This is a genomic window from Halobacteriovorax sp. JY17 (assembly GCF_002753895.1).
Lineage (GTDB): Bacteria > Bdellovibrionota > Bacteriovoracia > Bacteriovoracales > Bacteriovoracaceae > Halobacteriovorax.
The window spans coordinates 1-57671 of sequence record NZ_NJER01000004.1 but is presented as its reverse complement, the minus strand read 5'-3'; the positions used below and the strand labels follow the sequence as shown (position 1 = coordinate 57671).

Sequence of the window (57671 nt, the reverse complement as noted above, 5' to 3'; positions counted from 1 at the left end):
GGCAAAAGCAAGATTAGAGAAGGCCCTAAACTCTAAAGAATATAAAGAACTTACCAAGAGATATACTGAAAAAGAATTGAAGAGAATTAGAGAAAAAGAAATTTCTAAGCCTCCTAGAAATTACGTAATGGTCTTTGAGGGAACTGGAGGCTATTCGCCAAAGAAAGCAAAGAAGCTTAAACTTCTCCACGCTCAATCACAGTACCGAGAAGATAGTGAGTACAAGAAAAAAGCTAGTGATTATCTCTCCGATGATAAGCACCATGAAGATAAAGTGTACTTACTCAAAACCGGAGATAATACGTGGCCTGGAATGATTTATGGACCTCTTACTAATATTGTAACAGAAATTGATAGTGATAAAAATAGTGGAACCCTTACTAATTGGAACTACTATGATTCAGAAAGTCAGGGGAAGGGAAGAAATCGGGCCGAAGAATGTTTAGAAGAATATCAAGATTTTCATAAACACGTTTACGGCGAAGGTAGCTCTCCTACGATTACAATAATTGGCCATAGTAGTGGTGGTTTTTCCGCTCTTAAGATGGCAAATAGAGTGTCAAAGAAATATCCTAAAGCAAGTATTAAACTCGTCACTATTGATCCAGTTATCCCAATGGAGATAGCTGCCGTAGATGGATTAAATAGAATCGTAAATCCTTTGTCCAGAGGCCGAATTGGAGATCACTCAAAGTATGGTATTTTCAAAGTACTTGGAAAAAATATTGAGTCTATAAACTTCTATCAAAATCAAGATCAAGTTGGAATAACAGAAAAAGTTCCTGTCCCTATTCTCGGATCAAAAGTAGAAGGGTCTAAGAATCACTATATCGATTTTCCTAAAGGCTCTTTCAACGCAAAGAAAGCTCATGGAGCAATCACTTATGATAAGAGAGTTATGAAAATGGTCGATGACTTAATTAGTCCCTAACAGAACCTGTTAGGGAGAATTCTAAAAAGTGCAATAGATCGCTCTTGTCTGAATCAGTCATGCGAATAATCTGCCCTGAAATTAGAGGGTGAGCAGCTTCTTTCTTTTTAAAAATCATATAGCGATTTGTTTCGATAAATAATCTTTCAGGATAATTCTTATCTAGAAACTCATCTAACCAATCACTTGAGTAATTATCTATTCCCTTAATACCACTTCTATAGTGTTCAATAACATCACTTAATGTTTTATAAGCTCCCGAATGAAAATAAGGAGCCGTTAGAGCAATATTTCGAAGAGGAGGTATTCTAAATTGATACTTGTCCATTTCATTATTTGTAATGAGAAAACGTCCCTCATCATTGTGTTTAATATCTTTCCCTGGTCCAGTTTGAGGAGAAGCAACTCCTGCAAATGCAAAACCTCCAAGAAGATCTCCATTATGGCAACGAATGCAAAGCCCACCTTCAAAGAATACTAAGGCCCCTCTCTTCTCCTTTGCACTTAATGCTGAATTATTTCCTCGTAGGTAATTATCCCAAGGAGTATCGTAGACAGCAAACCGATGCTCTTGAAAGTGAGCAAGAGCATTTCCAAAATGCCCTATATTTACTTCTTCAACATTAGGAAAGGCCTTTTTGAAGAGTTCAGAATATTCTTTAATTTTTAAAAGTCTTCCCATGATAAGATTCCATGCTTCTTCATCAGACTGAGCATTGGCAATCTCATTACTTCCCTTTTGTCCCCTCATTTCTTCATGGGAGAGAATTGGAAAAAGGGCCTGCGCTGCGAGAGCACTTCCTAGGGCCTCTGTGATATCCCATCTTTCAGGGTAGTCACCATTTAAAACTTCAGAAGGTGTTGTATACTCATCCCATCCTTGTCGGTACTGAACTCTTCCATCCCAAAAAAGTGAGATCATATCTTTGTGACCTAAATTATAAAGAGGGGGGGAATTTCTCGGAATAACCTGCATAGAACTTGTTGCGAATCTCTTATGAGCAACTCCCACTCCTCCTTCACCAATAGAAAGAGGCAGACCATCTCCAGTTCCAAACTTAGAGTCGTGACAAGTTGAACAGCTAATATTTCTATTTCCCGAAATCTCTTTTTCAAAGAAGAGCTTCTCGCCTAGGAGATACTTAACTTCATTTAAATTATTCGGTTTCGAAATTGCTTTCATTTGAAAGCTTTTGATATAGGTACTTAGATTAGAGTCAAGACTTGCCCAAGCTTCCATAGAAATAAGAATAGATATCTGAACTAGAATTAATTTTAAAAGCATGAGATTTTCCCGTAAATTTATAGAGATATTATCGGCATAGAGTTTGAGTCGTCAAACTTTATAGAAAAACTATGGACATCCGCACCGCAACATACTAACAGCGAGTGTTAATTGTCCTAAGAAAGTTCTCAAGGCACTCTCTTGCATCCCGTGAATACAGTTTAGAAAAAGTTGGAATAAACTTTCTAGAACCATCTTTCATAGAGATATCAATACTGAAATTTCCAGAAGTTGAACCCCCACGAGACTTCCTAAGTTCAACAAGTTTAATCTCACTTACTTTTAATTTTAATTCTTGGGCTCTAAACAAGAACTTTGAAAGTACTACAATTTCTTCATCAGAGAAAATAGTGATTTGTGATGGATAAATAAAGTTTAAAACAATGAAGGGAATAAGAAAACTAAGAGTTAACCCAAGAAGGTCATACAATCCCCCGCTTAGAAATAAATACCCCTGATAAACTCCGGCAAGAACAACAATTAGACAGAAGACTCTCGTCAACAGAGATGTTTTAATAATAATTTTTCCATTTAAGTTTTCAATACTCATAGTAATAAGTTTATCATTAATTCTCGTTAATTTAAAAATATAGTGTTAAATTTAAGTCTCATTAATATTGGAGAAGTTTTGCATTATATATTAGCGAAGAATATAGATTGGTTAGAGCCACTTGTTGAAGAAATTCAAAATAGTTTTGAAGTAAAACCTGACAGAGTCACTGGACTTCCTTTATTAAAAGCTTCCAATACATTAGATCTGAGAGACAAGTATATAGCCTTCTCTACTTGTGCTTTAATTAACACAACATCATTTCTAGAAGACTCAATTTCAAAGCAGGCCATGTCAATTGTTGAATCTATCTTAAGTAAAGTAAGTGAAGACGAAACAATTAACCTTCACGTCTTTAGTATGACTCATAAGTATGGAGTGCTCGAAACAGGAAGAGCTGAAATTTTAAAAGATAAGATACATAAGAATTTAAGAAAGAATAAAATTAGAATTATCAGAAAGGGTTTCGAAAGATCACTCTCCTTTGCTCAAGTGATGCTCCTAGATGATCGCTCCGCAATCCTCTCGATTCAAGATACAGAAGAAGTCAGTCACTATAATAGCCTCTACTCTCCTTACGTTGGAGGGTTTAATAACGTTGAGGACGATAAGAAGGCTCCTTCACGAGCTTTTAAGAAAATTGTAGAGGCCCAAGAAATTCTTGGAAAAAATATCTCTAATGGAGAGACCTTAATTGATCTCGGAGCATGTCCAGGAGGCTGGACCTATATTGCAAGAAAGAATGGCGCTAAAGTTATAGCAATTGATAGATCAGAACTACGCGAAGACCTTATGCAAGACGAGCAAGTGCAATTTCTTCAAACAGATGCTTTCAAGTATAGGCCAGAAGAAATTTTAGACTGGGCAGTATCTGATATCATCTCAACTCCAGACCGAGTCATTGAACTCATGACCACTTGGGTTCTAGGAAAGCTCTGCCGAAACTTTATTTTCACAATTAAATTCCAAGGAAAAGAGGGATACACCGTCTTAGAAGAATTTAAGAAATTAGCAAATGAGTGTGATTTCAAAATTATACTAAAGCAATTAAATGCGAATAAGAATGAGGTCACAATAATGGGGAGCGAGAGAGAATGACTTACTTAATCTATTTACTCTTAGGAGTATTTGCAGGAACTCTTTCTGGACTATTTGGAATTGGAGGAGGACTTGTTATCGTTCCAACGCTTCTCTTTTGTTTTAAATTTCTTGGGTTCTCTGCTGAGAATGCTATTCATATGGCGATTGGAACATCTCTTTCAATTATTGTTATAACCGCTTCGAATTCAGTCTACAGTCATAATAAACGTGGAAGTATTGATTGGAAGGTCGTCAAAAGAATTCTTATTCCACTTATTATTGGAACTTACGCCGGAGGACTTGTCTCTAGTAAGCTATCTGCAAACTTCTTAGAAATTGTTTTCTCTGTCTACGTTGTTCTCGTTTCAATAAAAATGTTCTTAGATGTAAAAGTTGATAAGGCCCAGAAAGAAACTTCAACACTGCTCTACTCCATAGTTGGATCAATAATTGGTTTCAAATCTGCAATTCTTGGAATTGGTGGTGGAACAATTAGTATTCCATTTCTTTCTTGGAGAGGATTCCCAATGAAGAAAGCTGTAGGAGTTTCTGCAGCACTTGGACTTCCTATTTCAATAGTAGGAACAACATCATATATTATTTCGGGGTTAAAAGTCAGCGGACTACCTGAACAAAGTTTAGGCTATATTTATCTTCCAGCGTTCTTTGGAGTTATTCTTACAAGCTCATTCTCGGCCCATCTTGGTGCGAAACTCTCACACAAGCTTCCACAAGATAAAATGAAGAAAGGATTTGCTATTTTTCTTTCGATCGTGGCAGTAAAGATGATCTTCTTCAGTTAAACTAAGCGATAGTAGTAATTTAAAAGTTTAAATTCTCTTTCATTCTCTTTTTTAAAATCAATTGGATCCATAAAGTATTCAATTGATTTTCTTGCAAACTCTCCATTAAATTCACGAAGAGGCATTTTTCCCACCTCTTTTTCAAATTGAACCTCGTTCAATGAAAACCAATACTCCTGAGAGTATGAAGTGAAACCTTCTGTTATGAGTGGGTAGAAATTAGTTTTCCTATTAACAATAGGTAGGCATGCCTTTGCACTAACTCGCAATTTCAGACTCTCGTCTGCATCTGTAGTCCATTCTTTCTCATTAATAAACACTGATATTTTATTTAAGAGAGATCTTCTATGCTCAAGACCTAGTCCTTTGTAAAACTCAAAATTAGAACTCAGCTCTCTATCCCATTCGACTCTATAATCTCTCATTTTTCTAACAAGAAGCGCTCTCTTAAAAGATAGTGAATAATTCATATATAAGAAGAATAGAAGTAAACAAATAAATGCGACGACAAATGGAACTAAAAACATAGTTCTGTGATACTGCTCGAATTACAATTCGTCATTCTTTTTCTTAGGAAAGAAGACTCTTGATTGCTGTAAAAGACTGAAAGTACTTTGAATATCCTCTTCCTTCAAATTAATATCTAAAGTATCAATAACTTCTTCAAGGTTCTTTCCATTCATTAACTCTTGAATGATGAGAAAATTCTCTTCTGTAATTTCTTTCACAGTATTATTTGCTCCACCTTTATAAAGCATAATACTTTGAGGATTATCATAATCAAAATCTGGATCGGTAAATCCTGTTGTTCTATATTGAAAGATATCATTAACTCTATAATTCCATTTGAAAATTCTTAAGTTCTTTGAGAATTCAAATTCAAGTGTTGAAAAATCTTGTAGATATTTTTCCCAGTCAACTTCAAAGGATTCTCTCTCACAGTGAAAAATAGTCCAAAATTCTTTTTCAAATAGAGCAAGCTCTCTAAGGAAGGGATAATCATCTATTATCTCTAGGCTCTCTAAAAAGTCTGGAAAGATTTCTCCATAACTTGTTAGATCTCTAAGCTCACTTGGGTATTTTCTAATATACTCCTGTCCTATTGAATAGAAATCATCGTCTCCAACAACAGTCCATACGGCTTCATAATTTTCACCTAGAGCATCTTGAAGTCTAGCATAGTAATCACCACTATATACCTTCACTGCTTCCGTTTTACTTAGACTACCTCCAGGAACAATAAGTCCTTCGAGTGAGTTATCACCAGACTGTACCGATTTTATAAATATCTCTTGAAAATCTTTCAACTTAATCAAAACTATTCTCCCAAAGAGAAATGGCCTTTTTCACTTCCTGATCTAAGACTTCAAACTCTGGAATATCTTCATCCCATTCAATGAGGGTTGGAATATCATTCTTCTTTGTTAAGAAGTACTCGTAGAGTTTCCACACTTCTGGAAAGACAGGACAAGAGTGAGTATCAAAGAGGTACTCCCCCATATCGGTAAATCCCGCTAAGTGAATTTCAGCAATATAACTTGGATCAATAGTATCAAAGTAGTGGTGTGGATTAAATTTTTGATTCTTTGCATTTACGTAAATATTATTAATATCTAAAAGAATTTTTGCTCCAGACCTCTTTGCAATTTCATTTATAAACTCGGCTTCAGTATACTTGCAATCCTTCACTCCGAGATAAGCTGAGAGGTTTTCTAAAATCAGAGGCCTTCCAATAAATTCTTGAACATATTGAACTCTCCCTACAATATGCTCTAGAGCTTCATCGCTATAGGGAAATGGAAGAAGGTTATGAAGATTATTTTTCTTCATTCCCGTCCAGCATAGATGATCTGAAACATTAAATGGTTCAATTGTACCTATTAGACTTTTCAACTTCTTCAAATAGTCTCTATCAATATCATCAGAGCCCGCAATATTGAGGGAAACCCCATGCAGACTAATAGGATAGTCCTCTCTTATTGAAAGTAGTACTTCCATTGGATATCCACTAGTATTCATAAAGTTTTCGGAGATCACCTCAAACCAACTTGCGCTGATCTGAGGCTTCTCTATTAAATAAGGAAAGTGCTGATGTCTAAGACCAGCACCTATTTTATGATTCTTACTCATTAAGACTTAGCGGCCTTTCCACCTTTAGCTTCACAATCTTTCTTACTCATTTTTACAAGACCCTTTCCCTTGCATGAATTTTTTCCACTGCAACTTAATTTAGCGTCACATCCATTCTTTCCGCTGCACGCATCAACTTTTCCACCACACTGTCCATGTCCCTTACATGAATTCACTCCGTAACACATTACTGTGTCAGAGCTCGATGTAGATTGAGCACCTGTGGCTGAACTACAACTAGTTAATGCAAATAAACCTGAGACTGCAGCTGCTGTAAGTAGTAATTTACGAGATTTCATAGAAACTCCTTTATGAAATTAAATTCAGGAAAATACCTGTTTCCTATTAGTGTTAAAAACTTGAAAGGTGTTACATTTTTTGGGATTTTTTTTTTATGTTTCGTAACTATTCATAAAGAAAGGGATTTCGTCTAAGAACTTGAGCCCCATTTTGTATTCTCGACTTGTTACTAGATCAACACGTTTATCCATTTTTGTCACATGAACAATTTTACAACGAACGTTCTTATCTAAAGAGACATCTCCGAAGCTAGTAATAAAGACATCCTCACCTACAATAAAGCTCTTTACCTTAGTAATACTAAAAATAACTCCTAGTCCATCTCTATTTATATCTAGAACATCAAGAACAAATGAAGAGTTCTTAGTTTTATTCTCAACATCTAAATCAATTTTTACTTTAATTGCTTGCTCAAGAAGATTACTTCTAGATTGATCTCTATTTTCAATTATTCTAAATTTCTTTGGGAGAATTATTTGAAGTTTCTCTCGGCTCATTTTTCTAATAATCGCCTTAAAAAGTAAGGACCGATCATTAAAACGAATAAAAACTTCTTCATCTTCTTTAAAATTAAAAACTTTCTGATCAACTTCGACTAATTGGAGAATTCCTTTTTCAGACGAAAATTTTTGAATGAAGGCCTCGTGCTTCTGTCTTAACTTATCTTCTTGCGCTTGCCATAGAAATATTGTTTCAATACTTTCGATTGTTCTTTCAATACAATCACAAAGAGATTGAAAGTCATTTTCCCATACCATTTTCTTCAAAAAAGAATGATTCATTTAGCTTCTCGTTTTACTAGTTTTTAATATTATATACGAGAAGATCAATAAATAGTATGGGGCAAATAGAATTAAAAGAGCGTATTTTCTGCGAGCGGAACTACCGCAGTTGGACAGCTTTGCATTTTTCTATCAAAAGCAACAAGCTTTAGCCCATGCTGAAACCATCTGATCTCAAGAATTTTACCCGAGTTTAAATCTCTGATAAATACCACATCACCAAACATTTCATCTTCGCTCGTCTGAATATTATCCAAAGATGTTACTAAAACGAATTTCCCATAAACACTTGAGAACATTCTCGATTCGTAATCCAGAATAAAGTCTTGCTCATTATCTTGAACCCACTTTTTTACATTATTTTCAATTACTGAGAATTCTTTTTTACTAGCAAAGCCGAAACCTATTTTCTTAAGAGAGCTACTTACACATTCAGCCGAATGAGTTGAAAAAATAAATAAGAAAACTAAAATAAACTTCATAGAAACTCCTTGAGTTAGAAATTGTAACAAGAAGTTTTTTTACTGAAAAGAAATTGACCTATAACGAAGCAGACTCAAGGCATCATCACTTAAGTTTAATTTTATAGGATTTCTCACTATATAAATGGAATCACCTCATCATCTCTCATCCAAGAAGTAAGACCGTACCTTCGCTCCTTCGTTTCAAGAACTTCGTGAAAGATTTGTGAAGAAAAGAAAGTCACAAGAGTTCCCTTCTTTGGTCGTATGACCTTATCAATCTTTTTCTTATCATCTCTATTAAAAATAACTAACTCCCCACCTTCATCACAGTCTTCCAAATAGAGAATACTACTGACTTGTCTATGCTTCGTTTCGCTATGCTGGTCAATATGCTTCTTATAGAATCCTCCTATTTCATAAATAGCAAATTGAGATTCAATCCTTCTCATTGGAAGAAAGAAGTATTGATTAAGATGAAGCATTAAATCAGTTAGTTTAATTTTAAAAGTATTTAAACTCTCTCTTGCTTCCCAGTTCTCTATCCAATGTATCTGAGATTTTCTAATATCTGAATTCACTTGTAAGTTTAACTGACGGCTGATTCCTCCCTCGTAGAAAGCATTGCCCTCTTCAAGAGATTTTACATAAGTAAGAATTTCTTCACATTCAAATTTCGACAAGAAGTTTTGATCTTCCGACCAACCCGATAATTCAAGTTTTGAGCTTATTAAGTCTAGCAATAGAAACCCCACAAGAGGTCATACTACAATAGGAAAAAGCCTCATAATAATCGATTTATTAGAGGCTTTAATTAGTTTGAAATTAAGAGGATTAGTCGTTATTCCATCTCGCAGTCAATTCACCAAGTGGACCATTGAAGACATTTACATCCATGTCGAATTCAGTCCCAGGAACATTATAGAGACAAGTTCCAGTTCTCGTGCAATTAATCTCACTTGAAAATTGCCACATGAAGTAATTTGGCCACAAAGAACCAGGATAATCTGTTACATTGGCCTTAAATCTAGCGTACCAGAGTTTAGACTGTTGGAAGATTGGATTATTACTCACAAGTGTATTAAGCTTCTTAGTCGTGGAATGATTAGCGTAGACTGTTGGAATTTTCCCTGTTTTCTCATAAACATATTCCATGAAAACAATTGCTTCTTCTATACTCATAAAACTACTTGAAGCGGTATCTTCTAAGTCTAAAATCATAAGTGTATCTGGCTCATCTCCAATAAGAGAGAGAAATAAATCGGCCTGGGCCTTAGTATTTCCTCTTCTTCCTAAGTGATAAGCTCCCCATAGATAACCTCTTTCAAGAGCAATTTTCTTTCTTGAAACGTACTTAGTATCTACACGACTTCCAATACTAGATCTATGAATGACTGCTACCACTTTTGGATCACTGGCCATTTCATTCCAATCAATTCCATTACCTTCATAGGCATCAATAATTATCGAAGTTCCAGCTCTTTCCCAAGGTCTATTTAAAGACGCTTGATCTGTTTCATCTGGATCTCCACCAGTCGGAGGCGGTTCGACAGTATCATTATCGCCATCCCCATCACCGGGATTTCCAGAGTCATCAGAGCATTTTTCGCTCGCATCTAATGAATCACCTGCAGACTTAGTGACAGATGTATCAGGGTTGTTACTCTTGTCGCATTGATCATCTTCTTTTACACAAGAAAACGATAACAATGCCACCACCAATAAAATAAATTTTAATTTCTTAGTTTCTCTCATGTCTAGCTATTCGGCAGATTAGTGAGAGTTTTAATTTAGGAGGGTAAATTAGTGTCGCAGAGGAAAGAATGTCCCAAGCCCAGTCGGCTTGGGAGCCTCAAATGCTATTTAGAATCAGGCTTTGGTGGTCTATGTCCTCGTTTTTTAATAATTAGGCCATTAAGAAAATTTCGAAGTAGTTGATCACCGCAGTCCATATATTTAGGGTGATCTTCACTTCTAAATAGAGCACCAAGCTCTGACTTAGAAATATCAAACTCCACTAATTTCAGTATTTCAATAATATCTTCATCTCTATACGAAAGAGCTACACGTAGTTTCTTTAAAATATCGTTATTTGTAAGTGCCATAGTAATCCTATATTTAAATTTTCTTATCTCTACCATTATTTAGGTAAAAGTTAAAACAATAGGTTATATTTACATTAAAAAGAGAGCGAACTAGCGCTCAAATTCTTTTTTCAACTTCTTCAGATATCTCTTCATTTGAAACTTATAGAGTTTCATGACAATTTTTGGAGAAATATTCACCCCAAAAGTTTCCTTAATCATTCTTCGATCAAAATCCACAATATAGGTAAAGGTTGTCACACCACTCTTCTCTGTGAAGAATCTTCTACTTTTTAAAAAGTAAGGACTTCCTTCAATTGTTGTGAAGATAACTTTATAGGGAGGGTCTACTTCAATCACCTCTGTTGTTGTAATAAAATTTCTTCTTATACCTATCCAAGCATCCTCTCGATACCAACTCCCTATCTCTACAGAGTGATTATTGGTTGTCATATCATTTACTTCACTCCTCCATAGATGATCATTCATAGGACTTGAAACGAGATCAAAGACTTTATCTATTGGGGCCTTAATATCAATTGAGCCAGTAGATTGAACAAGTTCTAAGGAAAGAGAATTAAATGAAATGAAAATTAGGAATAAGTATAGAATCTTTTTCATTATTAAATGGTAGAAATTAAATCTCAAAGTGGCAAGAAGCACTAGTTTCTCGTATTTACGACACCTTAGAGACTGAACATCTCTTTTCAAATGGTCTAAAAGAACTTACAATTTTCTCATCATCAATTTTAGGAATAGTAACTTGCATCTATCAAAACATAGAGGACATAGGAACCAAAAGTATCTGACATGGCTCAGAGGGAAGAACTGCGTCGTCTCAGGAAAGAAGGCCGAATGCGCTCATCATATTCGTCTAGGAACCAATGGAGGAACGTCCATTAAACCTTCCGATTATTTCTGCATTCCTCTACTCAATGAATTTCATACAACTGGGTCGAGTGCTCTTCATATTATTGGCGAGGAAACTTTCTTAAAATTATTTGGACTATCACCAAAGAATCTCTTCATTACATTTTTAAAGGAATACCTCTCAGAGAATTATGATGTTCTCTATATGCCAGGAAATAAGTCTCCCGAAGAAGATATCTCAGAGCTTATCAGTATCATTGAGAGTAAGATTACAAGAGTTGCCAAATCTGCAACGAAGAAGGCTTCTAAGCCTAAAATGCAGGGAGCACCTAAAGTTAGCATTACCGAAAGTAACTACTATCAAATCGCTAAGAAGCTCAAAAATGATCGAGACAAGGCCCTTAGAAAACAGCTTAAAGAGAACTCTAAGGACTCCACCGCGCCAAAGAAGCAATTCAAGGGCAATGAATTCTATGAGAAGGCAAAGGAAGAAAAGAGGTTAAAAGATCGAGAGTTCAGAAAGAAGAATAAGGAATTAGCCGCCAAATACAAGAAAGAGCAATCAGGTAAGAATAAGAGCCTATTTAAAGAGAATGAAGAATCCAAGTACTAATTATAGCCTTTTTCCCAGTTCTTTGATACTAAACCAAAAAGAAATACTGAGGAAAATATGAAAAAGTCGTTTACGTTCGCATCCCACAATAAAGCCCCCGAAAGAAATATCGATTCAATAAAATTTGAAGTTAAAAAGTATATCACTCGTGAAAGAAAGAAGAAGCTTCCAGAAGGAACTGATTATTGGGACTTCGATTGTAAAATTGGAGCCGACGAATCTGTTAGCGAAAAAATTGATTTAAAAGAGATTGGAAAAAATATTGATAACTTATTTACCGAAGGACATAGTGGTTTCTACCTGGAAATCCTTGCCAAAGCCGCCTATAAGTCTAACGTTAAAGAAACAACAAAGAAGAAATAAGAGAAGTGAAGCCTAGTCTTCTCTAGGCCACTCATCAGGATCGTCGTAATCACCAAGATGCTTTGAGGTAAAGTGATAAACAACTTTACCCGGGTCTCGAAACCCTACGACTCCACCATTTTGCAAAATATCTCCAACCTCTTCTGTATACTTTCCTTGTGTATACCCTTTCTTTCTTAATTTCCTAAGTTCAATAAAGGATTTTAAATTTATATAATTTGAAACACTTCGGTGCATTCCGCAGGCTTTAAAAGTTTCGAGAGAGGGATCTGTGTAAATCTCGGCATCGTGAAGATTTAAGTCTTCCTTAAACACTTTGATTATATTTGGATTACCATTACCAATGAAAATAATCTTCATTTTTAAATTCTTCATCTGACGGTGAAGATTCCAAATTTGGTCAGCATGGGCCCGACAGCCAATACAACTAAAGTGACGTAGAAAAATCACAACAACTGTTCGATCCTTCCAAAGTGATGAGAAATAAATCTGCTCCCCTTCTTCTGAAAAAATCTTTAGCCTCTTAAGCGCAAGAATATCAACTCTCTGCTGCCTTATTAAGTCTTTCTTAGAATTTTCGTATTCTTCAATTGTCTTATTTTTCATCTCTACATACTAAATCAAAAAAAGGTTTAGACAAAGGAACTTATGACCTATTCAAAATAGAAGTTTTAGGATTTAGAGTTTAATTGTCCACAAGCTGCGAGAACATCATCGCCCTTAGTTGTTCTAACCAGAGTTGGAATCATATACTCTTTTAAAATTAGTTTAAAATTCTCAACTATATCTTCTGACGGTCTTTGATATTCGCTTCCGGGGAATGGGTTGAACGGTATTAAGTTAATGAAGGCCTCTTTTCCTTTTAATAACTCTCCTGTTTTTCTTGCATCGATTTCTTGATCGTTAAAGTCTTTAATCAGTAAGTATTCATATGTTATGAATTGCTTACGTCTTAATGGAATTGTATCAATATAGGAGAGAACTTCTTCGAGAGGATATTTCTTATTTATAGGAATAAGCTCATTTCTCTTCTCAGTAAAAGGAGAATGTAGAGAGAGGGCAAGATTGACATCCAAACTTTCCTCACTCCATCTCTTAAGCCCTGGAATAAAACCTGAAGTTGATACCGTAATTTTCTGATTCCCTATTGAGGCTCCATTCTTTGAAAGAAAGATATCACAGGCCTTCTTAACTACATCAAAGTTATGAAGAGGTTCCCCTTGCCCCATGAAGACTATATTTAAAATACGTCCACCCTCTTCTCTATTTTGAACAAGCCAATTCCAAGCGACAAGAAATTGCCCAACAATTTCAGATGTGTCTAAGTTTCTCTTTAAACCTTGAGTTCCAGTAAAACAAAAAGAACAATTCATGGCACAGCCAACTTGTGAAGATAAGCAAATTGAATATTTACCATGAAATGGAATGAGAACTGTCTCAACCTTTGATCCATCATGAAGTTTGAAGAGAAACTTAACTGTTCTATCACTAGACTCGTGAACGATATCGATCTGCGGTAGCTCAAAGCTAAGATTTTCTTCTAAGAAGTTCAAAGTCTTTTTTGAAATATCAACTGTACAAGGAGCGATGACCTTCTTCTTATAATGCCAGTTAAATAACAAGGAAGCGGCACTAGTATTTAGACCATTCTCTCTTAAAATATTTTCTAAATCTTCAAAATTTAAATTGTAGAATGATTTCTTCAAAGTTAGTCCAAGTGCCGTATAATTTGCTGCACCTTAACTTTTCGCTTCTAAAAAGACAATATCAAATAGCTAACCTACTAAAATTAGTAGCCGTTTATTTCTATGCTAGAATAGAAGAATGGAAAAGCCTCTCTATAAGAAAGTCATTGCAGTTCTCGCCACCATTTTTGGAGCCGTCTACCTTCTAAATCCCACCATGGGCCTTTTTGAAATACTACCGGATAATTTACCTATTATTGGAAATCTAGACGAAGGTGCTGCTGTCTATTTAATTTTTGCAAGCCTTCGCTATCTTGGACTCGATCTCTTGAAATACTTTGATCGTTTAAAGAAATAAGGACTACTTAATTCCTACAATATAAGCACTCCAGTTAATACTATTTTCTTCAACTTCTGTTTCATAGAATTCGCCATTTCCAAAACCTTCTTCGTCAAAGTCTTCCCAAAAGACTTTTGAAGTCGAAAATCCGGCCTCTTCTAAAAGGTCTCTTACCTCCGTAATTGACCACATTCTAAACTCATATGTAAAAGCATCTATCAGCTCCGTTCTATCACTATACTTAAAGTGAATTCCATAGTTCGCGATTCTAGAAATTGGGTTAAAGTCCTTTCTTTCAAACTCAAAGAGAAAAGGTTCAATAAACTCATGCTCGTCTATATCTCTTTCTTGAACTTCAGGAATTTCACTATCACTCCCCCCAAAGATATCTAAAATGATTATTCCTTCTTTATTTAAAGAACTGTACACATGCGTGAAGTATTCTAGAAGTACTGCTCTCTTATGAAGTAAGCAATAAGAAAAATTAAAAGTAGCAATTATATCAACGGGATCTGTTGTGACAAGAGCATCACATACTCTAGCATCGATACGACCACTTTCCTCTTCACTTAAGTTGCTCTGATAATTGGTGACTCCGTATTCAATTGTATCTCTATCATTATCAATTGATATTGCCGTTCTCTCTTTTTTAGATTGAACCCAACAGCAACTAAGAGCAAAGGTTCCACTAAAGTCCTCACGAAGAGATATCGCCTCTCTCTTGAATAGCTCCTGATATATTTTTGAAATTCTCTTCACATCACTGATTGGATCCTGCACAGATGCTAAGTAAAGAGCGTGTTTATCTAGAGTTCTCTTTCTCATAATTTCCTTCCGAGAAAACCTTGCATTATCTGTCGACAACTAGAGTTCACTCTTTGTTCAAAGACTTCAACTAGTCCCTTATTTGCTATATTTAAAGCTGACTCCTCCACATACTTAGTGGAAAATCGTCTCCCCTTGCCTTCTACTTTTAGGATCATCACATTATCTGAATCTGAAAACTTTCCAATAACTCTATAGCCGTCACTTGTTTTCATTCCTAAAGGATTCATTACTTCTTCAACATTTGACTTAATAACTAAATCCCTACTCTTTGAGATTTCTGTTTCCACTAAAACATCTTTTCCTTTAATTGTAATCTTTGACGCCTTATTAACAGAGCTAAAAGAGCTATCTGTTAGAAGAACCTCAAAGTTTGGCTTTCTTACTATGATTGGATAATCTCCTGTTGGTGTGTGACCTACGACAACTCGATAAATTCCATATCTTCTTAGTTTTTGAATTAACTTTCTTCCTGGAGCAATAGGATTTCCTGCATCGTCAGAGAATCTAGCATAAACGACACTGTTTAAATTCTTAATACTTCCAGGTCTGGGTGCATGATAATCAATAAGATTCTGCCCCTTTCTTGAGTCTGAAAACCAATCATCAATTTCGTCTCTAGCAAAATCATTCAATCCATCGATCCACTTCTCAGGATCGGTTTCTCGAATAGCTCTTCCCGGAATAAAACCAAAATTCTCATTCGTAACTGCACCATGGACAAAGATATTCCCATCAATTATTTTGCCAAGCTCTCCATTCTTTAAATACCGTCTAAGAATTCCAGACTCATCGTAGTCTTGAAGAAAGCTTGCAAAAACAAAGTGATCATCAATAGCTTTCTCTGGATAGAGAATCTCTAGCTCCTCTCTTCTAAACTCAAAGGCTAAAGGTGCATTCATACCAGCAAGAAAGGACTTAAATCGCAGTAGAGGATTATCATACTCTTTTACAAACTCTTGAAACTCTTGAGCAGAAAGGTTATCGGGAATTTTGATATTAAAACTCTCTTCAATGGTTTTCTTATGCCATGGAATAACAATCTCAGGAACTGGCCTTGTTAAAGAACCATCCATAAGACTCATGATACGAAGCTTATTAATATCTCTATTTCCAAGAATGAGGGTCACATTTTCAGGGTACTTCTCTTTCAAATTTACAAGATCATTCATTATGCGAAGCGATCCTGGTCCTCTATCCATGACATCACCTAGAAAAACAAATCTCTTTCCAGCAACTAAATCAAGCTCACCGCTTGAGTTTAAAAAGAGAGCATCTGATTTTTGAATAAAGTCATTGAAGCGATCTATATTTCCTTCAAGATCACCGAGAACAGAAATTTCTGAGCTTGAGCTTGCAGGCCCTCTACTAATTATTCCAAATTTTGAACAACTAACTAAGGTAAAAAGAAAAAGAGTAAAGAATAGATTATATCGCACTGAAACTTATCGGTAAAAGAGGTCGAAGTATTGAATAATTGACACTAAACAGACCTGTTTTTCACTACTTAACAATACCTTTATAATACCCGTCACAATTATCAGTAACCAGGGACATTCCCCTGTTAAAAAGGTCTGTAATGGGAGAGAAGACCTCATTCATGAAAGATCCAAGGGCCCCTATTTCAGGACTAGATAATGGTCCCGAAATTTTTTGAGTAAAGACACTACAGCCTTTTTCATCAACTGATGCAACAGAGAAATCTTTAAATACTTTCTCTTTTAAGTTAATTTTTCCTTTAGCAACAATCTTATGATTATTGGTAGCAATGGCCACGTCTTGTAGATCAATCATGCTTTTTTGAAATTTTAAATCCAAGTGTAGTTCTCGAATTTCAGTCTCACCACTTGTCATACCTCTAAGACCTGCATGACCTAAGTCCGTTCCTTTCGCAACAAGAATACCAATAGGTCCAAGAGTCAAGTATCCTGCTGCATCTAAAAGACCTACTTTCTTACTATCAATATAAGCATCTAAAATTTTATCTAGATCCTTTCCAAGCCACTTCAATTTCTTACCATTTACAACTAAGTTCATATCATTTTCTAGGAAATCATTTTTTCTGTTCAATTCGCCTTTAAAGTCTAAATTTAAATCTCCATAAAGATTTATATCTTTCAAGTTAAACTTAGACGTAACTTTACCTATATCTTTTAAAAGAAGGTTGATTTTAATATTTTGCAGCTCTTGCTTGGTGAGGCTAATTTGCCCATCAATCATTTTCTTAAATACAGAGATATTTAGTTCGCTCTCTATGAAGAAAGGTTTTAACTCTACTGAAATTCTCTTTGAAGAGAGAGCAATATCATCTATCTTATACTTTTTAATATCTATTGAATTTACCTGAAGATTAAAGTTCTGAACGAGAATTGAATCTATTCCTTCTTTAGCACTCTTTTTTTCAGTCTTCTCATGAACCTTTGGAGCTTCTGTCTTTTTCTCATATTCTTTAATTGAATTAATTTTTATATTCAGACTTTCAACTATAATATTCTTTTTAAAAAGAGAGCCAAGATCGACTTTAATATCTACATTATCTAAGATAACTTCGTGCCCCGAAACTTTGACGACAACTTCTTTTGCTGAAAATTTATGGGCGTTAATTAACCTATAAGTGATTGGTTTATTTACTTGGATCTCAACACTTCCACTAGAATTTATAAGCTCAACAATACTCTCTTGAAATAAGCTAATAGGAAGTAGGAGAATCGTGCAAATAAGTACAAATAAGACAAAGGATAAACTTAGACAAACTTTCTTAATCATAGGGGTTCCGAAATTACGTTAAATAAGAGATATTGAAGAAAGAATTATCTCTCAACTTAACTAGAAGTTAAAGTTAATTGAATTAACACTACTTAAAACAAGGAAGACAGTATGAGTCAAGAATATATTCCACCAAAAGTATGGAAGCAAGAAGCCAATAACGGAGGTCAATTCGCTAATATAAATAGACCCTCCGCCGGTTCAACTCATGAAAAATCCTTACCAAAAGGACAACATCCTTTTCAGCTCTACTCCTTAGCAACTCCTAACGGAGTCAAGGTTACAGTAATGTTCGAAGAGTTACTCGCCCTTGGAATAAAAGAAGCTGAGTACAATGCTCACTTAATTAAAATTACTGAAGGAGATCAATTCTCTAGTGGTTTTGTAGAAATAAATCCTAATTCTAAAATTCCCGCTTTAATTGATAATAGCGAAGGTGACTCTATTAGAGTATTTGAATCTGGCTCAATTCTCCTCTACCTTGCAGAGAAGTTTAACTCCTTCCTGCCAAAAGAAATTGAAAAGAAAACCGAAGTTCTCAATTGGCTTTTTTGGCAAATGGGAAGCGCTCCCTATTTAGGAGGAGGCTTTGGACACTTCTATAATTATGCTCCAGAGAAAATAAAGTATTGTATTGATCGCTTCACAATGGAGACCAAGAGACAGCTTGATGTTCTAGACAAGAATTTAGAAAATAGAAAGTACATAGCAGGAGATGAATACACTATTGCAGATATCGCAATCTGGCCTTGGTATGGTGTACTTGTACAAGGAAACCTCTACAACGCAGAAGAGTTTATAGATGCTAAGTCTTACAAGAACCTTCTACGTTGGGCAAAATTGATAGGTGAAAGACCTGCTGTAAGAAGAGGTGTCGTTGTCAATAGAGTCTGGGGAGATGAAGGTCAACAACTTCCAGAAAGACATAGCGAAGAAGATTTTAAAAAGATAATTTTGGAGAAGAAATGAAAACTATAAAATTAATTATTCTTTCAATGCTTTTAAGTGTAGCCATATTTAGTGTTGAATCAACTCTTTCAAGCTTCACATTATCGGCACCAAGGAATAAGAAGATAGAACTAAAGCAATATAGTGGAAAACCATTGCTCATTATAAATATCGCTACTCGCTGTGGGTACACAGGACAATTAGATGATATTGAAAAACTCTATAAGAAATATCAAAAGCAGGGACTAACAATTATAGGAATTCCTTCCAATGACTTCGGAGGTCAAACTCCAGAATCAAATCAAGAAGTTGTTGAGATGTGCAGAGTTAAGTATGGAGCAAGCTTTCCAATATCTACAAAGGCCATTGTTCTTGGTAAAGAGAAAATCCCTCTCATTGATTACATTGTTAAATCATCTGGTGGAGAAGAGATAAAGTGGAATTTTGAGAAATTCCTCTTCGACAAAGATGGTAAATTTGTTGCGAGATTTAATTCAAAGACCCTTCCCCTAGAGTCAGAACTTGAAAATGCGATAAAAAAAGCTCTTCACTAGGAGAGCTTAATCTATTTACATATAAGGGCCTAGCCTCTAAAATCTCAACATGACAAACGATACAGACTCTCAAACATGCCCAAAATGTTCTTCTCCTTATGGTTATACCGATGGATCTCTCTGGATTTGCCCAGAGTGCTTTCATGAGTGGAACCTAGAGGCCCAGGCCGAAGAAGGCCAAACACCAAAATTTCTCGATTCAAATGGTGCTCAATTACAAAATGGTGACTCAGTTACTGTGATTAAAGACCTAAAAGCAGGAAAGAGTACAATTAAGTCAGGTACTAAAGTTAAGAATATCAGACTTCTAGATGAGCCTGTTAACGACCACGATATTTCTTGTAAAATTGACGGTCACGGATCTATGTACCTTAAATGTTCTGTGGTTAAAAAGGCCTAGACTTTTCTTTCTAGGACTTTTCAGTGTAAAATTAGGGGGTATGCGCTCTTAAAGGCGCCCAACCTCTGAAGGATATTTTCTTGAAAAGAAGGGATTTCTTAAAATATACTACCTTTCTCGCGGCCACCAGTGGACTCAGTAGTTGCTCATTCCTGCAAAAGCACTTTCACGATGCCACTTGCAAGTCTTGTATAAATCCATTTGAAGAAACTAAGCAAACTCAGAGTACAATAATTGCTCCAACAAAGAAGCCAGAAGAGGAAATTGTCAAAGAGTTGGTCAAAGATGAAAGGGCCAAGAGTAAGTACTTCTCTCAAGATTTTCCAGACGATATTTTTCTGAGTAAAGAAAATTACGCTATTGTCAAAAGCCTCGTCGCAAAACTTAGAATAGTTGAAAGGTATGTAGGACATGGGAACTTCAACCTATTAAACGTTGATAGCTTCTATTTATTCACCAATACAATTCCCTACTGCAAGCCTATAACTGAAGTTGAAAAGAAATTTATGGAAGAGCTCTTCTACTTTGACGCCGCCAAGTATGGCTTCAAGGGAGATAAAACGGCCAAAAAACTAACAGACTCCATAGGAAAGAGAGAGGTGGCCAAAGTTCCTTTCTCTGGACACTTCCTAAAGAAAGACCAATCCCTTACACTCTTTCAAAAAGTAAAACGAGATGTAGGTAAAGACCTTATTCTCACCTCTGGCGTTAGAGGTGTTGCAAAGCAATTCCACCTATTTCTTGAAAAGTCTCTTGAGACAAAGGGTAACTTATCTAAGGCCTCAAGGTCTCTTGCTCCTCCTGGTTATTCATTCCATTATCTAGGCGACTTTGATGTTGGTAAGAAAAATATGGGTATGAAGAATTTCGATCAAGACTTTGCTGAGACGGATGAGTTCAAACGTCTTGTGGATCTTGGCTATATAAATATTCGCTATACACAAAGTAATACTCTCGGTGTTCGTTTTGAGCCGTGGCACTTAAAAGTTTAATCTATTTAAAAAGTTTCTTTTTTAGAAGTTAAGATAAGATCAAAGAGAGAATTAATATCATTTTTTTGAACCTCAGTTAGCTCTTCGAGTTCAATACAATTCTCTAGGAAATGACGATGAAGCTCCTTCGCTTTATTTCTAATTTTAAAATTAGCACCTTCAGAAATAGAGTCCACGATTCTCCATTTTAATTCATCAGCGATATAGAAATAAGTTTCATAGCTCTTACTTCTTTCTAGCTCCTGCTCGATAACTGCAACAAGATCCCACCAATCGTTCTTTTTATACCTTCTTGATTCACTATACATTTATTTCATAACCTCTAAGATTTCCTCTCTACTCACACGGTATTCTCTTGTACTCAGAGATAATTTGAGGGTTAATTTTTAAAGCATACTTTGTTTTTACCGCTATCCACTGTTTTAAGTACTTACAAGTATAACTCTTTTCGATAGGATACCACTCCAGCGGGGTCTTTGCCTGCTTCTTTCTATTGTAGTGAGAGTTAGTAATCACAAGATTTTCAGGATCGTTTGCAAATTTCTCACGTTCCCTATTTGACCATAGACTTGCTCCACTCTCCCATGCATTTTTTAAAGGAACGACATGATCAATATCAATTTGAGAGGGGCTTGTTAGAATTTCTCTAAAGTAGAAATCATTCCACTTACCTTCAACTACTTTACAAGAAGAAATCTTTACTTTTACTAGGGATCTTATCTTTAATATTTCATGACGAGTATTTAAGCAATTCTTATCTGTATCGGTCCAGTGCTTAAACTTCTTTCGAGAGTACTTATTTTGTTTATCAGTCTCGACTTTGCTTACACCTCCATGGCAGTGAAATTCTCCAAGCTTTCTATCTTCATGACATCCCTTCTTCGGTCCACTCTTAATAGTTCTCCCACTATGAGAGAAAATAGACACTGAAAAAATAAAACAGAATAAGATGACTAAAGGTTTCATTTCTCTTCCTCTTTTCTAAAAGCAGAGGGAATAATATTAATTCCAAATTTTTGACCAAGTTTTACAACGATAGGAAGAGTTAAAGGAGCGAAAGGTAGCACTAAGAGAACACCAAGCCCTAGGCTTGTCACAACTTCTCTAAATTGCATATTTGCAATTTTCATCTCTTCTTTGGAGGCCTTTCCTCTAGAATAGCGACTATAGGTAATGAACATGTCTTTTGTTTCAATACTTTCTTGTGCCAGGCCCTCTTTTAAAATTAAAAGAGAGCGCCTTATTCTACGAAGCATCCCCTTTCTCTTAGAGGCAAAGTAAAGAACTAGGCCCAGATAGAAGTCTTCAAATCGCTTACATTTTTTCATACTTAATTTTACACTATTTATGAAATAAATGACCTAAAAATACAAAGATTACTCTCATCTATATAAATAGGATTAGGCCAATTCTGCTCTTTAGCTATTTTCTTTAGCCAATTGCGAGCATTCCCTTTTGTGACAATTGTAACTTCCTTTCTCTTACTTACTTCAACAATTTGCTCAAGAATATAGCGGTAAGTCTCCTCAGAGAATGGATCGTAGAGGTAGTAGAAGTCTGCATCAGGAATAGAAAAAGACTCCAAGGAAAGATCTTGAGTTTTAAAGATAAGACTAGCCTGAAGCCCTAACGCTTCTGATGCTTCATTTGAAACATCTACTCTATGGGGAACGTACTCATAGCCTATAAAGTTAATATCAGGACGAACTAATGAGCAAACAAGACCTACTCTTCCATAGCCAGAACCTAGATCAACAACAGTGCTTCCAAGAGCAGCTTTCATTGAGTGAAGCGCTAGAAGAATAGTTGAGTATCCTGACTGAACGCCTACACCCGATTTTTGATAAAGCCTTTCTTTAGCATCATGATCTACGGTCATATCTAAATCTAAATTATAATTAAGTTCAAAAATATCATCTAAGTTATCAAATGTTCTATAGAGTCTAAGCCCTTGTTGACCAAGATTTTGATCGACAGATTCCTTACTCTCTTCTTCATTTAGAAAATGAACTTTCATTTCCTTTAATGATTGAATGACAAATTCTTTTTGATTTTCTTTTGATTTTGAAGTAATGAGGGACAGAATATCTTGTTCAATTTCTTTTGAATCCCTTCCGACTTTTTTCATCTGGCCAGAACCGCTCTTAATTAAGAAATCTTTTAGGAAAATAATACTTTCTAATTCGTTACTAAAGAGTGGTTCCATAAAGTCTTCATAAGAAGTCTTTATACCAAGTTCTTTGTCTTCTTTATTCTTTAGCCATAGTTGCTCTTTTAGAAAACCCATCACTTCTACAAGCAAGGCAGAATTAACAAAGAGATGGGCCATTTGACTCGGAGTAAAAGTTGAAGTTCTATGAGTTAATTCTTCCTCATTTAATAACTCCAACAGAGTCTGCTTTGAAATATGCATATTGCTTCCAGATGTTGAGATCATGGTTGCTATGCATGAGCAGTGTATTTTCCAGTAAGATAGCCTCTCTACGATTTGAAGTAAAGTATCTCTATCCTACTTATTTATAAAAAATTCTAAGATATTCTCTCGCGCACTCTTAGCAATTGATTCAACTTCATTATCAATTTCGTGAAGAGCTTTACTATAAGTAACGACTCTAAAGTGCTTGGCCCTCTTCTTTAGAACAGTTTTTGTTTTAGAGGCATTAACATATGTGTCGCTTGGTCCAGAAAGTAGAACGAGTCCAGGGACTTTTGGATCAATGAACCATTTCGTTCTAGATTTCATTGCAACTTTTTGAAGATTAAAGGCAAATTTAGGAACAAAAACTGGAGACTTTGGGAAGATAGGATCCTCATGTGGATCATTTACTCCTAGAAATCTATTCGTAGTTAACGTTTCCATAGATATTTCATCGATCGGCCAATTAAATAATCCTTCACCAACAAAGTAATTTGGAGCGATCCCTGGAGCAATGAGTACCACTGATAAAATAGAACGTCCTTTGTCATAGTAAGCTTTTCTATAGGCAGCAAGCCCACCAGTAGACCATCCAAGAATATGATACTTACTTCCGTTAGGACCATTCTTTCGACCAAGTAGATCAATAACCTTATCACCGATCTCATTTATATTTTCAATCGTTGTATTATTCATTGTTCCGGCAGACCCACCCTGTCCCATATAATCGAAGGCCACGACTCTAAAACCATTATTTGTTAAAACTTCAAAAAGTGGATCGTGATTTAAAATAGAATCTCCAAGTCCTTGGTAGAAGAGAATATTTCCTTTGAATTTAACTTCTGGATTTGCAGTGAGGTAACCAACACGTATATCTGTTTGATGATGCTTAATCTTAATTGTCTTATAACCTAATCGCCATGGTAGATAAGATCCAGCGCTTGCTGAAAAAGTAAAAGTTAAAACAAGTAATGTTAGTAGTAGTCTATACATAAGGCCCTTATTCTCTTTGGTTTAAATCTCTTCACATAATAACGGCCTAGGCCATTTGAGAGAATAAGGTGTGTAATAAAGAGTTATAGTTTAGATCTATAACTCACTGATATTTTAATCGTCTGAATTTTTAATCAACTTAATATGAATAGCGATAGGCCCTTTCGGCCCTTGGCTCATCTCATATTCAACAATATCGTGCTCATAAAGTCTCACTCCACCAAGAGCTGTCGAATGAAAGAAGAGGTCCTCATCGTCTCCATCTGGCTCAATGAAGCCAAAGCCCTTTTCATCTTCGTAAAATTTCACCACTCCAGTCAGCACTTTTCCTGCAACAACTTTTCTCTTCTTATCTATGGCCTCGCCCCAGACAAGTTCAGTGATAGTTGTCACCTCATCACCTTTATGAATTTGTTCAAGCTTATCAATTACTGCATCTCTTGTTTTAGCTGAGACAAAGAGATTTGATCTCTTTCTCTTCGACGTTTTCAATGTATCGTACTTAACAAGCTCTACTTTATATTCTTTCATATATCCTCTTTAGATAATTTATTACTTTATATATTCGGCGCAGAACTTAGAAAATACAGCTTTATGAAGCTCTAAATCAAACTCTGGCGATAGTGAGACACGAACAATATAGTCCTTATCCCCTTCCTTAGTTGTTCCCTGTGTTGATGTTGCAGGGATTGTCCAATAACATCCCTTAAGCTGTCCATAGCTCACACAGAACTTACTCTCATGAGGAATTTCAGCAATCATCATATTAATTAGCTTTAAGTTTAAATCGCGCTTATGATTCTCTCTTTCCTCATGTGAGCTTCCCTTTGTTGGAAGATCAAGAGAGAAAACTGAAGGAGTAAAGCTCTCACTTGCTAATTCTTCTGAAACAAAATTAATCTTAGCAGTTGGTAGCGTTTCTTGAATATGATTTACAAATGCTCTTGTATTTCTATAAGCACCTTCAATTCTCTCATTCATAGAAGGCATTTGCTTTGTCAAAGTATCGATCTGAAAATCTGTCGCTTCATTATCACATATCTTTAAATGGCCATCTACGTAACTCATAAGGCCCTCAGCTTCAGCGTTAGCAACACAGTAACCAGCAGTACAAAGACCTCCACTTGGAAATTTAGAACCACTCACATAGGAAATAGTTTGAACGCTTGAGAGAAAATCCCCTGGGCCTAGAAACTTCACATTAGGACAAAAGGTTTGATCTAAAATGAAAACAGGTGCTACCGCCTTACTTCCACTACTTGTAGCTCTTTCCTTTGAAAGAACATCTTTTAAATTACCAAGATGAGGAACTTCGACTCTTGGATTCGTTGGAATTTCAGCAATGATATAAGGGACTGAGTCAGAGAGAGCGACTTTCTCTAAAATCGTCTCAACACTACTCACCATATTCTGCCCACCATCAACGGCCAGGTCTAAGATTTCGACATTGGAAACACAGGCGGCCACTCTTCTTGCCTGATCATTCGTTCCACCATAGCAATTTGGAGGTACGATAAATTTAATCGCCTTCCCAGGGTGCTTATCTTTTGCGTGGTGAATGAGTCCCATCATGATCGCGTATTGAACAGATAGTCCACACGAACCAATTGAGGCGGAAGAATTTGTATTTGTGATTTCTTTAATAGTCTTTGTAAGTGCTACTCTATCAGCTTTTGAATTTTCCTTCATAGAAGGCTTACCAATAAATTCTTCTAGCATAGATAGACAATCATTGGGAGTCATGGCAATAGACTCTCTTCTTCTTACGTGCTGAATTTCAGAGATATACTTTTTGCTCTCTTTATTATTTACAAGAGCGATACTTCCTAGTTCTTTAGAGATTGCAATAGTGAAGTCAGCTGCGCTTCTTAATTCAGTATTCCAAACGTCTGCTAGCTCTGTCAGAAAAATACTACTTCCAGAGAAGTCTTTAATTTCATGAGCGTCTTCAACTTTTAGTAGGTCAAATTTATAACCGTAAACGCTTCTTAGAATTTCAGCGTCGAAGTTCTGAGGTAATTCATTCTTATAGAGAATTTGAGTTGCTGTATTTTCTAAGAGATTCTTTCTAAGAATTGCAAGAATTGGCATTGTCCCCGATGAAAAAGAAATAATACTTTCAACTGGAAGATTCTTAATTTTAGCAATTGTCCATTCTAGAACACATGAGAGAGGATGGCCTAGACGAATATAATCGAATGCAGTAGGAAGTTTTTCGAGTTCGAAGGAAAGTGCTTCTCTATCTGAAGAGATTAGTTTTTCGAATTTTTCTAGAAACTCAACCTTCGCCAGTCCCTCGTTATAAATATCTAAGCGGTGAGTTGTTAATTTCACCCAATCAGATGGCATGGCCTCTAAAATATTTCTAATGAATTCTTTCTTATTTTGCTCACTCATATTGGTACCTCTATATAGGCACCAATATACAAGATTTGGCTCATTCTTTAAAGTGATTATAGCCCCTATTACAGGGCCAATTGCTAGATATCGTCTTCGTCTAACTCAGATGGCTCTTCAACGTAGAGATCTTTTGGACTTGTGTGATTTGTCATCTTTCCGGCCATATTGTCTAGAGCGCGCAAAAGCTTATCAGAAGCTGTATCAATTGCTTTATAGACTGTTTCAGCGTCATGGCTAACGACTATTGGTTGGTGATTAGCAACACGGGCCTCTAGTAAGCAATGCTTATCGCTTCCACCTGCTTTCTTACCATTCTTATCAGAGATATGAACTTCGATACGAGTAAGGGCTCCCTTAAATCTTTCAAAGTTTTCAGATAGACTTGATTCAATGTAAGTATTAAGTTCCGCACTACCTTCAATATTGTGGTCTGTACTAACTATAATATTCATAAAGGCTCCTTTACTTGTTTTTCTGATCTTAAATACTAGTACTTAGTATTAAGTTCTTCATATTTTAATACAAGAATTATACCTTTGTCTTACTTCTTTTTAACCTAAAATCAGGCTTCTTCCGTTTCCCAACCAATTTTCTCAAGAAATTCGTCATAAGTTCCATCAAAGAACTCGGCGCGTCCTTGATGAAAGATGATGAGTTTGTTGACAGATGATCTAAGAAGTAATTCGGAGTGGGTCACCAAAATAACCGCACCTGGAAATTTAACAATCTCTTCACTTAGTGTTTCAATTGATTCCATATCCAAGTGATTTGTAGGTTCATCTAATAAGAGTAAGTTTGATTTCTTCGCTAAGATCTTCCCAAGCATCACTCTACTCTTCTCCCCTCCGGAGAGAACGGAGACTTTCTTCTTCGCAAGATCATCAGTAAACATCATCGTTCCACAAATTTGTCGAACCTGACCAATTCCTAGATCGTGATTACTATCAGAGATCTCTGTTATGATCGTGCTATTTGGATCAAGTCTTTCAATATTTGTTTGACCAAAATGCCCCATAGAAAGAGACGGATGATTTTTAATATTTCCAGTTCTTGGAGTAAGCTCTCCTGCAATAACATTTAAAAGAGTCGATTTCCCCTTACCGTTCTTTCCGATAATTCCAATACGATCTTCGCGTCCAACATTAAGAGAGAGACTCTTAAAGAGATCCTCTTCCTCAACTCCTGAGTAAGAGAAACTTAGATCACTGGCCTCAAGAATAACTTTTCCAGGGCAATCTTTATGATGAAAAGTAAATCCAAGAGTATTTTCACTGGCAAGCTTTTCAATGGTTCCCATCTTTTCAATTTGCTTTGCTCTAGACTGGGCCTGTGTCGCCTTTGAGGCCTTAGCACCAAAACGATCAACGAAGCCTTGAAGTTCTTTCTTCTTCTTTTCTTGATTTAATCTCGTCTGTTCATAAATTTCATCAGCGATTGATAATTGCTCGTAAAACTTTGTGGTATTTCCTTCGTACTTACTTAAGCGTTTTCGACTAAGCCCAATTGTATGAGTAGAGACAGAGTCCATAAAATCTTTATCATGCGTGATTAATAGAACTTCACCCTTAAACGACTTTAGAAAACCTCTAAGCCATCTTAGAGAAACAATATCGAGATAGTTAGTTGGCTCATCTAGAAGCAAGAGGTTTGGGTTTTGAACTAGGGCCTTCGTGAGATTAATACGAACTTGGTAACCACCAGAGAAACTATTTGGATCTCTATCTAAGTCTTCTTCTGAGAAGCCAAGACCAAAGAGAATTTTCTCGGCCTTCCACCAATCGTACTGCTCTTCTTCCGAGAGCACTTGGCAACATTCCTCAAGAACCGTTGGCTTAGTGAAGTTGATATGTTGATCGAGAGCACCAATCTTATATCCCTTAGGAATAACGACTTCTCCTCCATCAGGAGTAATCTCACCGAGAATAATTTTAAAGAGCGTTGATTTACCAGAACCATTTCGACCTACGAAACCGATACGCTCTCTCTTTCCTATGAGTAAGTCTAAATTTTCGAAGAGAACTTGAAGACCAAAATGCTTTGAAATACCATTCAACTGAATCATTACTATCCTATATTATTTTTTTGGACACAATGCCACAGATCACGCACTAAGGCCCGCTTTGTGGTCAAAGGGTGTAAAGGATATCTGTTAATTTAGGAATTTCTCTTATTCTACTGAACTAAGCCATTTCTTCTTTTTAAAATAGCTATAAATTGCCGCCCCAATAACGAATTGAATGATCATAATTGCTGCGTATCCATAGCGATAATCAAGCTCAGGCATATTTTTGAAATTCATTCCGTAGATTCCCACAATATATGTGAGTGGAATAAATATTGTTGAAAAGAGAGTGAGGTACATCATCACCTCGTTAGTCTTCTTATTAATATTACTGAGGTAAAGGTCGTAGAAACTAGTAACGAGTTCTTGATTTAAACTTATCGATTCATTTATCTGTAAGCAGTGATCGAGTGTATCTTTAAAATAGAAGACCGTTTCAGAAGTAAAAATCTCTCTCTCAGTTCTAACTAGAACTTTTACAATATCATTAATTGGATAAATGGCCTTCTTTAAGTAGAGAAGCTCTTTTTTAAGCCAGTAAACATCCTCAATAATTTCATTATCGTTATTATCAAGTGCAACTTCGATCAAAGTAATTTCATTATCAATTTGATCACCAACATTGAAGTAGCCATCTACGACTAAGTCGATAATTCTATAAAATAGAAAACCAGCACTCTTTTGTCTTAGAAAACTATTCTCAACACTTAACTCAGACTTTAGACGCTTAAAAATATCGTTTGGAAATTGGCTAAAAGAAATAACCAATCCCTCTTTTAAGATTAAGCTGATTTGTTCTTTTACGAATGTCTCTTTCTCACTGTGATAACTAATTGCTTTAAGAGTAACGAAAATATATTCATTGTGAGATTCAATCTTAGGTCTTTGCTTAGTATTTAAAATATCTTCAATATTCACACCGTGAACGCCAACTTTCTCACAAATGGACTTAGTCACTTCTGTATCGTGAATACCGTTAATATCAATCCAATTTGTATTTTCAGAATTGATATCTACAGAAAAATCTTTAATGTTTGAAAATGTTCTGACTTCACAAGACTCTTTATTATAAGTTCGACTTACAATTGAAACGTCGTGAGAGATCTTCTCATCTCCGACATATGCCAATTTCCACGGCTTGTGTTTAATCTCTTTAGACTTCTTTGGATTCTTTGTTTTCATTATCATAGATACAACAATTCTAGTTCACTTCCCAGATTGCCATCGCCCACTCAGGATGATCGATGAATGGATTACGATTCTTTTGATAGTTACAAGCGGCATTGTTTCTAAATCTTTCGTGCTCACTTACAGGGTCTTGCTTATGCCACTTCATAAGTGTTTGAAGAAACCAAGTAGAATAAGTTTGCTCGTATGACCCATTTGTCATTGGAGAATCTTTAAATCCAGGAATTTGTCTTTCATACCTAACTGCAAAGTAGAGCATGGCTCTCGCAATATCACCTTTAAACTCATCAATTGGCTCAAAGACAAGTCCTCTATACCTAGGATCACTACTAGGTCCTAGCTTCGATCCATTTTCAGAACTCCAATTAGTACTTGAAACTTCTCCAAAAGGATATGAACCTCTCATTCCATTAACCTTTCCATCCGTCGGATAAATATGAAAGATATCAGACTTCATTGGTCTCTTCTTATCGAATAACCCTTGAGGAAAGAGATGCTCACGGTTGTAGCAATCACCTTCATTTCTATACTGTCCACAAGTGCGTGAAGTCGTATAACGATATGGATCACGTCCCTCTGGTCTCTCTGAATACATATCTAGAATTGTATTATCTGCATCGTAAGTAGTGTCGCGATCAGTTTTTCTATAGGCCCCAAGAAGATCTCCGTATGAGAGACTTCTATGAGTCTTTCCTAGAAGGTTGGAAAGCTTCGACTTAAACTCATACCCTGTGGCATTTGTATTTAGGCCAGAGTAATAGCTGTCTTGATTACAAGTAGCGAATGTAGAAGTAGAAAGAAAAACAAGTAGTGCTAAGAAGTGTGGTTTTTTCATGAGGGAAAAGTACCTAAGATTAGGTGTGAAAACAACCCAAAAATTAGACTATTCTAATGTTTTTTATTAGAAAAACTTACCAGAAGGCCTTTTTCTAAGTATTTATTATTTAACCTTAGAGAAATTAAGCTATTGAGCTGCTGGCTTTACCCATTCTCAAAAAATGTTAGGATAGGAAAATGAAAAGCATTAAAAAAAATATTCAAAAAATTCCAGTTTTCTTTCACCCCCAACAACTTGAGTTTCACCCTAAGTATGAGTGGGCCCTAGGCAATAGAATTAAACACCCAGAAAGCACAAAGCGAGCAGAGTCTATTTTCAAGGCGATAAAGGCAGAGAAAGACCTCTTTGATCTTCATATACCAGAGCGTATTCCTCTCTCAAATATAAGAGATTGTCATAACTATGAGTTAGTGACTCTATATAATACAGCTGCAGGCCTTCCTGATGGGCAGGAATTCTATCCAAGTGTTTTCCCTCAGAGAAAGAAGGCCAATCCAGACCCAACAAATATTAAGCATGCGGGTTTTTACTGCTTTGACAGTGGGACCCCTCTCAATAATAAGACATGGCTTGCGGCAAGCTGGAGTTCAGCTAGCGCATTCGCCGCAGGAGAAATAGTCTACAAAGGAAAGTCTAAAGTTTCCTATGCGATTTCTAGACCTCCTGGTCACCACGCGAGCAAGGATAGTTATGGTGGATACTGCTATTTCAATAATGCGGCCATTGTAGCCAAAATGCTCAAAAAGAAAGGAAGAGTTGTCATACTCGATATCGACTTTCACCACGGTAATGGTACTCAAGAAATATTTTACAATGATGACAAGGTCTTCACTATTTCAATTCATGGAGATCCAAGAGAATACTTTCCATTCTTTTGGGGCTTCTCTTCAGAAAGTGGCGCAGGAAAAGGTGAAGGCTATAACCTAAATGTAATCTTGCCAGAGAAAACAAAAATTGCTCAATACAAGAAAACTCTTATTGAAACAATTATTCCGACAATCAAAAGATTTGAAGCGGACTACCTAGTTCTCTCCGCTGGCTTTGATACATATAAGCTTGATCCAGTTGGGAATTTCTCACTAGAAACAAAAGACTATCAAGAAATTGGAAAACTCATTTCAAAACTTGATATACCTACAGTCATACTTCAAGAAGGTGGCTACTTCACGAAAGATCTTGGGAAGAATGTGGTGAGTTTGTTAAAAGGTTTTTGTTAAAACTCAGCGCTTCACTAAACTCACAAAAAAATTCATGATATAAGTTCGAGTAATCACTTAAACTCTCATGACTATGATATGTTAGTTTTTTTACACCCTTGTAAATTTTCCCTCTCACCCCCTTTCACTCCTCTTTTTTGCTATTTTAAGCCTATGAAATTACTTCAACATTTCCTCATTATAGGCAGTATCGCCCTGTTTCCAAGTTTATCATTTAGTTGTGATGAGCATTCTAAGTCTGTTGAGGAAGAGTTCATTAATAATGGTGACGTTAGCGGGGTCACTAAAGAAGAATTTCATGAGGCGATCGATAAAGTTATAGATATTTATCGCCCTATCATCGAAGACACGGGTAACACACTCATTGTAAAGAAAGATTGGAACAACCTCAAAGATAGCTCATATACAAAGAGAGAAGGGCTAGACCAAAAGCAATGGCTTATTTCGATTCATGGTCGCGATGCTCGTTTTAAAAATAGTTCCAAAGATGCTGTCTCTTATGTGGTTTGCCATGAGCTTGGCCACCATTTCGGAGGGGCACCACTTAAGAAGACTTTCGGTAAAGATCATAGCTGGGCCGTTTCTGAAGGACAGTCTGACTACTGGGCCATGAATAAATGCCTAAGAAGAGTCTTTAAAAAAGATAACAATAGAGAGTTCGTTAAAAAATTAAATGTTACAAGCGAAATACAAAGAAAATGTAAAGTATTTACCATAACCGAAGAGAGGGCCATCTGCCAAAGAATGATGGTCGCTATTGAACAAACTTACTTTGTACAAGAATTTTCTGCTCTCCTTTTTTCAAGAGACCATACTGAAGTTGAGCAGACCTATACTGAACATCCCAATGCCCAATGCCGTGTAGAGACCCTCGTGGCCGGCACTCTTTGTGGAATAGCCCCTTATTATAAGAATCATAATAACAGTGAACTCAATGGTAACTGCAATCCCTTTAATGGACCTACAGCAGGACAAAGACCGAGCTGTTGGTTTAAGCCTGCTCCTTATCGTCCAACTGAAGAGAGTTTTAGCGACGAAGGAATGAAAGCTCACATTAAGAATGATCATTACGATCTTCTTAACTATATGCTCAGAACGAAAAAGATTGATGTGAATCGTTTATATGAAAATGAGAGGAATGCCTTGATGATTGCCATGAGCACTTCTTCCAATAAGTCCATCAACCTATTCTTAGCGCAAAAAGATCTCGACATAAATCATACAGACGAAATAGGAAATACGGCCCTTCACTACGCCAGCAACTTCCGAGAGGCAGAAGCATTATTCAAGCTACTCGAATTTCCAGAGATAGATATAAATGTACAAAGCCAAAATGGGTCCACTCCTTTAATGATTTCCGCCTACAGAGGCTATCCCTCAATGGTAAAGGCCCTCGTCGATCGAAATGAGATAAACCTCACCCTAAAAAATGAAAAAGGAATGATGGCACTCGACTTTGCCAAACTTACAGATATTCTCTCCGACGAAAAGATTGAAATTATCCAAAGTAAGCTCTCTCAATAGAACTTAGCGCACTCATTAGCCAGCATCTATTATATCAACTCTTTCCTAGTACATTGCTATGAGTGCCGGTATGTTTATTTTTAAGCTGCTAGAGAAAGTGAGATAGATCTATAGGTTGAGAAGTTACGGCAAAAAAAAACTAACTAAACTTCTTAGAGTTTTTTTTGTTTTCAGGACTATACTTGATAAGAGTTTCTCTGAGGATATCCTTATTAATAGGCTTGAGCAGGGCATCCACCATACCGACCTGCTTACACCTCTTTATATCTTGATCAAAGGCATTTGCCGTAACCGCAATAATTGTTGGAGCATCTTGCCCTAGTCTTTCAATAATTTTTTCCGTTGCCGTCAATCCATCCATCTGAGGCATTTGTATATCCATTAGAATTAATGTGTAGGCAGAATTTTGTTTCACTGCGCTTAATGCTTCAAATCCATTTTCTGCAAGGTCAGCTTCATACCCAAATTTTTGAAGCATCATAATGATGAGTCTTTGATTAATTATATTGTCTTCTACCACTAAAATGTTGTGAGGGTAAGACTCAGATAATTTACCGTCTTGATGACTCTTGACGGTACTTGCTTTCAAAGTTTCTTCAGACTCACCTATTTCTAATTTTATTTTAAAAGTAAAAGTAGAACCGACATCTTCGTTGCTCGAAAAGCTCAATGAAGCGCCCATAATGTTCGCGAGTTTTGATGATATTGAGAGTCCTAGCCCAGTTCCACCATACTTTCTTGTTATTGAAGTATCGGCCTGAGAGAACTTAGCGAACAAACTTTCTTCACTTATCTCATCAATTCCAATTCCCGTATCTTTTACATTGATGGTTATCTCACAATACTTTGAATCCAGTTCTTCTACCATTAGCTCAACTTTCACCTCACCTTTGTCAGTAAACTTTATTCCGTTTGACACAAGATTTATAATGATTTGCTTTACTCTAGTAACATCTCCTCGAAACCATATCTTTGATGAGCATAGGTTTTCAAAGTTCAAATCAATACTCTTGCGAGAAGATTCATGTTTAAACAAACTTATAGCATCTTCAATACAGTCCTTAATATTAAAGTTTAAATTTTCAAGTTTGATTTTATTCGACTCTATTTTGCTCAGGTCAAGAATATCATTGAGAATAATCATTAAGCTATCACCTGATTTTTTAATGAGGTCCACCATTTCTTCCTGTTCTGAATCAAGCTCTGTTTCACTTAAGGTTTGAACCATTCCTAGAACTCCGTTCATCGGTGTTCGAATTTCATGACTCATATTGGCCAAGAATTCTGACTTTGCCTTTACGGCTTCTTTCGATTTTTCTAATGCCTCCTCTAGCTTCGCTTCATTCTCTCTTAGCAGGAGGGTCTGTTTATCTGCAATAATCTGTGCTCTTTGATTAGTTGTTTCCAAGTTTCCTATTAAGCTGCCAAATAAAATTGAAATAAAAACACCGGTGAATAAAATCACAAAGATGAGTTTATTATCACTCGAAATAAATGTATTGGCACGAACCCAGCCAACTGTAAAAGTTTGCTGCCCCAACATCAGAGAGGTTTGTTCTTCAAAGTCAGGTAATGTTTTACTTTCATGATCCGTAGTAAAAAGTAATTCTTTGCTCGTTGGTGATTCCCCCTCAAAGACAAAAAAGTGAAATTCCTTAGAGGCATTGATCAAAGCAGAATTAAAGAAGCTTGATGTCACAAATGGTGCATAAACCCACCCTTTAAATTCTTTTCGCCTTTCTTCTACATTTAATGGAGGACTACCTGACTTATACATAGGAACAAAGAGTAAAAAACCTGCCCCTCTTTTAGAGGCTTGCACGAGAGTAATTCTCTTTGAAATAGCTGGAAGACCAGTATCCCTGGCTAAATTAGCTGATGTTCTCCGATTGGATTCAGATCCAATATCCAGTCCTCTTGCCTGTTTATTCACACTTAGTGGCTCAATGAACTTTATAATATAGCTCGATTCTGCATTGCCTTTTGGCGCCTTAACACCCGGAACCTTTTTTATCTTGAAGTCAGCAATATCATCTTTTCGAACCTGTCTGACAAACTTATCTAAGTTTTCATTCTTTACAGGGATAATGACACCAAGACCGTTGACTCCGGGTCTTCTCTTGGTAATTTGTGAGCGATTTAAAAATGCTTTCCACTCTTCAAGTGAAACTTGTTCAGAGGCTGCATATAAACTTGCTCCACCTTCTAGAGCTTCATAATAGTATTCAAAACGTGTATGAATATTCTTTGTTTGATCTTCAATAAGATCATTAAAATGATCACTATTTTTAGTTTGATTACTTCTTAAAAAAGAAAAGGCAACCAATACAGTTAGCGACAAACCTACAATAAGTACAAGGTGCTTCAATTTCATAGCTGCTAAAGTATTAACCATCTTTCCCTAGGTTAGTCGCCACTTTATATTAGCGAGCTTCAGTTTTTATTTTTCAATAGTTTTCGGAATTTTTTCATAAAACATAAAATAAATTGTATTGACCAACAGTTTCCGTCAGCCTTACACCTAAACGAAACAATTATATTCAATTTCTGCTAATTACTTTAATTGAAACGACGATAAGTAAATAACTACAATCTATTATTATGAGGTCAAGATGTCGATTAAGCTATTACTTACAATATTCGTACTAATGAGCAATTTTGCTTTTGGGCAAACAAGTCCAACATTAGAGATATGTATGACCCATGGAGATTGTCAGGATAGAGTACCTGTTGAAGAAGGTGTAAAGTGTTATATTGTAAAAACTGGTACTACACCATCAGGTAAGCAGTCATGTTCGCAGAGATGCTATACATCTAAACTGGGAAGTTATTGTAAACCAATACAAGGTGAAGACTTTGGATATTGTAAGCACGAAAAAGATATTCCAGAACCGACCTTTGATGCCAATGACCCAAATCAATGTGATACAGCGATAGATCTGCCTTTCTAAAAAGTGCACGAACTACACAACTTGAGTAGAGAGTTCTTTAATTTGTCCCTCTACTCATAAATAAATCCAACTTAATGTCCAAGCCAAATATTGAGAAATCGCAATACTTCATCATATACAATATTCACTTCTATAGAGTCTGACTTCTTTGATTTTGCGATGGAAACATTATGAGGAGTAAACTTCTGACTCGGATAAATATGCTTGAGCTTACCACTTAAAATTTGCTCCTGCGCCACTTTCGTTGGCAAGAGTCCAACTCCAAGACCAGAGCTAGTAAGGCTCAAAACTGTTTCAAGATTCATACAGTTGTGAAAAACAGAGAAATTTTTAGTCATCTCCTTCATAGAGTCCTCCTCTAAAGCAGAAGGAAAGTAAATGAGAGATTTAGTGAAAGACTTTTCAAGCTTGTTTGATTGATAAAAGCAAAAATGATCTTCATAGACAACCTTAGACTCTAACTCTCTACTTTTATTTTTTCCCACAAAGACAGCAAAATCAATTTTTCCTTTTCTAAGTTTACTTAGCAAGTCATCACTACGACTAGTGTAGAGACTTATAGAAAGTTTTGGAAAAAGAGAGTTCATATACTTAATAAAGTCTGGAAAAAAATAACGAGAAATACTATCATAAGTTCCAATTGTGATTTCCCCGTTTAGTTCTTCATTACTTTGATTGAGAGAAAACTCTAATTTATCTACAGATCGTAAAATTCGCTTTCCCTCATCGTAAAGTAATTGCCCATCTTTTGTAGTTGTAATTCCTTGACGAGACCGAATAATCAATTGTGTTTCAAGTAGGTCTTCAAGTTGTTTGATGACTTTGGTCAACTGTGGTTGCCCGACACCTATTGCAGCCGATGCTTTTCGAAGGGTACCGTGTTCGACACAGGCCACAAAATAATTGAGTTTTTCAATATGATCGCGAAGACGCATGTGATTCCTTTTTAGAATCACTATATATCCCTTTTGAATTATGCGCAAGTTTATCAGTTTGTTAGTCTTTCAATCAATGATAATTAAACGGGAGAAAAATATGAATCAAACTGCTATCCAAACTATTAATCGACAAGAGCTAGCTTGTCTGACAGAGATTACACTTGAAGGGGAAATCACACAGCTTGGAGAAGTTCGAAACTTTAAATCTCACCCTTATTTAAAGAAGCATATTCCTGAAGATATTTCTATTAGTTGGAGTGCACTAAAGTCAGGAGAATCATTAAAAGAGCACTATCACCCATGCGCCAGCGTCCTAATCATAACTGAAGGCCAAGGACGCAGTACAGGCGATAGCCATGTGGATATTAAGGCAGGAGACGTGGTGTATATCCCAGAGTGGAACTTACACGGCTTTATTGGAAAAGGTGAAAACGGATTTAAAGCGCTTTCAATTCAATTTCAAGAAACTGCAATTTTTGAGTCGGAAGAAAATCCTGAAACCACATACTTTGATCGTGAATCCGTGCCTCTAGAACAGAGACAACTTCAAATTATTGCACGAGATGAGCTTCCTAGCATTCATGAGGCGGTAGTGAACGGCATTCGCCATGACCTTGGAACTTTAAAAAACTTCTCTAGTAATAATCTTTTAAGCAAATTATTTCCAAGCAACTTCTCTTGCGCTTGGGTTAAACTTGAAAATGGTCAAAGTCTTGCGCCTCATCGTCATCAAGAAGATAGTATGATTATTCTTACTGAAGGAGAAGGTAGTTTTGCTGCTGATAAGGATTTCCCTCTAAAAAAAGGTGATATTGTCTTTGTTCCTGAAAGTGCTAATCATGGCTTTAAAACAGAAGCTGATCAATCATTCTGGGCACTATCAGTACAGTTTAATCCTACTGGACTTTATGAAAGTCAAGAATCGCCTAGAGTAAAGTTTCTAAGTAAGTTTGATCAACTTATTCAAAGAAATAATCAGATTGCAGAAGATTTCTTTAGTAATAATCACACATTTAAAATGAATATCGACTCGATTGAAAAGCAAAACATCCTACTCGATTGCCTACAAGTAATGAGCGATCATTTTCAAAGGTTGATGTACCTGAGAGTAGGACTTTGTGATTCAAAAGCTCATGGGAAAGTCTTTATGGAACATTTTCTTGAAGAACTCGGCCATGACAAAAGCCTTGCCAAGGAACGTAAGCGAGAAAAAATCTGGGACCCTATTCTAGAATCAAGTTGTGCTTGGTTTGTGCAAAGAAATTACCTTCTAGACAATAGTGAGCGCATCATCATGGTACAAATGGTTCTTGAGAAATGCGCCCATATATTCTACTCACACTTTGCAAATATTCTGCAAAAAAAGAGTGAGCATATCCACTCCCATATGCATGCCGATGAAGGACATGATGAAATGGGAGTTGAACTCCTTAAGGACGAACCGGACTACAAATACGAGCGCTATTTTGAGTTGCAAAAAGAAAGCTGGTCAATTATGAACCTCTTTATTCATCGTATTGGCGAGCTATTACAATGAGGGGTTTCCCCTCATTTCAAAATACAAACTATATGCTTATAACACCACTATTATCTCTTTCATTTGAAAGATCGTTCTTATTAAACCAACAGGCCGGTTTAGAGATATTGAAATACCCTCTAAGCAATGTATCAACTCGACATTGGTAGCTTGGATATGACCTTAGTGTAGACTCCGAGACTGATAAGTCAGGAGTCTTATAGCTCAAAGCGATACTTTCATTTGATAAGAGAGAAGATAGTACATTCATTAGATCAAGTCCTCCCGTTAAAACTCCTTCGCAAGTGTCTCGGTCCTTATCCTGCGAACAAATCATAGAAACCTCTTCGGAGACATTCTGCAAAGTAGGTAATTGTAATGCAGGAAGTAGCTCTTTTAGACAATCATTTGAGCTATAATAATCGGCTCCACCTTCAACAGTATTATTAAAGTCTCCAAAGTAAGGAGCTCCACCAAGAGCATGTCCTAACTCGTGACAAAGTGCCACTGCAAACCCTCTTGAACTTAGAGATGTTAAATTAACTAATCCACCATAAATACTGATCGTCACACTACTTCCAAGAACTAAAGTATGAGCATTCACGATGGGCTTATCCCAATAGGTATCAAGGCTTAAATCTATTTGATGGGCCTTAGCCTTTTCGACAAATAATTCTTCAGCAATACTCGTTATTCTAAAGAATTCATTCATTGAAATAACACTATTACCGATCGATTCCTGAGAATTGCTTTCAAATATTTCCACTTCATTTACACCACATGAAAGTACTGAAAGATTTGCAATAGAGTAAATAAGTATTGAGCATATGAGTTTATTCATCGTTCACCTTTATATAATTTATAAATAGCAAATATCATAAATAAAGAATTTTTAACTAAATTATCACTTAGTCTAAATTATTTACATTAAGCAAGATCGAGAAGCCTACTAACCGACTGTTTTCCAAAGTCTCTCCTTACAACAAGTCGCCCCTCTAGGGCATGATTTAGCAGTATTTAACTTTCAAAAGGAATTAAGTATCTTGAAGAAGCAAAGAATGAGAGAGGACCGCTTAATAAGTTCTTAAAGATATACAAAGAAGATTTAGGAATTAAGAAGTGTAGCTACTGTGAAAAAGAAGCGAATACAATTGATCACGTCTACCCTTGGAAATATGCTAAAAGAGATGAGTTCTGGAATATGCTCCCATCTTGCAAGAGCTGTAACTCTAAAAAGAGTGATAAGATCCTTTCAATATCAAAAGAAAAAAAATAGTATTAAAGAAGTTAAGTTCTCATTCCATCTGCTCGGTATCTTGAAAAATATTTTTCGAATCATTTATCTTTATTTTAAAATCTAAATCTAGATTTTTTGAATATTTTCTAAAAATACCATTCGGACTTTTTAGATAAAGAGGTTTGTTTAACATTCCTGAACTATATAGGTTAAAAACAAATCACTTAAATACCTATAATATTGGGCAGCAGTTAATCAAGGTTTCTTAATATAAAAACATTATATATGTAGATTCCAATAAGTTATCTAAACCGTTTAAAACATATCTAGTTCTTCCTTTATAATTCTTCAATATACATAACAAAGGAAAATGTCGTGGGTGATTATAAATTTGAAATTAAATCAAATGGGCAAAGAATGATTGGATGCATTCACTCTCCTGTCCTACTTAGAACTAAGAAGTATGAATTCATTTTTGGGCTAGTTTACTTAACTATTCCAGTCTTTCTTATCACCAAGCTTGGATACGACCTATATCGAGGAAACCTAAATCAAAATAACCCATATCCATTCTCTTTAACTGGACTGGCATCACTATACCTTATGACAGGCCTTATCGAGTTCATTTTCAGATATTTTACAAATCGTTATCACATTAAATCCACTTATAAAATAACTCATTCATTTGTAAAAACAGTAAACCATTTTATCAATAAAACTTTTTTCATGAAGCTTTCAACTTTTAGAAATCATCCAAAGTGGGATATTATTTTTTTCAGAACATCTTATGCAATCATTACACACTCCGTTCTTTTCTGTTTACTAAATTTTAGTCTATTCTTTGGTGGATATGAAAATCTAGACTACTTGGGGGAAGAGCTTAAGGCAGAATATGTTTCAGTATTTGATAACAGTAAACTCAATACAGAAATAGTCTTAGTCAAGGAAAATAAGAGTAATGTAAATCGATCAATAGCAACAAGTATTAATACTAGAATAAATACAATACGTATCAAAAAAGAAATCATTGAGACTAAAGCTGCGAGACTACTAGCTCTTATGACGGGTATCGTTGGATTCATTGGATTAATGTCATGGCAATTATACACTAGAAAAGGTAGCCAATATAAAGGATGCCTAGATAGCTATAATGATATAATTAAAGATATATCAAATGATAAAGTGAGCAGAAATAGTATTGAGCTTCGATCGGTAAGTCTCTGTATAGACCTTCTACATGTGGACCTTTGGGCACATAAAAGCTTCAGCGAGCTCTTCACAACACATACGATGAAAGCATTTAATAGATTATACGAAGATGACTCCAGGGATGAGAAATTAATATCATTAGGTCTTGTGAGTGATGAAAATGCTCCGATGCTGCGAGAAGAAAACACAAAACTAATACTACAGTCTGACTTCTACAAAAGACTTAATGATGGAAAAGTATGCGTTGATCAAGTTGGTAGCTTATTTGACTATTACTACCAAGACTTAGTAGAGAACCTTCATGCAGCATAAGAAGGTTAAATTAAAAAAAAGCCTTGAATAAGTATCATACTCTCCTTGTTTCAACGAGACTTCTCTACGTAGCTCACTACTTTGGTCATTACAAAGTAACTACGACTGCCGTGATTTCATGTGATTTAGAGTGATAAAGAAGATGACCGAGAAGAAACTCTCTTGATAACTGTTTAATTTTACTGGAATAAAAAAAGCTCCTCAAAGGGAGCTTTTTTAGTAATCATTTGGTGGAGGTGGTGAAGGGTAGCTTATCTATTTGATTTAATTCATATTCAGAAGTGCAGCACACTACAAAGTACTACATTTTTTTCATTTCCTTCTTTTATCTATGTTTCTTTTAATTTTACCAAGAGCATCTTTCGTTTTTGCTTCATAATTTAATTTTTCAATTACAATTTCTAGTAATGAGCTAGCCTCTTCAGCTATGTCTAAGCACTCATCATCTGTCTTTGAATGAAGGTTTTCACTTACTGTACTAAATAATAGTTTTAAAAGGTTTTCTCCTTCAGGTTTTAAAATCGTGGGCATTGCCTCATATATAGTATCAGCCTTTTCATCAAAGTTATGAAGACTCTTTACTGACTCAATCTCTTTTATATATTCCTCTTTTTGTTCTTCAGGTACATAGTCTTTAATTTCCTCTAACAAGTCCTTAACCTTATCTTCTACAACTCTACGATAATAAGCCATAGATGCGATTCCTAGTCCGTTCGCTTCGCACATTTTTCCTTTTTTATACAATGATGATAACTCAACTCCCAATTTATCTTCTATCCCTTTTGAAAGATTAATGCCTAAACCAGGCTCTTGCCCTGACTTATACATAACTTTATTATCGAAAGATATTTGAAAGTGATAAAAGTCGTTAGAACAAAGTTGGCACTTATATGTAAACTTTAGAGTTTGTCCCTCTGTTTCTTTGATATTTGATTGCGTTCCTCCCCCTCTCGTTTTTACTCGAGGAGTTAAAGTAACTTGAGATAAGTCTTGTTGATAAGTATGAGTCGTCTCTTTACCACAATCCTTACAAATTAGCTGTAATGGCTTAAAATTGAAATTATTAAAACTAGCAGGTACATGAGTTTTAACTTTTTTATACAAAGGAGCTGTTTCCAAAAATATTTTAAAGTTCTCAAACACTTCTTCTAAATGTTTCTTTAATTGTTCATGTGCTTCATTTTTTGGGATTGTAGGCATAAGTATTCCTTATTCTGACTTCTGTAGGTTAAAGCTTACCTGGTACCGATAAAACTCTATATTATTTGTTACTGACAACGCTCTCTTAATCCTAAGGTCGTCATCTAGTGCAATGATAATACCTCTCACTGATTGTCCCTCATCTGCCAATTCTTCCATTACATAACCCATATATCTCTGGACTTGACCAACTACTGAATCACTAGCACGGCCTTTTTTAAGTTCAATTACGAGAAGTTCTTTCTTGTCTTTACTGATAGCTAGTATATCTAAAGGTCCAGTATCTGTTTGGAGTTGTTGCCCTATTAACTCCCCTTCTTCTTCAAAAATATCATAATCTTTACCTAACTCAGTTTGAGACCAATTTCGAACAAGGAAGTCCTCTAAGTGTTTCTCCATAACAAAGGTAGTCGGGTCTTCAATCGTTTCATCTGTTGTTATTATCTTTGCGGGGCTATTTCCCTTTAATAACTGTTCAAGTTCAACCTGATACTTTGTTAGGTTACATGTTGTACTAATTGAACCAGACGAATTCTTAAGTTCTTGACTCATATCAGACCGTGAGATTGTCTCTGGGTACCACTTTATATTTCTTCTATGAGGTAATTCCTCATTTTCCTTCCAGAAATATTCTCCAATAACTTCACCTACAAGGTATTGGCCATCACCTTTAGGTGAAAGAACAATATCTCCTTCACTTATACCTTTTGAAACTGTCCAAAGAGCACCACAAGCTAAGCCTGCTGCTACTTTAGACTTATCTGGCCTATTTTTCATAAATACGGGAATATACTTTTTGTTAAAATCTCTCCAATTTTCAGGAAGTTCATTTTTTAGGTCTTGCTCAATTCCAAAATCGGTTCCTATGAAGTTCTCTTTATAGCAAAGTTCAGAAAAGGCACTTCCTCTTCCGAGCATAACTCTAAAATATCTTTTATCGCTCATATATATTCCTTATAAATTACCAAGTGGTAGTTCATTCAATTCATCTTTATACTTGGCCCATCTTGGAAAGTGTTTATCTAATAGTTCAAAAAACCTATTATTATGACTTCTTTCAATTAGATGAATCAACTCATGAGCCACAACATACTCAACACACTCTACAGGCTTCTTGGCCAACTCTAAGCTAAACCAAAGTCTTTTATCTTTCTGATTACAAGACCCCCACTTTGTACTCATTTTCTTAATCTTGTACTCATGTAATTCCACACCAATGATAGACTTCCATTTATCAACAAGCTCATCGAGAACTCTTTTTAGTTCAATACGATAACAAGCCTCCATGACCTTCTGTCTGTCTTCAAGAGTAGAGTTCTTCTTTACATATAAAACAATTTGGCTATGTTTAACGATATACGGAACATCAGAATACGCCTCAATAATATCAAGCTTATATCTTCTACCAAAAAGATAATGAGATTCATTGTAGATAAATTCTCTTGGAGTCTCTCTTTCTTGCTCTAAAAAAGGTTTTCTCTCTTTCTTTATCCACCCTAGCCTTGAGATGCAGTACATTCTAATCATATCTAAATCTATTCTCTCTGGAGCAGATACTGTTACATCTCCATTGGGTGGCATAACACTTAGATGGATATTCTTAATCTTTTTAAATGTTACTTGGACTTCAATTTCTCCAAGCTTGATAATTTCACTCATTAATACTCTTCATTTGCTTTAATAATCCCGAAAACCTTTTCAAGCAATTCATCATCTTGGACAACTTCCCAGATGGCCTTCATTACTTTTTGCTCAGCTGCAACATTTCCCCTCCATTTATGAGGAGCTGTTGATTTCACAGTTGAATCAATTTTAAGTGCAAGTTCTACGTCATTATTTAGATTGTTATATAGGGCAACTTGTCCTTTAGACTTTATTTCACTTGGAACATCGTCCTCACGGCCATCTTCAACAGTACTTGCAATATCTGCTAGTTTTTGTAAATAAGCTTCATAAGTAATTGCATCTTCTTTTCGTTTTTGAACTAGCTCATCAAGAATTTTAGACATCTTTTCATAGAAAGACTGGTCCAAAGCCATATCATCGACTAGTTTCTTTCTTACATTCCTTAGAACTGTAGAAGCTGCATTCGCTCGCTTTTCACCATATTGCTCCAATGCTTCCTTAATCCCTAATTTCTTAATTAGAGTCAAAAGAGACATATCACTGAAAGGAGATATAACTTCTGGCTCCTTAGCCTCGATATAGTTATCCATCAGATGCCTCATATCAGCTTCATAACTCTTCAAGTCAAGAGTCTCACCACTTGCTCTCTTAATTTCGTTTTTGAGTTTTAAGAAGAAATTAACATCATCTTCAATCTCTTTAATTTCTTCTATTGAGTAACCAGCATCTAATAACTCACCCGAAATTGAACTATATGCTCTTGTGAGTGCCGTTACTGCTTTATATAGATATATCCTTCTGACTTCTGTTGCCTTAAGTTCTTTAGGGTCGTCAGGATTACCACAAAAGTATAATTGGTACTCAAGAGCACTTTTGGGAGGCTCGACACCTTCACAGAGAAGCTTTGCTTTCTCAAGAGCCTCATCTAATCGTTTCTTGGCCTTCTCAAGTCTTTCATGAATAGAAGGCCCATCACCACATTCTTCATCGACTTCAGAAGTATAAACCTTAATCGCACCTTTAACGCTATTAAATAGGTCTCTAAAGTCTACGATAAAACCATAGTCTTTATCATCAGTATCAAGTCTATTTACACGACAAATTGCTTGAAATAGCCCATGGTCTTGCATTGATTTATCAATATATAGATAAGAGCAAGATGGTGCATCAAATCCAGTAAGAAGTTTATCTACGACAATAAGAAGCCTCATTTCACTTGGTTTTTCAATGAACTTCTCTTTCATCTCACTTTCATACTTACTGGTCTTCTTACCATCTAGAATCTCAGTGTACTTATTAAATAGATATGTTTTCTCTGTTTCTGTATTTGCTCCAGTATCTTCATTCTTTAAGTCTTTCTTACTTGGTTGATAAGAAGTAATTACGGCACATTTACCTTTTAGTGGCGTTTTCTCAAACTCATCATAATACTTTGTAGCCTCATAGATACTACTAGCAACAAGCATTGCATTTCCACGCCCTGAGCTTAAGCGTTGCTTAACATCAAAATCAAACACAATGTCTTTAACAATTTTCTCATGGCGTGAACGGGAACTGTGAAGCCTTTGCATAGTTGCCCATTTTTGCTTCAAAAGACTTCTTTGATAGTTGTTTAAGTTCTTTGTTTTAACTTCAAAATACTTATCAACTTTATCCTTAGCATATATTTCTTGGTCAACATCCCTAGCTTCATAACAAAGGTCTAAGACAATCTTATCCTCTACTGCCTCGTCAAACTTATAAGTATGTATATAATCACCAAAGATACTTTTTGTAGTGGCTTTATTTTGTTTCAGTAATGGAGTACCTGTGAAGCCAATAAAGGTTGCATCCCCAAGAATGGCCTTCATTACATCATTCAGGCGGCCACTTTGAGTTCTATGGCATTCATCAACAAAGACAAATACATCTCCCTGTACTTTCGGAGGGTTTTTCTTTAATTCTTCAATGAATTTATCGTAATATTCTTTCTCTTTTTTCTTCTCACCTTTTGAAGTTCCAAATTTATGTACTAGAGAACATAATAAGGATGGACTTGGCTGGGATAGCTGGTGCATTAAGTCTTTTCCACTAGAGGTTTTATATATCTTCTTTTCACCGGCCCTTTTGAAAACTTTCTCAATCTGCTCATCAAGCTCAGTTCTATCTGTTATGACAAGAACTCTAGCATTGTGATTATTCCTTAATATCCACTTGGCAAGGAGAACCATGGTAATGGATTTACCACTTCCTTGGGTGTGCCAAATAACCCCACCTTCTTGCTCTCTAACATTCTCTTGAGCTGCCTTAACACCAAAATACTGGTGAGGTCTAGGAAGTTTCTTTGTTCCTCCATCAAACAAAGCAAAATCTCTAATGAACTCGAGGAATCGTTCTTTGTTACACATCTTAAGTAGATACTTATCAAGTCTAAGTCTTGATACATCATCAATATCTTCTTTCCAGCTCAGATAATACTTCTCAGGAGTTCCAATAGCACCATACTTCAGACCTTCTGAATTATTTCCCGCAAAGATGAATTGAATCGTAGAAAAGAAAGATTTGATAAACTTACCATCTTGATTGGTAATACTTTGCCTCACTCCCTCATCAATTGATACACATCCTCTTTTAAGTTCCAAAACACCTAATGCGATACCATTTACATATAAAACGATATCTGGTCTCTTATTCTCTGCTTCAATGAGAGTAACTTCTTCTGCAATAGCAAAATGGTTTGTAAGGGGCTCATTCCAATTAATAATGTGAACTTTCTCAGATGGACTACTGGCATCTTCTTTTATATCCACACCATGAGTAAGAAGTTGATGAAAGGCTTTATTTACTTCATATAAATCATCACCATGAACTTCAGCCAGCTTCTTGAGCTTATCAATAGTTCTCTTAATTAAGTTCTCTGAATATTCACCAGTAGATTCTAGGTATTTACGAAGGTATTCTTCTTCAATATTGCTATTATTAGGTCTATCTTGCCAGTCACCAAGATACTCAAAATCAAGCTCATTCTTAAAAAGCTTAACAACTCTATCCTGAGTTTCTCTTTCCAACTCTCCAATGTCTTTTGTTTCTTCCATGATTATACTAACCTTATCTCTCCAGTAAGGAGTGTTTGCATCATTCCATCTTTGATTTTTTTATATTTCCCAAGTTTTTTTGACAATGTAGCTATCTCCAAATTGGCTTCATCTAGAACTGCACAAATTGCTTTTTGCTCTTCAATTTTTTCTGGCAAGACAATAGGACATTCTAGAACATTTTCCTTTCTTAAATTTGTTTGGCCAGTTCCGCTATCGAAAGATAAATAATAACTATTTCTATTTAAGATATAATACAAAAACTTATCAAAACAACCGCGAGCCCGTATTCCACCAATTCGCTGGTTCAAAGTGTACTTCTCATCACTTTCAACAAAGAAAGTTTTAGCAAGTGCTTTCCCATTCGGTATATCACTCATCACAATTACGACATCACCTTTACTTAATGGCTGAATACAAGTATTCGTATTTTTATAAACACCACCCTCTGTTGATATAAACTTTGAATTTATAAGTTTGTATTTACCCATTTTATCTATAAACTTCTCATGGGCCTGGCCGTTAAAGAATGTACAGAAACTCTTGAGACAATTTATATCCCAATCGATTGGGATATTACCCACATCAGTCTTCTTATATTTCCCATCCCAATTTTTAGTAAACTCAGGAAGACGTCTTTTTCCAGTTAAGAGTTCCTGCATTAGACCTTGTTTGATGTTTTTCTTTTTTTCTAAGATTTTAGTCGTTTTATGTATCAAATTATCAATATTGCTAAACACCGAAACAAATCGTTTTTGCTCATGGATGTCAGGGACTGGAAAGTTAAAGTACACAAAATCTTTTTGATATAAATGTGTAATTGTTGAGCCAGCTGTAATACGGCTAAGGTATGATTTGAAGTATGGACTTTTAAATATTAAATACAAATACTCCTGTGACAAATCTTTTGAAGTGGACCTGATTACGAAAACACCACTATTTAATGTCGCAGGTTTGTTTATTCCTCTAACAATTGCAACCTTACCTATCGTACCATCTTTTGTAACAAGAACATCATTCTCTTTCAGCTGAATATTCTTATCCATAGAGAATCTAGCCTTATCAACATAAGAGCAACTTTTCCAATTTACAAATCCATCCTTGAAATCTGTGCCAGTAACTAAGGTAAATTCTCCTCTTCTTAAATATTCATCTTTCCTGAGTGCTTGCCAACCAATCCTAGCTTTTAATGTAGCAACTGAAGATAATGTAAGCTCCTTCCAATTATTGGCTATTTCCATGAAAACCCCATAGATTCTAAATCCGAAAAAACAGACTTTTCAAGACTACCTACTGATTCAAGCAAGCTTGGCAAAGTTGATTCATACCTCTCAACTAAAGACTGAATACCTTCATCTAGCTCATAACTAACTTTTTCAATTTCACCTTCGAATTGCTCAGATAAAAACTCTAACCATTTCTTTTCGATAACAATAAGCTTAATGTCTCTCTCTGAAAGCTTGGGATATTCTTCTTGAATTCTAGTTTCGAGTGTATTTTCTAGCCCATCTTTTTCTTTCTTAAGTTCATCATAGCGAGATTTCTCAGAGCACAAATCTTCAACTATCTTCAAGTTATCAACTTCTTCACCTGAAACGTCACTCATCTTAGTGAATGATTCACTCATTTCACTTACAATTGCTTTAAACTCTTTGTCTAAATCCTTAATTTCATTATTCTTAGTAATTAGTGAATAGAATAGCTTATCCTTCTTGCTTTTTACCCAACTACCATCTAATTGGGCCTTGCCTGTAACTTCATACTCAGACTTAACAAGCTTTCCGACACTTGAAATAGAGAGAACACCTTTCTTATTTCTAACCTTGTCATCAAGGTAGCCTTCTCCATTCGCATCATTCGAGTCTAGTTCAACAATCTCATCTAACAATTCTTGTTTCTCATTTTTGATTGCTTCTAGTTTATTAGATTTATCTTTAAATAGTGTTGAGAATACAATGAGCTTCACTTCATCAAGCTTAGACTTGAAATACTTTGCTCCCGGAACTTTTCCTTCATCAATATCATCGAAAATTGCTTCATCCCCTGAGTTTTCAGAGATGACTTCAAGCATTTCTTGATTAAGCTTTTCAAGTTCCTCCGATTTTTCATCAACTTGGCTAACTAAATCGCCAAGCTTAACTTTGGCCAGCAACATTGGCGGAATTATTATTCCTTCAATACCATCAATACCTTTCTTCTCTTTTCCTTTATCTGTTTTTAATCTTTTAAACTCCTGGGCCACCTTCCATGAATCTGCTGAAATTGCATAAACATCATCTTGCATTTCTTCTTCCCAATAGGTCATCAGGCTTTGATACACGTTGTATTTATTAATCAAACCTTCTTTAGGAAATGCTTCAAGCAACTCCTCTGAGATTTCGAAGATTAACTCTTTTGGGTGCTCTCCCTCTTTAAACTTCTCAAGCTTTTTCTTAGACTGCTCAATCCATTTTTCAAAAGAAGCATGAGATTTGGATGAAAACTCTTTAAATTCAATATGTTCAAAAATCGTTTGTCTAATCTGATTCTTATCAATTTTTAAATCGTAATAGCCTTCCCTTGCTGACTTCGCAAAGAGTTCTTTCTTGATACCAGGACATTCCTTCCAGAAGTCTTCGAACTGATTAACATCACGAGTAGGAATACCTCCAAGAAGGTGTGCTTCAATATCCTGCTTAATTTCCTCATCAGTTGATTCAATAAACCTAGGTATATTTAAGTTATACTCATTCTCTTCAATTTCTTTGTTTTCTACGAATCTAGAGAAACCTGGAATATCTTCTTTCTTCTGATAGGCATCAACAATCTTATGAATGTCTTTTTCTTGAAGCTTATTCTTGTTACCGTCCTTAACAAATCCCTTTCCGGCATCAATCATAAAGATACCTTCACGCTTGTCTGCATCTTCTTTATCTAAAACGATGATACAAGCGGGAATACCAGTTCCAAAGAAAAGGTTTGCTGGAAGACCAATAATGGCCTTTATATAGCCTCTTTTAACAAGGTTCTCTCTTATATCTTCTTCCGCATTACCTCTAAATAAGACTCCATGAGGAAGAATAACGGCTCCCTTACCTTTTGATTTTAAGGAACGAAGGATATGAAGAAGATAAGCATAATCTCCATTCTTATCTGGAGGACAACCAAAGTCTTGAAATCTTCCATGCTCATCAGAACTTGGAGTTAAACCTGTTGACCAAACTTTATCTGAAAAAGGAGGATTGGCCACAACATAGTCGAATTGTGTTAACTCTCCATTAGTTTTATGTTTTGGGTCTGAAAGAGTGTTTCCATACATAATGTTTTTTAGAGCCACTGCATTTTGATGGAGAACCATATTCATCTTTGCCAGACCAGCTGTAGAAACATCCTTTTCTTGCCCGTACAAAGTTACTTTATTATTGGTTTCAGCTGCTACTTTTAAAAGAAGAGAACCAGAACCACATGTCGGGTCATATACAGTTGTATTGGCCTTAACATTTTTAGGTGTGACACCAATTACTTTTGCAAGAATTCTACTGACTTCTGAAGGTGTATAGAACTGCCCCTTACTCTTACCACTCTGTGTGGCAAAGTGCTTCATTAGGTATTCATAAGCATCACCTAATACATCATCACCATCAGCTTTATTTTTTGAAAAGTCTAAGTCATCACTATGGAAGATATTAACAAGCTCAGTCAGTCTATCAACCATCTCCTTGCCTGTTCCAAGTAACTCAGGATTGTTAAAATCAACTTTAATTAAAATACCACCTAACTCATTTTCTTTATCTATTTTCCCAATAACTTTCTTATTTATTAGGTCGCCAATGTCTGACTTATTTCTAAACTCTAGCATGTCATCAAAGCTTGCACCTTTAGGCACCTTAATCTCAGGAAACTTATCTCCTTTAGCTTTATCAGAAACATACTTAATGAATAACATCGTTAGGACATAGTCTTTATATTGACTAGCATCCATTCCACCTCTTAGAGCATCACAACTTGCCCAAATCCTTTGATATAAATCACTCTTCTTAATTGCCATATATTTTCCCTATTCGACTAATCGTTATTATCTACAGCCCCACCGGACTTGACCCATTCATCTACTTCACTAATTTTGAATTTCCATTGTTTGCCGACTTTGTTTGAAGGAATCTTTCCCTTATCAAGCCAGCGGTAAACGGTCTCTTTAGAAATGCCTAGATGCTCAGCGATTTCCATCACTGACAGCCATCTTTCCGGTTGTTCCATCAACTCGACTCCACATAATTTGAGGTTGTAAGCAGTTAAAATTGTGACAGTGATTATGCCTTATGACAAGCAATGACTACTAGTTAAAAGAATATCTTGAATCTCTTTATCCGACCTTTTAGCTAGAGTTTAGTATCTCTCCTCTACTTTCATAGGGATTATGAAGGAGTAATTCATCTGTAATACCCATAATATCTACCCCAGCCATTCTCATATAATATTGCATAGTCTTCATTTCTTTCCAATATGGTAGACGACTACGAAGAGTATATAAAATCAGGAAAAATTTCTGAAAAAAATCGATGGGAAAGAAAAGCCTAAGTTTGTAATCAGCGAATCAGCTTATTACACCCATCAATTACAAAAATATTCACGAGCACTGATTTCCACTTAGTTCCAATGAGTTACCAAATATCAAAAATTTTATAGATTGTTTCTAAGGGCCCGCAATTAAAAAGATTTTCTACTAGTGGGTGGTGTACCCCACCATGCTGTTATGCATGGTGGAGGTGGCGGGACGGCGGAGGTGCTATTTCTACCAACTCCACCAGATGTAAGTACACATACATAAAATACAATAAAACATAATACTTTTATTAACTTAACAAACTTGGGTTTGTTGCTAGCTATTGTCCACAATATTTGAAATTAGGGAGTAATTTTGCGTCTTGCCACATTTCTGCCACAAAAGACGTGGTGGAGTATGTAAGGTGAATTAACAGGGGTAAAAAAGTACTAGCTCAAAGACCCCTGCCACAAAGTTGCCCCCTCATTCAAGATAAAAATAGTTATGTAGTGACGGGTCCTTAAAAAGTAGCGACCCGCCATATTTTAAATCGACTACTTCTACTTTCTCTTATCTTCTACTTTAAATTTTTCTTTATTATTATTAAGAAAGTTAATAATATTAAATGAATCTAAAAAGTAATTTACCCTATTCGCGGAAAATAAATAGTGAACCTTTTCTCTTAAAAAAGGATAAAGAGTTGCTAACATATTTGGTGCTAAATTAAATTCCTCAACAAAACTCATCTTAGGAATTTCTCCACCTTTAGTTTTAAAGACTCCAATACACTCAACAAGAATCATCTGAGAAACCTTAGAACCTGGAGAAAAATCTTCAGGAGCCAACTGTATTCCCATTTTTAATGAGATACAATCATCTGACTCTATTTCAGCTGAAATGAAATAACTAATTTTAAATTTTACAGGCTCATAGTTCTCAAAATGACCAACAATTCTCGAAAAAAGAATATCATTCAATTTATAACCTATAACAGCTTCACTCATTATGCAGCCTTCGGTTGCTTAAAGTCAGACTCACTAGATTCAACAGAATAGTCATCATATACAGAGTCGACTTGCACGCGAGAGTCTACAGACAAAAATGTTCCCTCAACACTACTGTAACTATATGATAAATAATCAGCGCTAGAGATATCACTCTCCTCTTCATTCACCTGTAACCAAAAGTAGTCACTAGCATCAAATTTAAAATTTTTCTTATGAAGACTTTTTACAAAGTCAAAATTGTCCCTACTTCTTGCAATAAGCCTTAGTAATAAATCATTTGCCTTATTCGGCTCATTATAGCCCTTCTCCCACTTAACGAAGGCCTTCTCATTTAGGCATAACAACTCAGCCAACTCGGTCTTAGTCCCTACAGGGAGCGACTCTCTTAATCTTTTTATTTCTTCTCTTGATAATGGAGTAAACCTTTCTTTTGCAATCCACTTTCCAACTCTCTTGCTTTCCGCAGCTTCAATCCAAGTTTCCTCACAATCTTTACATGACTGAACTAAAACATTTGGCACAACAAGATCATCTCCATTACTAGCTTTATAAGGTGTAGTAAATGACTCTTTTTGACTTACTATCTTTCCACTATTACATATTGGGCATTTCATAATTCCTCTCCCATCTTTATTCTCATTTTTCTTTTCTAAGCTCATGAAAACTTACACTTATTTCTTCCATAGACTCTAGCTCTTCAACAGTGAGTAGTTTTAAAGCAATTATTACTTTAAAATACCGAGCTTCTTGTTCACTTTCATTCATCACAAGAGGCATTTCAAACACCTTATTATGAGACTGATCTAAATGCGTTTCCCAAAGTTGTCTATGTTCATTCAACTGCACCCCTGCCTTTTCAATTAACTCCTCTTCACTTAAGCTAAACTTCATCAAATCAAACAAGGTATCCAGAGAGTTCAAAAGCTTAATATTAGGGCTACACTCATAACCTCCAACTTTTTTAAAATAATCTATAAGCATAGTAATACTATCCTGACAGACTATCTTCTCTGCACCGTGTGAGGGAAGCCATTTTGCAAATAACCAGCCATAAGCTTCATTCATATTATATCCATTCTGGTCAGAATAGTGCAATATTGCACTTTTTACAACATTTTATACAATTTCTGTCAACTATTACCACTCTCTAACTGAGACTTAGCTCATAAGAGACTGATATCTCATTCACACCTGTAAAGTAATTATTAATATAACTAAACAACTTTCGGTCAACCTTCACTTTAATAAAATCAACATATAAACAAAATGCACCTACTCAATACCCGTTATAGTTCAGCTTATTAATGCTATAAGAAATATCCCTCAATGCAGAAGTAACATTTAGACTATTAACATGATTGATTTCATTCTCTCGAAACTTAAGCCAGTTTGCCTCTTTTTCTCTATATTCTTTTCTAATATCGATTTTGGACTGAGCAAGACTTTTTGGGTTACAACTATATATGCCTAAAACAAACTTCCCAGAAGCTGTACTCTCAAGATTTATAACATTCCCTCCACTCTTAACTCCTAAATTACGATAGTGGTTGTGTATGTATTTATAATCATCATGATAAAAAGAATCGCTTATAGATTTAACTATTTTACAATTTACAATAATATGGTCACTACTAAAAAGATAAACAGAATCTGCTCCAGCAACTAACTCTTTATTTTCAAAATTACATTTATAAGTACTCAAATCAATTCTATTTCTCTTATTCTTAGCATTCTGGATAAAATAATTTGCTCCAAGCTTTTCTGCTTTTTTGAAGTATGGAATAATTTCTTTTCTTTTTGTAGATGTCAGCACAGAAATCATTTTTTTTTCCGTTGTAACTTCTTGACAACGATGAGCAGAAGATAAGTGTATAAACTCCTCAAGTGAATGCTGCTTTACTGTAGTTTTTTTGATCAGGCCACACGATGTTATAATAGCAAAAAAAGTAAAAATAGAAATCTTCTTTAAATTCATAAGTATCCTTGATTAATCTACAGAGAATATTATATAACTGATAATCATATTTTTATATGAATAGATATTTTTTCCATTCTAACGCATTCATTGCGAAAGTAATTATTCAGAAAGATACGAAAAACTCCAATCTAAAGAATTCTTGATAGAAGCGGCTGAGGTTGTAAGTTTTATTTAAAAACTAACCTTCTCCTAGCAGAGAAGGTTAATTTTTAAAGCAATATTCCGATAAATTAAAATTGATATACTTATAAAAAGGAATAAACATTGGTAATATTAATACTTATTCTTGTTTCAATTATATTATTTCTATGCCCTACGGTGAATACTATAATTCCTTTTGATAATATAGTTCTACCTCTAAAACTAATGACCCCTTTTATTCTTGGAATGATTCTATTTAGAATCCTCAATTCATTTTTATTTAATAAATATTTAAGTGATAAATTAAGAATAGTTTTAAAGAATGATAGTGCAGGAAGTTTCACTAGTTTTTTCGACACTTTCTGTTGGGCAAATACATGTAATTTTAAAAATAATCCGAGTTCAAACATTATTTTCTTTCGTTCTATTTATATAGTAAGTTTTTTTACTATTATAATTATTATTTCTTCGACCTTAACAATGCTACTTGTCTGTGGAGAGGTTCCTAATTCAAATTCTCTAATTAAAAAGTTAGATTACATTCATTTTATCACTTTTTATTTTGCTTACTTTTCTGCTTTCTCAACTCTGTTCTGGAAAGAGAGGAATAAATTCAAAGAAAAGTGGGAGTACCTGAATAATCTTTACAATGATCTATTAGATGACAATGTACATGTACAAGAAATTAAATTAAATGCTTTATCAATAGACTGTATAGTTATGCTTCAATGGGGACATAGATCACTTCGAGAACTTGTATATATAGAGGTTTTCACAGCGGTTAGTTACTTCTTTACCGACGAAAGTAAAGAATCCATTGCATCAAAGGTTAATACAGCCACCTTCACAGAGAAAGAAATTATATTTCTCTTAGAAAACTATCAAACATATCTCGATCAAAAATCCTCAACACAGAATATAAGTCAAAAACAAACATCAATAAGACATAAAACAATGGTTAACGATTGGTTTAAAATAGCTGAAGTAGAATATATTTCAAAGAATAAATTCCCTAACAGTTAAAAAAATTAAAAAACTTTATTTATATCTTTACCGAAACGAACACTTTTAGAAGGATAATTAAATGATGCTATACAAATATATCACATTTGATAATGAATATTGGTCTGACTCATTATCTGAGGATGCATTATATTTTTCAACTTTAAAAGAAATTTCAAACGTAAATGATAAATCAGAATATATAGTGACATGGAACAGTCTTAGCTACATTTTAAATGTGATGAAAAAAGACTTTCAATCTGCTTACGAAAATCTTTTTAACAATACCAGAACTCTATGTTTATCAAAATCAAAAAATAGTGCCTACTGCTGGTTAGAATTTGCAAACAACAATGGTATTTGCCTAGAGTATGAGTTTAATATTAATAAAAAGTCAGATATAGCTTCTCGTCATGTAGAGTATGTCACATCTAAGAAGCTGAATGTTTTAAACTATATCAGTAACAAATTTTATCAGCCTATCTATGCGAGTAGAAGTAGGCCGCTAGATAAGAAATATCATAACTTTTTTTCTACAATAAAAGAAAAAAAAGAAAAATTTGAAAAAATTCTAATCAAGCATATCACTGATGAAATTGTTTTTAAAAAAAGTAAAAAGTATTGGAAAGAAGATGAGTACCGATTTGTTCATATTGAAAGTAATTTTGCTAATTTTGAAATGGAAACACACTTCAATAAAGGCAAAATAAATCTAGATGCACTTAGCTTAACTTTGACTAAAATTCATACGACATCACCAGAGACTCTTATTGAAAAATTTCCAAACCTGAAAGACATAGTTGTTTTATATACTCCCTAACATTTCTGCGTTTGTAATTTTGCCACATTCCTGCCACAATCAAAAAAGGGAAACCGAAGTTTCCCTTTAATTTTAAATACTTGCTTGTGATTGGTGGAGGTGCCGGTAACACAACCAACGTCTTATAATCATTAAGTTTCGTTAGTCGTGTGTAGCCAAAATAGCCACGGCCCTTAAACTGAATCACTACTCTTTAGTGTAACGCTAGAGCAAAATCATTTTAATATTAATAAAATATTTATACAACTTTTAAATATGCATTAAAAATTGATACAAGCTTGTTTAGAGTTCTTTTTATTCTTTATACATACAATTCTAGAATTAAAATCAATCTGGCTTAACTCAATATCTAATTTACTATTCGATAAGAGCGAGGAATAAATTTTGGAAATGTTATTATCAATTGCAGTCTCTGCTAAATTTATACAATTTAAGACATGAATTGCCTCTTGCATGGCTTTTGAACTTGTTACTGCTGTAGTTATCCCTCCCCCCATAGGGGCTAATATCTTTCCATTTGAAAGTTGAATCATGCTATTAATACCTGATGCACGTAACTGAATAAGCTCGCTTGGAGTCGGATTATGACTTAACCCTAGTGCATTAACAGTGTAAGTTGGGCGTCTGCCACGGATAGTCAGATAACATCTCCTTCATTATTGTCCAGTCATGATTTTTGATCCTAAATATCCCATTTATATTTTCAACGACTACGTCGACATGAGAAAAGGACACAAT

Annotated in this window: 61 protein-coding genes (1 of these 61 running past the window's edge); 18 read left to right on the top strand and 43 right to left on the bottom strand. The window is 35.3% G+C overall.

The genetic code is table 11. The annotated features are described in order from the left end of the window. Window positions 1–931 carry the 3' portion of a hypothetical protein gene (locus tag CES88_RS15565; protein ID WP_290736541.1) on the top strand. 554 nt of this gene lie to the left of the window's left edge, so 931 of the gene's 1485 nt are visible here — the last part of the coding sequence; its start codon lies off the left edge, out of view; its stop codon occupies window positions 929–931. Here CES88_RS15565 and CES88_RS15560 read toward each other — a convergent pair. Together CES88_RS15560 and CES88_RS15555 are read right to left on the bottom strand one after the other, a co-directional pair. Continuing rightward, window positions 921–2216 (bottom strand): cytochrome c peroxidase, encoded by a 1296-nt coding sequence (locus tag CES88_RS15560; protein WP_290736538.1) that lies wholly within the window; start codon window positions 2214–2216, stop codon window positions 921–923. The two genes, CES88_RS15565 and CES88_RS15560, sit on opposite strands and share 11 nt — an antisense overlap. Window positions 2217–2310: 94 nt before the next feature. After that, window positions 2311–2766, bottom strand: coding sequence for a hypothetical protein (locus CES88_RS15555; protein WP_290736535.1), 456 nt, complete (start codon window positions 2764–2766; stop codon window positions 2311–2313). Window positions 2767–2844: 78 nt separating this feature from the next. Between CES88_RS15555 and CES88_RS15550 the strand changes: the two genes are divergently transcribed. Together CES88_RS15550 and CES88_RS15545 are read left to right on the top strand one after the other, a co-directional pair. Next, a complete protein-coding gene (locus CES88_RS15550; RefSeq protein WP_290736532.1) occupies window positions 2845–3864 on the top strand; it encodes an SAM-dependent methyltransferase in 1020 nt (339 codons plus the stop codon). After that, window positions 3861–4649, top strand: a complete 789-nt coding sequence (locus CES88_RS15545; RefSeq protein WP_290736529.1) for a sulfite exporter TauE/SafE family protein — start codon at window positions 3861–3863, stop codon at window positions 4647–4649. The genes CES88_RS15550 and CES88_RS15545 overlap by 4 nt, the downstream gene beginning before the upstream one ends. Here CES88_RS15545 and CES88_RS15540 read toward each other — a convergent pair. The 10 genes from CES88_RS15540 to CES88_RS15495 all read right to left on the bottom strand — a co-directional run bounded on the left by CES88_RS15540 (window position 4646) and on the right by CES88_RS15495 (window position 11027). Continuing rightward, complete coding sequence (locus CES88_RS15540) at window positions 4646–5119, bottom strand: zinc-dependent peptidase (protein WP_290736526.1); 474 nt, start codon at window positions 5117–5119, stop codon at window positions 4646–4648. The genes CES88_RS15545 and CES88_RS15540 overlap by 4 nt on opposite strands. A gap of 78 nt (window positions 5120–5197) precedes the next feature. Continuing rightward, complete coding sequence (locus CES88_RS15535) at window positions 5198–5965, bottom strand: DNA-binding domain-containing protein (protein WP_290736523.1); 768 nt, start codon at window positions 5963–5965, stop codon at window positions 5198–5200. Further along, a complete protein-coding gene (locus CES88_RS15530) occupies window positions 5958–6779 on the bottom strand; it encodes a DUF692 domain-containing protein (RefSeq protein ID WP_290736520.1) in 822 nt (273 codons plus the stop codon). Before CES88_RS15530 ends, CES88_RS15535 begins: the two co-directional genes overlap by 8 nt. Beyond that, on the bottom strand, window positions 6779–7078 hold the full coding sequence (locus tag CES88_RS15525; protein WP_290736517.1) for a hypothetical protein: 300 nt from the start codon (window positions 7076–7078) through the stop codon (window positions 6779–6781). Before CES88_RS15525 ends, CES88_RS15530 begins: the two co-directional genes overlap by 1 nt. 93 nt (window positions 7079–7171) lie before the next feature. After that, window positions 7172–7861 carry a hypothetical protein gene (locus tag CES88_RS15520; RefSeq protein WP_290736514.1) on the bottom strand — a complete coding sequence of 230 codons (690 nt, stop codon included), beginning with the start codon at window positions 7859–7861 and terminating at the stop codon, window positions 7172–7174. 71 nt (window positions 7862–7932) lie between these two features. Continuing rightward, window positions 7933–8343, bottom strand: a complete 411-nt coding sequence (locus CES88_RS15515; protein WP_290736511.1) for a hypothetical protein — start codon at window positions 8341–8343, stop codon at window positions 7933–7935. Between the two features lie 116 nt (window positions 8344–8459). Continuing rightward, window positions 8460–9065 (bottom strand): 2OG-Fe(II) oxygenase, encoded by a 606-nt coding sequence (locus CES88_RS15510; RefSeq protein ID WP_290736509.1) that lies wholly within the window; start codon window positions 9063–9065, stop codon window positions 8460–8462. 91 nt (window positions 9066–9156) lie between these two features. Further along, window positions 9157–10032 carry a glycoside hydrolase family 25 protein gene (locus tag CES88_RS15505; protein ID WP_290736506.1) on the bottom strand — a complete coding sequence of 292 codons (876 nt, stop codon included), beginning with the start codon at window positions 10030–10032 and terminating at the stop codon, window positions 9157–9159. 149 nt (window positions 10033–10181) lie between these two features. Beyond that, a complete protein-coding gene (locus CES88_RS15500; protein WP_290736503.1) occupies window positions 10182–10427 on the bottom strand; it encodes a DUF1456 family protein in 246 nt (81 codons plus the stop codon). A 90-nt stretch (window positions 10428–10517) separates the two neighbouring features. Further along, window positions 10518–11027 (bottom strand): SRPBCC family protein, encoded by a 510-nt coding sequence (locus CES88_RS15495; protein ID WP_290736500.1) that lies wholly within the window; start codon window positions 11025–11027, stop codon window positions 10518–10520. Window positions 11028–11169: 142 nt separating this feature from the next. Here CES88_RS15495 and CES88_RS15490 point away from each other — a divergent pair, with 142 nt between their 5' ends. Next, the gene (locus tag CES88_RS15490; protein WP_290736498.1) at window positions 11170–11889 is read left to right on the top strand and encodes a hypothetical protein; all 720 of its coding nucleotides are present in this window, start codon (window positions 11170–11172) and stop codon (window positions 11887–11889) included. Window positions 11890–11946: 57 nt separating this feature from the next. After that, on the top strand, window positions 11947–12252 hold the full coding sequence (locus tag CES88_RS15485; protein WP_290736495.1) for a DUF6172 family protein: 306 nt from the start codon (window positions 11947–11949) through the stop codon (window positions 12250–12252). Window positions 12253–12264: 12 nt separating this feature from the next. Here the strand turns inward: CES88_RS15485 and CES88_RS15480 are convergent, their stop codons facing one another. Together CES88_RS15480 and rlmN are read right to left on the bottom strand one after the other, a co-directional pair. Next, a complete protein-coding gene (locus CES88_RS15480) occupies window positions 12265–12858 on the bottom strand; it encodes an AhpC/TSA family protein (RefSeq protein ID WP_290736492.1) in 594 nt (197 codons plus the stop codon). Window positions 12859–12923: 65 nt separating this feature from the next. Then, on the bottom strand, window positions 12924–13958 hold the full coding sequence (gene rlmN, locus CES88_RS15475) for a 23S rRNA (adenine(2503)-C(2))-methyltransferase RlmN (protein ID WP_290736489.1): 1035 nt from the start codon (window positions 13956–13958) through the stop codon (window positions 12924–12926). Window positions 13959–14076: 118 nt separating this feature from the next. Between rlmN and CES88_RS15470 the strand changes: the two genes are divergently transcribed. Next, window positions 14077–14295 carry a DUF1232 domain-containing protein gene (locus tag CES88_RS15470; protein ID WP_290736486.1) on the top strand — a complete coding sequence of 73 codons (219 nt, stop codon included), beginning with the start codon at window positions 14077–14079 and terminating at the stop codon, window positions 14293–14295. A 3-nt stretch (window positions 14296–14298) separates the two neighbouring features. On the opposite strand, the gene CES88_RS15465 is transcribed toward CES88_RS15470, so the two are convergent. The 3 genes from CES88_RS15465 to CES88_RS15455 all read right to left on the bottom strand — a co-directional run bounded on the left by CES88_RS15465 (window position 14299) and on the right by CES88_RS15455 (window position 17868). After that, window positions 14299–15102 (bottom strand): hypothetical protein, encoded by an 804-nt coding sequence (locus CES88_RS15465; protein ID WP_290736483.1) that lies wholly within the window; start codon window positions 15100–15102, stop codon window positions 14299–14301. Beyond that, window positions 15099–16541, bottom strand: coding sequence for a metallophosphoesterase (locus tag CES88_RS15460; protein ID WP_290736480.1), 1443 nt, complete (start codon window positions 16539–16541; stop codon window positions 15099–15101). The genes CES88_RS15465 and CES88_RS15460 overlap by 4 nt, the downstream gene beginning before the upstream one ends. Before the next feature lie 64 nt (window positions 16542–16605). Continuing rightward, window positions 16606–17868, bottom strand: a complete 1263-nt coding sequence (locus CES88_RS15455) for a hypothetical protein (RefSeq protein ID WP_290736477.1) — start codon at window positions 17866–17868, stop codon at window positions 16606–16608. Between the two features lie 111 nt (window positions 17869–17979). On the opposite strand from CES88_RS15455, the gene yghU reads away from it, so the two are divergent. The 4 genes from yghU to CES88_RS15435 all read left to right on the top strand — a co-directional run bounded on the left by yghU (window position 17980) and on the right by CES88_RS15435 (window position 20762). After that, the gene (gene yghU / locus CES88_RS15450) at window positions 17980–18837 is read left to right on the top strand and encodes a glutathione-dependent disulfide-bond oxidoreductase (protein WP_290736473.1); all 858 of its coding nucleotides are present in this window, start codon (window positions 17980–17982) and stop codon (window positions 18835–18837) included. Next, on the top strand, window positions 18834–19370 hold the full coding sequence (locus CES88_RS15445; RefSeq protein WP_290736470.1) for a glutathione peroxidase: 537 nt from the start codon (window positions 18834–18836) through the stop codon (window positions 19368–19370). Before yghU ends, CES88_RS15445 begins: the two co-directional genes overlap by 4 nt. A 49-nt stretch (window positions 19371–19419) precedes the next feature. Then, the gene (locus tag CES88_RS15440) at window positions 19420–19770 is read left to right on the top strand and encodes a zinc ribbon domain-containing protein YjdM (RefSeq protein WP_290736468.1); all 351 of its coding nucleotides are present in this window, start codon (window positions 19420–19422) and stop codon (window positions 19768–19770) included. Between the two features lie 80 nt (window positions 19771–19850). After that, window positions 19851–20762: a D-alanyl-D-alanine carboxypeptidase family protein gene (locus tag CES88_RS15435; protein WP_290736465.1), complete on the top strand. Its 912-nt coding sequence runs from the start codon at window positions 19851–19853 to the stop codon at window positions 20760–20762. Window positions 20763–20767: 5 nt separating this feature from the next. On the opposite strand, the gene CES88_RS15430 is transcribed toward CES88_RS15435, so the two are convergent. From CES88_RS15430 to CES88_RS15380, 11 genes are all read right to left on the bottom strand, one after another. Beyond that, entirely contained in the window at window positions 20768–21070 is a 303-nt protein-coding gene (locus CES88_RS15430) for a hypothetical protein (RefSeq protein WP_290736462.1), read from the bottom strand. A gap of 28 nt (window positions 21071–21098) precedes the next feature. Then, entirely contained in the window at window positions 21099–21728 is a 630-nt protein-coding gene (locus CES88_RS15425; protein ID WP_290736459.1) for an HNH endonuclease, read from the bottom strand. Next, window positions 21725–22090, bottom strand: coding sequence for a hypothetical protein (locus CES88_RS15420; RefSeq protein ID WP_290736457.1), 366 nt, complete (start codon window positions 22088–22090; stop codon window positions 21725–21727). The genes CES88_RS15425 and CES88_RS15420 overlap by 4 nt, the downstream gene beginning before the upstream one ends. 17 nt (window positions 22091–22107) lie before the next feature. Next, the gene (locus CES88_RS15415) at window positions 22108–23175 is read right to left on the bottom strand and encodes a hypothetical protein (RefSeq protein WP_290736454.1); all 1068 of its coding nucleotides are present in this window, start codon (window positions 23173–23175) and stop codon (window positions 22108–22110) included. 96 nt (window positions 23176–23271) lie between these two features. After that, window positions 23272–24171 (bottom strand): alpha/beta fold hydrolase, encoded by a 900-nt coding sequence (locus tag CES88_RS15410; protein ID WP_290736451.1) that lies wholly within the window; start codon window positions 24169–24171, stop codon window positions 23272–23274. A 114-nt stretch (window positions 24172–24285) separates the two neighbouring features. Continuing rightward, window positions 24286–24702: a cold shock domain-containing protein gene (locus tag CES88_RS15405; RefSeq protein ID WP_290736448.1), complete on the bottom strand. Its 417-nt coding sequence runs from the start codon at window positions 24700–24702 to the stop codon at window positions 24286–24288. Window positions 24703–24723: 21 nt separating this feature from the next. Continuing rightward, entirely contained in the window at window positions 24724–26568 is a 1845-nt protein-coding gene (locus tag CES88_RS15400) for a cystathionine beta-synthase (protein WP_290736445.1), read from the bottom strand. Between the two features lie 83 nt (window positions 26569–26651). Continuing rightward, window positions 26652–27023, bottom strand: coding sequence for an HPF/RaiA family ribosome-associated protein (locus tag CES88_RS15395; RefSeq protein WP_290736442.1), 372 nt, complete (start codon window positions 27021–27023; stop codon window positions 26652–26654). Between the two features lie 110 nt (window positions 27024–27133). Further along, on the bottom strand, window positions 27134–28633 hold the full coding sequence (locus CES88_RS15390; protein WP_290736439.1) for an ABC-F family ATP-binding cassette domain-containing protein: 1500 nt from the start codon (window positions 28631–28633) through the stop codon (window positions 27134–27136). Window positions 28634–28738: 105 nt separating this feature from the next. Beyond that, a complete protein-coding gene (gene corA / locus CES88_RS15385) occupies window positions 28739–29815 on the bottom strand; it encodes a magnesium/cobalt transporter CorA (RefSeq protein ID WP_290736437.1) in 1077 nt (358 codons plus the stop codon). Window positions 29816–29834: 19 nt separating this feature from the next. Beyond that, window positions 29835–30656, bottom strand: coding sequence for an endonuclease (locus CES88_RS15380; protein ID WP_290736434.1), 822 nt, complete (start codon window positions 30654–30656; stop codon window positions 29835–29837). A gap of 179 nt (window positions 30657–30835) precedes the next feature. On the opposite strand from CES88_RS15380, the gene CES88_RS15375 reads away from it, so the two are divergent. Further along, the gene (locus CES88_RS15375) at window positions 30836–31876 is read left to right on the top strand and encodes a histone deacetylase family protein (protein WP_290736431.1); all 1041 of its coding nucleotides are present in this window, start codon (window positions 30836–30838) and stop codon (window positions 31874–31876) included. Between the two features lie 153 nt (window positions 31877–32029). Then, window positions 32030–33400 carry an ankyrin repeat domain-containing protein gene (locus CES88_RS15370; protein ID WP_290736429.1) on the top strand — a complete coding sequence of 457 codons (1371 nt, stop codon included), beginning with the start codon at window positions 32030–32032 and terminating at the stop codon, window positions 33398–33400. A gap of 139 nt (window positions 33401–33539) precedes the next feature. Here the strand turns inward: CES88_RS15370 and CES88_RS15365 are convergent, their stop codons facing one another. Beyond that, a complete protein-coding gene (locus tag CES88_RS15365; RefSeq protein WP_290736426.1) occupies window positions 33540–35795 on the bottom strand; it encodes a CHASE domain-containing protein in 2256 nt (751 codons plus the stop codon). A 217-nt stretch (window positions 35796–36012) separates the two neighbouring features. On the opposite strand from CES88_RS15365, the gene CES88_RS15360 reads away from it, so the two are divergent. Further along, complete coding sequence (locus tag CES88_RS15360) at window positions 36013–36351, top strand: hypothetical protein (RefSeq protein ID WP_290736423.1); 339 nt, start codon at window positions 36013–36015, stop codon at window positions 36349–36351. 71 nt (window positions 36352–36422) lie between these two features. Here the strand turns inward: CES88_RS15360 and CES88_RS15355 are convergent, their stop codons facing one another. Next, window positions 36423–37286 (bottom strand): LysR family transcriptional regulator, encoded by an 864-nt coding sequence (locus CES88_RS15355; protein ID WP_290736420.1) that lies wholly within the window; start codon window positions 37284–37286, stop codon window positions 36423–36425. Between the two features lie 100 nt (window positions 37287–37386). Here CES88_RS15355 and CES88_RS15350 point away from each other — a divergent pair, with 100 nt between their 5' ends. Beyond that, complete coding sequence (locus tag CES88_RS15350; protein ID WP_290736417.1) at window positions 37387–38826, top strand: cupin domain-containing protein; 1440 nt, start codon at window positions 37387–37389, stop codon at window positions 38824–38826. A gap of 28 nt (window positions 38827–38854) precedes the next feature. On the opposite strand, the gene CES88_RS15345 is transcribed toward CES88_RS15350, so the two are convergent. Beyond that, complete coding sequence (locus CES88_RS15345; RefSeq protein ID WP_290736414.1) at window positions 38855–39646, bottom strand: hypothetical protein; 792 nt, start codon at window positions 39644–39646, stop codon at window positions 38855–38857. Between the two features lie 192 nt (window positions 39647–39838). Between CES88_RS15345 and CES88_RS16680 the strand changes: the two genes are divergently transcribed. Beyond that, on the top strand, window positions 39839–40081 hold the full coding sequence (locus tag CES88_RS16680) for an HNH endonuclease signature motif containing protein (RefSeq protein ID WP_365993359.1): 243 nt from the start codon (window positions 39839–39841) through the stop codon (window positions 40079–40081). Window positions 40082–40417: 336 nt separating this feature from the next. Beyond that, window positions 40418–41563, top strand: a complete 1146-nt coding sequence (locus CES88_RS15340; RefSeq protein WP_290736411.1) for a hypothetical protein — start codon at window positions 40418–40420, stop codon at window positions 41561–41563. A 312-nt stretch (window positions 41564–41875) separates the two neighbouring features. On the opposite strand, the gene CES88_RS15335 is transcribed toward CES88_RS15340, so the two are convergent. The 11 genes from CES88_RS15335 to CES88_RS15285 all read right to left on the bottom strand — a co-directional run bounded on the left by CES88_RS15335 (window position 41876) and on the right by CES88_RS15285 (window position 54967). Further along, window positions 41876–42763 carry a hypothetical protein gene (locus tag CES88_RS15335; protein ID WP_290736409.1) on the bottom strand — a complete coding sequence of 296 codons (888 nt, stop codon included), beginning with the start codon at window positions 42761–42763 and terminating at the stop codon, window positions 41876–41878. Between the two features lie 9 nt (window positions 42764–42772). Beyond that, entirely contained in the window at window positions 42773–43708 is a 936-nt protein-coding gene (locus CES88_RS15330) for an endonuclease NucS domain-containing protein (RefSeq protein WP_290736406.1), read from the bottom strand. A 9-nt stretch (window positions 43709–43717) separates the two neighbouring features. Further along, a complete protein-coding gene (locus tag CES88_RS15325; protein WP_290736403.1) occupies window positions 43718–44422 on the bottom strand; it encodes a SprT family zinc-dependent metalloprotease in 705 nt (234 codons plus the stop codon). Next, the gene (locus CES88_RS15320) at window positions 44422–47463 is read right to left on the bottom strand and encodes an HsdR family type I site-specific deoxyribonuclease (RefSeq protein ID WP_290736400.1); all 3042 of its coding nucleotides are present in this window, start codon (window positions 47461–47463) and stop codon (window positions 44422–44424) included. Before CES88_RS15320 ends, CES88_RS15325 begins: the two co-directional genes overlap by 1 nt. 2 nt (window positions 47464–47465) lie before the next feature. Then, the gene (locus CES88_RS15315; protein ID WP_290736397.1) at window positions 47466–48704 is read right to left on the bottom strand and encodes a restriction endonuclease subunit S; all 1239 of its coding nucleotides are present in this window, start codon (window positions 48702–48704) and stop codon (window positions 47466–47468) included. Beyond that, window positions 48695–51490, bottom strand: coding sequence for a type I restriction-modification system subunit M (locus CES88_RS15310; protein ID WP_290736394.1), 2796 nt, complete (start codon window positions 51488–51490; stop codon window positions 48695–48697). The genes CES88_RS15315 and CES88_RS15310 overlap by 10 nt, the downstream gene beginning before the upstream one ends. Window positions 51491–51507: 17 nt before the next feature. Then, a complete protein-coding gene (locus CES88_RS15305; RefSeq protein ID WP_290736391.1) occupies window positions 51508–51699 on the bottom strand; it encodes a helix-turn-helix domain-containing protein in 192 nt (63 codons plus the stop codon). An 846-nt stretch (window positions 51700–52545) separates the two neighbouring features. Further along, window positions 52546–52989, bottom strand: coding sequence for a hypothetical protein (locus tag CES88_RS15300; protein ID WP_290736388.1), 444 nt, complete (start codon window positions 52987–52989; stop codon window positions 52546–52548). Next, window positions 52989–53606, bottom strand: a complete 618-nt coding sequence (locus CES88_RS15295) for a type II TA system antitoxin MqsA family protein (RefSeq protein WP_290736386.1) — start codon at window positions 53604–53606, stop codon at window positions 52989–52991. The genes CES88_RS15300 and CES88_RS15295 overlap by 1 nt, the downstream gene beginning before the upstream one ends. Before the next feature lie 22 nt (window positions 53607–53628). Then, window positions 53629–54057, bottom strand: coding sequence for a hypothetical protein (locus CES88_RS15290; RefSeq protein ID WP_290736383.1), 429 nt, complete (start codon window positions 54055–54057; stop codon window positions 53629–53631). Between the two features lie 211 nt (window positions 54058–54268). Beyond that, on the bottom strand, window positions 54269–54967 hold the full coding sequence (locus CES88_RS15285; protein ID WP_290736380.1) for a hypothetical protein: 699 nt from the start codon (window positions 54965–54967) through the stop codon (window positions 54269–54271). 369 nt (window positions 54968–55336) lie between these two features. On the opposite strand from CES88_RS15285, the gene CES88_RS15280 reads away from it, so the two are divergent. Then, window positions 55337–56134 (top strand): hypothetical protein, encoded by a 798-nt coding sequence (locus CES88_RS15280; protein ID WP_290736377.1) that lies wholly within the window; start codon window positions 55337–55339, stop codon window positions 56132–56134. Between the two features lie 61 nt (window positions 56135–56195). Continuing rightward, window positions 56196–56933 (top strand): hypothetical protein, encoded by a 738-nt coding sequence (locus CES88_RS15275; RefSeq protein WP_290736375.1) that lies wholly within the window; start codon window positions 56196–56198, stop codon window positions 56931–56933. A gap of 260 nt (window positions 56934–57193) precedes the next feature. Here CES88_RS15275 and CES88_RS15270 read toward each other — a convergent pair whose 3' ends face one another. Next, complete coding sequence (locus tag CES88_RS15270; protein ID WP_290736372.1) at window positions 57194–57466, bottom strand: hypothetical protein; 273 nt, start codon at window positions 57464–57466, stop codon at window positions 57194–57196. Between the last annotated feature and the right edge of the window lie 205 nt (window positions 57467–57671).

What these genes read in the sequence shown, in the direction of transcription:
- CES88_RS15560 (WP_290736538.1), bottom strand. Translation starts at nt 2,216, where the DNA reads ATGCTTTTAAAATTAATTCTAGTTCAGATATCTATTCTTATTTCTATG.
- CES88_RS15555 (WP_290736535.1), bottom strand. Translation starts at nt 2,766, where the DNA reads ATGAGTATTGAAAACTTAAATGGAAAAATTATTATTAAAACATCTCTG.
- CES88_RS15545 (WP_290736529.1), top strand. Translation starts at nt 3,861, where the DNA reads ATGACTTACTTAATCTATTTACTCTTAGGAGTATTTGCAGGAACTCTT.
- CES88_RS15540 (WP_290736526.1), bottom strand. Translation starts at nt 5,119, where the DNA reads ATGAATTATTCACTATCTTTTAAGAGAGCGCTTCTTGTTAGAAAAATG.
- CES88_RS15530 (WP_290736520.1), bottom strand. Translation starts at nt 6,779, where the DNA reads ATGAGTAAGAATCATAAAATAGGTGCTGGTCTTAGACATCAGCACTTT.
- CES88_RS15525 (WP_290736517.1), bottom strand. Translation starts at nt 7,078, where the DNA reads ATGAAATCTCGTAAATTACTACTTACAGCAGCTGCAGTCTCAGGTTTA.
- CES88_RS15520 (WP_290736514.1), bottom strand. Translation starts at nt 7,861, where the DNA reads ATGAATCATTCTTTTTTGAAGAAAATGGTATGGGAAAATGACTTTCAA.
- CES88_RS15515 (WP_290736511.1), bottom strand. Translation starts at nt 8,343, where the DNA reads ATGAAGTTTATTTTAGTTTTCTTATTTATTTTTTCAACTCATTCGGCT.
- CES88_RS15500 (WP_290736503.1), bottom strand. Translation starts at nt 10,427, where the DNA reads ATGGCACTTACAAATAACGATATTTTAAAGAAACTACGTGTAGCTCTT.
- CES88_RS15495 (WP_290736500.1), bottom strand. Translation starts at nt 11,027, where the DNA reads ATGAAAAAGATTCTATACTTATTCCTAATTTTCATTTCATTTAATTCT.
- CES88_RS15485 (WP_290736495.1), top strand. Translation starts at nt 11,947, where the DNA reads ATGAAAAAGTCGTTTACGTTCGCATCCCACAATAAAGCCCCCGAAAGA.
- CES88_RS15480 (WP_290736492.1), bottom strand. Translation starts at nt 12,858, where the DNA reads ATGAAAAATAAGACAATTGAAGAATACGAAAATTCTAAGAAAGACTTA.
- CES88_RS15470 (WP_290736486.1), top strand. Translation starts at nt 14,077, where the DNA reads ATGGAAAAGCCTCTCTATAAGAAAGTCATTGCAGTTCTCGCCACCATT.
- CES88_RS15465 (WP_290736483.1), bottom strand. Translation starts at nt 15,102, where the DNA reads ATGAGAAAGAGAACTCTAGATAAACACGCTCTTTACTTAGCATCTGTG.
- CES88_RS15455 (WP_290736477.1), bottom strand. Translation starts at nt 17,868, where the DNA reads ATGATTAAGAAAGTTTGTCTAAGTTTATCCTTTGTCTTATTTGTACTT.
- yghU (WP_290736473.1), top strand. Translation starts at nt 17,980, where the DNA reads ATGAGTCAAGAATATATTCCACCAAAAGTATGGAAGCAAGAAGCCAAT.
- CES88_RS15445 (WP_290736470.1), top strand. Translation starts at nt 18,834, where the DNA reads ATGAAAACTATAAAATTAATTATTCTTTCAATGCTTTTAAGTGTAGCC.
- CES88_RS15440 (WP_290736468.1), top strand. Translation starts at nt 19,420, where the DNA reads ATGACAAACGATACAGACTCTCAAACATGCCCAAAATGTTCTTCTCCT.
- CES88_RS15430 (WP_290736462.1), bottom strand. Translation starts at nt 21,070, where the DNA reads ATGTATAGTGAATCAAGAAGGTATAAAAAGAACGATTGGTGGGATCTT.
- CES88_RS15425 (WP_290736459.1), bottom strand. Translation starts at nt 21,728, where the DNA reads ATGAAACCTTTAGTCATCTTATTCTGTTTTATTTTTTCAGTGTCTATT.
- CES88_RS15420 (WP_290736457.1), bottom strand. Translation starts at nt 22,090, where the DNA reads ATGAAAAAATGTAAGCGATTTGAAGACTTCTATCTGGGCCTAGTTCTT.
- CES88_RS15415 (WP_290736454.1), bottom strand. Translation starts at nt 23,175, where the DNA reads ATGCATATTTCAAAGCAGACTCTGTTGGAGTTATTAAATGAGGAAGAA.
- CES88_RS15410 (WP_290736451.1), bottom strand. Translation starts at nt 24,171, where the DNA reads ATGTATAGACTACTACTAACATTACTTGTTTTAACTTTTACTTTTTCA.
- CES88_RS15405 (WP_290736448.1), bottom strand. Translation starts at nt 24,702, where the DNA reads ATGAAAGAATATAAAGTAGAGCTTGTTAAGTACGATACATTGAAAACG.
- CES88_RS15400 (WP_290736445.1), bottom strand. Translation starts at nt 26,568, where the DNA reads ATGAGTGAGCAAAATAAGAAAGAATTCATTAGAAATATTTTAGAGGCC.
- CES88_RS15395 (WP_290736442.1), bottom strand. Translation starts at nt 27,023, where the DNA reads ATGAATATTATAGTTAGTACAGACCACAATATTGAAGGTAGTGCGGAA.
- CES88_RS15390 (WP_290736439.1), bottom strand. Translation starts at nt 28,633, where the DNA reads ATGATTCAGTTGAATGGTATTTCAAAGCATTTTGGTCTTCAAGTTCTC.
- corA (WP_290736437.1), bottom strand. Translation starts at nt 29,815, where the DNA reads ATGAAAACAAAGAATCCAAAGAAGTCTAAAGAGATTAAACACAAGCCG.
- CES88_RS15380 (WP_290736434.1), bottom strand. Translation starts at nt 30,656, where the DNA reads ATGAAAAAACCACACTTCTTAGCACTACTTGTTTTTCTTTCTACTTCT.
- CES88_RS15375 (WP_290736431.1), top strand. Translation starts at nt 30,836, where the DNA reads ATGAAAAGCATTAAAAAAAATATTCAAAAAATTCCAGTTTTCTTTCAC.
- CES88_RS15370 (WP_290736429.1), top strand. Translation starts at nt 32,030, where the DNA reads ATGAAATTACTTCAACATTTCCTCATTATAGGCAGTATCGCCCTGTTT.
- CES88_RS15365 (WP_290736426.1), bottom strand. Translation starts at nt 35,795, where the DNA reads ATGGTTAATACTTTAGCAGCTATGAAATTGAAGCACCTTGTACTTATT.
- CES88_RS15360 (WP_290736423.1), top strand. Translation starts at nt 36,013, where the DNA reads ATGTCGATTAAGCTATTACTTACAATATTCGTACTAATGAGCAATTTT.
- CES88_RS15355 (WP_290736420.1), bottom strand. Translation starts at nt 37,286, where the DNA reads ATGCGTCTTCGCGATCATATTGAAAAACTCAATTATTTTGTGGCCTGT.
- CES88_RS15350 (WP_290736417.1), top strand. Translation starts at nt 37,387, where the DNA reads ATGAATCAAACTGCTATCCAAACTATTAATCGACAAGAGCTAGCTTGT.
- CES88_RS15345 (WP_290736414.1), bottom strand. Translation starts at nt 39,646, where the DNA reads ATGAATAAACTCATATGCTCAATACTTATTTACTCTATTGCAAATCTT.
- CES88_RS15335 (WP_290736409.1), bottom strand. Translation starts at nt 42,763, where the DNA reads ATGCCTACAATCCCAAAAAATGAAGCACATGAACAATTAAAGAAACAT.
- CES88_RS15330 (WP_290736406.1), bottom strand. Translation starts at nt 43,708, where the DNA reads ATGAGCGATAAAAGATATTTTAGAGTTATGCTCGGAAGAGGAAGTGCC.
- CES88_RS15325 (WP_290736403.1), bottom strand. Translation starts at nt 44,422, where the DNA reads ATGAGTGAAATTATCAAGCTTGGAGAAATTGAAGTCCAAGTAACATTT.
- CES88_RS15320 (WP_290736400.1), bottom strand. Translation starts at nt 47,463, where the DNA reads ATGGAAGAAACAAAAGACATTGGAGAGTTGGAAAGAGAAACTCAGGAT.
- CES88_RS15315 (WP_290736397.1), bottom strand. Translation starts at nt 48,704, where the DNA reads ATGGAAATAGCCAATAATTGGAAGGAGCTTACATTATCTTCAGTTGCT.
- CES88_RS15310 (WP_290736394.1), bottom strand. Translation starts at nt 51,490, where the DNA reads ATGGCAATTAAGAAGAGTGATTTATATCAAAGGATTTGGGCAAGTTGT.
- CES88_RS15305 (WP_290736391.1), bottom strand. Translation starts at nt 51,699, where the DNA reads ATGGAACAACCGGAAAGATGGCTGTCAGTGATGGAAATCGCTGAGCAT.
- CES88_RS15300 (WP_290736388.1), bottom strand. Translation starts at nt 52,989, where the DNA reads ATGAGTGAAGCTGTTATAGGTTATAAATTGAATGATATTCTTTTTTCG.
- CES88_RS15295 (WP_290736386.1), bottom strand. Translation starts at nt 53,606, where the DNA reads ATGAAATGCCCAATATGTAATAGTGGAAAGATAGTAAGTCAAAAAGAG.
- CES88_RS15290 (WP_290736383.1), bottom strand. Translation starts at nt 54,057, where the DNA reads ATGAATGAAGCTTATGGCTGGTTATTTGCAAAATGGCTTCCCTCACAC.
- CES88_RS15285 (WP_290736380.1), bottom strand. Translation starts at nt 54,967, where the DNA reads ATGAATTTAAAGAAGATTTCTATTTTTACTTTTTTTGCTATTATAACA.
- CES88_RS15280 (WP_290736377.1), top strand. Translation starts at nt 55,337, where the DNA reads ATGACCCCTTTTATTCTTGGAATGATTCTATTTAGAATCCTCAATTCA.
- CES88_RS15275 (WP_290736375.1), top strand. Translation starts at nt 56,196, where the DNA reads ATGATGCTATACAAATATATCACATTTGATAATGAATATTGGTCTGAC.
- CES88_RS15270 (WP_290736372.1), bottom strand. Translation starts at nt 57,466, where the DNA reads ATGATTCAACTTTCAAATGGAAAGATATTAGCCCCTATGGGGGGAGGG.